The following is a 57,671-nucleotide window of genomic DNA, read 5'->3' as shown; positions in this document are numbered from 1 at the left end:
TCTTGTACAGCTCGGCCGCATATTTCAGCCCGGCGATCGTCTCCGGGCTGTTGATGACGACGTTGCCCTGCTCGTCGACCATCTTGCCGCCATGGCTCCACATGATCCAATGGCCGAAATTGTTGCCGTCGCCGACCGCGTTGCCGAGGGTGAAGCCGGGCGGGTGGCCGTTCTCCTTCAGCTTGCGGCATAGCGCCAGAAAGCCGTCGGTGTCCTTCGGGAACTCGGCGAAGCCGGCTTCCTTGACCCAGCTCTCGCGATAGCAGATGGCGTTGCCGATCGCGGCCAGCGGCAGGCCGATGAACTTGCCGTCGCGCTGGGCATAGCCCTGCAGCCCCTCGTACCAGCCGCCGTATTTGTTGCCGAGATAGTTGGCCAGCTCGGAGACGTCGAGCAGCTTGTCGGGATACAGCTGGGCGTCGTCGAACCAGACCAGCACGATGTCGGGCCCGCTGCCGACATTGGCGGCCACCGCCGCCTTCGGCCGGATGTCCTCCCAGCCCTCGCTGTCGACCCGCACCGGGACGCCATATTTGTCGCTGAACGCCTTGGTGTTGGCCAGCCACTGGGTCTCGTCGCCCTGGACGAACTTGGCCCAGCGCAGCACCCGCAGCGTCGCGCCGGATTCCGGGGTATAGGACAGGTCCTGGGCGTAGGCGGGCCGGACCAGGCCGGGGGTGCCGAGCGCGCCGGCAGCCGCCAGCCCCGCCCCGGTCTTCAGAACGTCGCGCCGCGTGAAATCAGCCATGTTTCCTCTCCCATCTGTCTTTGCTTGAAAATCGTGTCTGAAAGCCGCCACCCGTCAGAGGCGGCGTTCGGTCTCCGCGTCGAACAGGTGGATGCGCGCCGCGTCGGGCAGCAGCCGGATGGTGTCGCCGGGGCCGAAGCTCTGGCGCTCGTTGAACATGGCGCAGATCTCCTGCCCCGCCATGCGGCCATAGACGAAGGTGTCGTCGCCGGTCGGCTCCATCACCTCGACCTGGGCCGGCAGCCCGGACCCGTCGGCGGCGACGCGCAGATGCGACGGCCGCACGCCGTAGCGCACGCGCTTCCCGGCCTCGACCTTCGCGCCCGGCGGCAGCGGCAGCAGCGTGCCGTCGCCGGCGCGGACGCCGCCATCGGTCACCGTGCCGTCGATGAAGTTCATCGCCGGCGAGCCGATGAAGCCGGCGACGAAGACATTGGCCGGGTGGTCGTAGAGATGCAGCGGCGCGCCCGACTGCTCGACCCGCCCGTCGCGCATCACCACGATCTGGTCGGCCATGGTCATGGCCTCCACCTGGTCGTGGGTGACGTAGATCGAGGTGGTCTTCAGCCGCTGGTGGAGCAGCTTGATCTCGGTGCGCATCTGCACCCGCAGCTTGGCGTCGAGATTCGACAGCGGCTCGTCGAACAGGAACACCTGCGGATCGCGCACGATGGCGCGACCCATGGCGACGCGCTGGCGCTGGCCGCCGGACAGCTGCCGCGGATAACGGTCGAGCAGCGCCGACAGGCCGAGGATGGCGGCGGCGTCGCCGACCAGCCGGTCGATCTCGGCCTTGTCGGTCTTGGCCAGCATCAGGGCGAAGGCCATGTTGTCCCGCACCGTCATGTGCGGATAGAGCGCGTAGTTCTGGAACACCATGGCGATATCCCGCTCCTTCGGCGCGACATCGTTGATGCGGCGGCCGGAAATCGAGATGTCGCCGCCGGTGATCCGCTCCAGCCCCGCGATCATGCGCAGTAGCGTGGACTTGCCACAGCCGGAGGGGCCGACCAGCGCCACGAATTCGTGGTCGCCGATCTCGATGTCGACGCCATGGATGATCGGAACGGTGCCGAAGCTCTTGGTGACACCACGGATCGAGACCGAGGCCATTCCCCCTCCCTATTGAGCGATGCCGGAAGCGACATGGCCGCCGATCGTTGCCGCAGAGGGTAGCGGATGGTCCCGATCGGTCAAACGGTTTTGGGAGTTTGATCGTACGAATCTGTTACCGGTATCAGCCGGCCATCCAAACTGTCATGCCCGGGCTCGACCCGGGCATCCAGAGGCTGTCGAGACCCTCTGGATTGCCGGGTCAAGCCCAGTGCTGTCCGGTTAAGCTTTTCGGGTTGCAGATCTAGGCGCTGACTTAAATTTTTATTGTCATTGCCGGGCTTGACCCGGCAATCCAGGGGCCATCGAGAACTGCTTTGAAAGCCCCTGGATCCTCGGGTCAAGCCCGAGGATGACAATGAAATAGAATGCCGGCCTAGGATAGACACGCTGTGGTTGCGATTTTTCGTTAACCGGACAGCCGTGGGTCAAGCCCGGCAATCACAGGAAGGGGTCAGTGGCGGCTCGGCAGGAAATCCTCAATGTAGTCCTCGACCACACGGTCGATACTCTCGTCGATCGGCAGGCCCAGGGCCTTGGCGCGGTCCCAGGAGGCGTCGGTGGCCCAGCCGTCGACGATCGCCTGGATCACCGGGTCAGGCTTGGTCGTGATCGGTCCCAGCTTGATCTGGTACTTCTCGGCCACCCGCTTCACCGCGGCCACCATGTCCTCGACCGTGTAGGCGCGGCTGGGCAGGTTGACGGCGCGGTCGTCGCCCAGGGCCGCGGCCGGCGCCTCGTGCAGGCCGATGAAGCTGGCGACGCAGTTGCGGTAGCCCAGCATCGGCAGTTGCGCCCGGGTTACCGGCAGCACGCATTCGACGCCGTTCAGCGGCTCGCGGAACACGCCGGAGCAGAAGCTGGAGGCAGCGGAGTTCGCCTTGCCGGGCCGCACGAAGATGGTCGGCAGCCGGGCCGAGCGGCCGTCGAAGAAGCCCTTGCGGCTGTAGTCGTTGATCAAGAGCTCGGTGATCGTCTTGGTGACGCCATAGGTGGTCTGGCTGGTCTGCTTGGTGGCGTCGGTCACCGTCTTCGGCATCACCGCGCCGCCGAACACGGCGATCGAGCTGGCGGCGACCAGGCGCTGCGCCCCGCCCGCCCGCGCCCGCAGCGCCTCGAACACGTTCAGCCCGCCGTCGAGATTGACCCGCAGCGCCAGGTCGAAATCCTTCTCGCCGCCGCCCGACAGGATCGAGGCGAGGTGGAACACCGAGATGTCGTCCCGGTCGACCAGGCCGAACACGGTGGCGCGGTCGGAGATGTCGCCGGTGACGATCGACACCCGGTCGTCGAGCCCGTCCGGCCGCTCATCCGGCGCCGCCATGTCGAACAGGGTGATCGCGTCGATCGGCTCCTGCTGGCCGGAGATCCCGGTCAGCGTGCCCCGCTTCAGCAGCGCCCGGGCGAGATTCAGCCCGACGAAACCGAGACCACCGGTGATGACGACCTTCATCCTGCGTTTCCCCTGAACCCGCCGCCGTCGAGCGGCGGCCGTATTGTACGACTTAAATGGTTTAGGCCGGCCTCGCCCCGACGGCAAGAAAAAGGGGCGCCCGGCCGGGGGCGCCCCATGGTCGAGGCGGTCCGCGTCAGGCCTGCTTGACCCCGCCGACGGCGACGCCGGCAGTCTCGCCCACCGCCTGCTCGGCGGCCGCGATCTCGGCCTGGCGTTGACGGATGATGTCACCGATCGGCGGGCCCTTGAACCGCTGGCGCTCCATGCCGAACCAGACCAAGGCGGTGATGACCAGGAAGCCGAGCGTGATCCACAGCGCCTTGTCATTCGGCGGCTGCACCCCGATGACGAAGATCAGGATCACCGACAGCACGCACAGCAGCGCCACCAGCCGGTAGGCGCCGCCCAGCGTCCACGGCCCCATCTGGGTCCAGGTCCGGCCATAGGCGATGGCGCCGAGCGCGATCGGCAGGCCATAGGAGATGAACAGGAAGATCACCGTGACCGACACCACCGTCGTATAGACCGGCGTGTAGACGGTGAAGATCACGGCCAGGATGGCGCCGGTCCAGATCGCGGCAACCGGGGTACGGAAGGTCGGGCTGACCTTGCGCAGCGAGGCCGAGGCCGGCAGGCCGCCGTCGCGGGCGAAGGCGAAGATCATCCGCGACACGGAGGTCACGGTCGCCAGGCCGCACAGATACTGGCTAATGGCGATGCCGACATAGAGCACGAACTTCAGCCCGGCCGGCAGCACGGCGTCCGAGGTCCAGAAGAACACGTTCCAGCCCTGGGCCGCGGCCTCGTCCATGCTCGGGATCGCCAGCACGAAGGCGACCAGCATGGCGTAGCCGAACACCGCGGACAGCACCACCGATCGCACCATCGACCGCGGCACGTTGTAGGAGGCCCGCACCGTCTCCTCCGAGGTGTGGGCCGAGGCGTCGAAGCCGGTGATCGTGTAGATCGGCAGCAGCAGGCCGAGCAAAAACACCATCAGCAGGCTGCTGTGCTGCGGCCAGACGTCGCCGCCGGCCGCGCCGCTGTAATTGGTGAAGGTCCACAGCCGCGAGATGTCGATCGCCGGGGCATAGGCCAGGAAGGCGATGGTCAGCGCGATCGCGACCAGGAAGATCAGATAGCCGCTGAGGTCGGTCAGCAAGGTGGTGACCCGGATGCCGAGATGGTTCAGCAGCGCCTGGCTGCCGGTCAGCAGCGCCAGGAAGATCACCTGATGCCAGAACGTGCCCTCGAGGCCGAGCTGGGTGCCAAAGGCGCCGACCACGAACAGGAAGGTGCCGACATTGATCGCGCCGAGCACGGTGATCAGGCCGAGCAGGTTGAACCAGGCCGTGACCCAGCCAAGCGCCCGTCCGCCGAGGATCGAGCCCCAATGGTAGAGGCCGCCGGCGGTCGGATAGGCCGAGGCGATCTGGCCCATGCCGAGGGCGAAGACCAGCGAGACCAGGCAGCCGAGCGGCCAGCCGATCCCGATCGCGGCGCCGCCGACGCCGCCGATCGCCTGCCCGAGCGAATTGATGCCGCCGGACAGAATGCAGATGATCGAAAAGGAAATGGCGAAGTTGGAGAAGCCGCTCATCCGCCGCAGCAGCTCCTGGGCATAGCCCATGCCGTGCAGGATCTTCACGTCCTCCGCAATGTCGTGCTCGCCGCCCGAACGATGACCGTCCTGGGACATGATGTGCACCCCCTGTTTGCCGGTTCCGGACTGCTTCTTAGAGCGCTCCCTGCACCGCGAACCAGGCGGGATATGGGCCGGCCCGGATTCGGCAGAAACTGTCTCACCGAACCACAGGCCCGGCAAGCATGTTGCGCAGCCGGACGGTCGCCGCGACCGGCGAGGGACCGGCGTCACTTGCCGCCGCTTCGTTCGGCATGCTCTGAATAGATCCGCATCGACCCGCCAGAGAAGCCAAGCGGCGGGCGACAGGAAACGGGAGACTTCAAGGATCATGGCGCAACCCTCAACCCGGGCCGCAAGCCCCCGCTCTGCCGCGCCCGCGGCCCGCTTCACCGCCGACGACGCCCGCAAGCTGGTGCAGGAGGGGGGGTACAACCACGTCAAGGTGGCGCTGACCGATGTCGACGGCATCCTGCGCGGCAAGTACATGTCGCGGGAGAAGTTCTTCTCGTCGCTGGAGAAGGGCTTCGCCTTCTGCGACGTGATCGTCGGCTGGGACAGCCACGACCAGCTCTACGACAACGCCCGCTACACCGGCTGGCACACCGCCTATCCGGACGCGCCGGTGCGCGTCCTGCCGGAGACGATGCGCCGCCTGCCGTTCGAGAACGATCTGCCCTTCTTCCTGTGCGAATTGGCCGACCAGGCCGAGGCGGTGTGCCCGCGCGCGCTGCTGCGCCGGATGCTGGACAAGGCCGCCGACATGGGCTTCGGCCTGAAGGCGGCCTTCGAATACGAGTTCTTCCTGTTCGACGAGACGCCGCATTCGGTGCGCGAGAAGCACTACCGCAACCTGACCAGCCTGACGCCGGGCTTCTTCGGCTATTCGGTGCTGCGCAACACCGTGTGGTCGGACCTGTACCACGAGCTGCTCGGCACCATGCAGGCGCTGGATTGCGAGATCGAGGGGCTGCACACCGAGACCGGGCCGGGCGTGCTGGAGGCGGCGATCGCGGTCGATGAGGGCCTGGCCGCCGCCGACAAGGCGACGCTGTTCCGCACCTTCACCAAGGTGATCGCCCAGCGCAACAACCTGATGGCCACCTTCATGTCGAAGTGGTCGAACGAGGTGCCGGGGCAGAGCGGTCACATCCACATGTCGATGGTCGACAGCAAGGGCAAGCCGGTCTTCCAGGACCCGAAGGACCCGCACGGGATGAGCGCCGTCATGCGCCATTTCGTGGCCGGCCAGCAGGCGCTGATGCCGGAGTTCCTGGCGATGATCGCGCAGACGGTCAACGCCTATTCCCGGCTGGTTCCCGGCTTCTGGGCGCCGACCTCGGCGACCTGGGGGGTGGAGAACCGGACCACGGCGCTGCGCGTGATCCAGGGCGGGCCGAAGAGCCAGCGGGTCGAGTTCCGCATCGCCGCCGCCGACGCCAACCCCTACATCGTCCTGGCCGCCGCGCTCGGCGCCGGGCTGTGGGGTATCGAGCACAAGCTGGAGCTGGGCGAGCCGGTGAAGGGCAACGCCTATGCGAAGACCTTCCCGAAAAAGTCGGAGCTGCCGCGCACGCTGTGGGACGCAGCCCAGCGGCTGCGTGCGTCGAAACCCGCGCGCGGGCTGTTCGGCGACGACTGGGTCGAGCACTACGCCGCCACCCGCGAATGGGAGGAGCGCGAATTCCGCAAGCACATCACCGACTGGGAGCTGGCACGGTACTTCGAGATCATCTGAGTCGCTGCACCGGCCCGCAAACCTCACGTGTCATTGCGAGCGCAGCGAAGCAATCCAGGGCCGCTCGCATCGGCCCCTGGATTGCTTCGTCGGCTTCGCCTCCTCGCAATGACGGACCGGGACTGGCGACGCCGTCATTGAGGAGCGTTCCATGGATCTCGGCCTGACCSGAAAGACCGTGCTGGTGACCGGCGGATCGAAGGGCATCGGCCTGGCCTGCGCCAAGGCCTTCCTGGCGGAAGGCGCCAGGGTCGCCATCGTCTCGCGCGCCCAAGCCAATCTCGACCGCGCCGCGGCCGGGCTGCTCGGCGTCGTCGCCATCGCCGCCGACCTGACCGACGCGGCGGCGGCGCTGTCCGCCGTAGAGGCGGCGGAGCGTCAGCTCGGCCCGATCGACGTGCTGGTCAACTCGGCCGGCGCTGCCCGACGCACCCCGGCGGATGAGCTGACCCCCGCGGCCTACAAGGCGGCGATGGACGCCAAGTTCTTCTCCTACATCAACGTCATCGACCCGGTGGTGAAGCGCATGGCCGCGCGCGGCACCGGCGTCGTCGTCAACGTCATCGGCAATGGCGGCAAGGTGCCGTCGACGGTCCACATCGCCGGCGGCGCCGCCAATGCCGCGCTGATGCTGGCCACCGCCGGCCTCGCCCTCGCCTATGCCGGCAAAGGCGTCCGCGTCGTCGGCCTCAACCCCGGACTGACCGAGACCGAGCGGGTGGCCGAAGGGCTGCAGGCCGAGACCCGCCTGCACGGCATCACCCTGGAGGAGGCGCGGCAGCGCGCGGTGTCGCGCATTCCGCTCGGCCGCGGGGCGCAGCCGGAGGAGATCGCCGACGCCGTGCTGTTCCTGGCCTCGGCCAAGGCGGCGTACATCACCGGCGTCAACATCAGCATGGACGGGCTGCAGAGCCCCGTGGTCGTGTAGCGGGCCGCGGCCTGATGGCGACGAACGCCGCATCCAGCGGCCCAGGAGTGTGCGTCCAGGGGCTGGGCCTCTTGGTCGCGACCAGCCTGATGTGGGGCTTCAACTGGCCGCTGGTGAAGTATCTGGTTGGGGTGCTGCCGCCCTTCTCGGTGCGGGCGGCGAGCGGCCTGATCGGCACCGTCCTGGTGCTGGCGATCGCCCTGGCGCGCCGCGAATCCTTGATGCCGCCGCGCGGCCAATGGGGCCGGCTGTGCCTGGCCGCCGCGCTCAACGTCGCCGCCTGGATGGCGCTGACCACGCTCTCGCTCCTGTGGCTGCGGGCGTCGGAGACCACGATCCTGGCCTACACCCTGCCGATCTGGGCCGCGCTGCTGGCCTGGCCGCTGCTGGGCGAGCGGCCGACCCCGGCCCGCGGCGCCGGCCTGGTGCTGGGCCTGTCCGGCATCGTGCTGCTGGTCGCGCACGGCACGCCGGGCGAGACCGATCTCGCCGCCAAGCTGCCCGGCGTGGCCTTCGCCCTGGCCGGGTCGATGCTGTTCGCGCTCGGCACCGTGCTGGCCAAGCGGGCGCCGGTGACGATGCCGCCGACCGCCCTGGTGGCGTGGCAGACCGGGCTCGGCCTGCTGCCGCTGCTGCTGCTGTGGCAACTGCTCGAACAGCCGGATTTCGCGGCGCTGGAGGCTAAGGCCTGGGCGGCGCTGGCCTATGGCGGCGTTCTCGCCTTCGGCCTCGCCTATGTCTGCTGGTTCGCGGCGCTGCGCCGGCTGCCGGCCTCGGTCGCCACCATCGGGTCGCTGCTGGCGCCGGTGGTCGGCGTGCTCGCCTCGGTGGCGCTGCTGGGCGACCCGTTCGGCCTGCGCGAGATCGGCGCCCTGGCCCTGACCCTCGGCGGCGTCGCTCTGGCGACCTTCGCGCGGTGACGGCGGGCGCGAAACAATCCTCGCTGTGCAGACGAACGGACTAAAGGCCGGCCCCGGCCGTTGTCGAGTCACGAACGGGGACAACGCGTGGCGGATCATGTCCGATCGAACCTGGCAGCTTATCTTCCGCGGCTCCGGCGCTTCGCCTGGGGATTGGCAGGGTCGCGCGACGAGGGCGACGACCTGGTGCAGGCGGCCTGCGAGAAGGCCCTCGCCCGCGCAGACCAGTTCACGCCGGGAACCCGTCTCGACAGCTGGCTGTTCCGGATCGTCCAGACCACCTGGATCGACCGCCGTCGCCAGGCCGCGAGACGGCCCGAGGCGGACCCGGATCTGCTGGCCCAGCTGCCGGACGAGCGCCCGCATGCCGGGGAAGCCCGGCTGGCTCTCGGCACGGTCGAGCGGGCGATCGCCGCCCTGCCGGAAGAGCAGCGGGCCGTGCTGCTTCTCGTCACGATCGATGGGGTGGCCTACCGTGAGGCTGCAGACATATTGGAGATCCCGATCGGAACCGTGATGAGCCGCCTGGCCCGGGCGCGGCTGGCGCTCGGCCGGGCCCTGGAGGGCGAGGAGAGAGGTCGGGACCATGACACGCGGCTCAAGATCCTGGGATGACGCCGAGATCGTCGCCTATCTGGACGGCGAGCTGCCGGCGCCGGAGGCTGCGCGGATTGCCATGATCCTGCGGGACGATCCGGAAGCGGCCGAGATCGCGCGGCTGATGCAGTCCGGCGGACAGGCCGCCCGCGGTGCCTTCACCGATGCGCTCACGGCGCCCCTGCCGCCAAGCCTCGAGGCCCTGGCGGCGCCGCGCCCGGCGGCATCCGCCGCGCCCCGGCGCTTCGACCTTCTGGGCCGCCTGGGTCTGGTCGGCTGGCGCGGCCCCGCCTTCGCGGCGACGGTCGCGGCCGTCGCACTGCTGGCCGGCCTCATGGTTGCCCGCAGCGGCGACATGCCGGGCGGGACCCTGCGCCCCGCAGCGGGATCGGCGCCCTCGATCGGGGACGAGGTGGTCGGGGCCGAGCTTCTGGCGGCCCTCGACAGCGGCCCGGACGGAAGCACGACCGAAGCCGGGCACATCCGGATCATCGGCGCCGTCGACACCGGCCTCCCCTACCGATGCCGCGCTTTCCGGATCGAGGGGCCTGGAGCGGCCGACGGCATCGCCTGCAAGGACAGCGACGGAGGCTGGTCAGTCCTCACACTGCCGCCGAACGGGGCCACGCAACCATGAGCCGCTTCGCCTGGATCGCCGGTCTGGTGCTTCTCGGCCTCGTCCTGCCGCTCGATCCAGGCGTCCGCTGGGCCGACTGGTCCGTCTATGCCAAGGATGGACATGGCGGCGACGACGGGGGCGGCGGCGGACACGGCGGCGGCGGCTCGGGCAGCAATAGCGGCTCAGGCAGCAGCAATTCAGGGAGCGGCAGTTCCGGCAGCAACAGCGGCTCGGGCAGCAGCAACTCGGGCAGCGGTAGTTCCGACGATGGCAGAAACAGCGGCAGTGGATCAGGCGATGACGGCGACGACGACGGCCTGTCCGCCGATGATTCCGCATCCGGGACCGGAACGACGCCCTCCGCCCGGCCGTCGCGTGACGGCGGCGATCACGATGTCGTCCGGGACGAGATCGTCGCCCTCGACGATGTCGCCCGATCCCATCTCCCCGGGCTCCGCCGGATCGGCTTCCGGCCGATCGAGGAGCGGCCGCTGTGGCGGATCGGCGGATTTCTCGTCCGCCTGAGGGTTCCCGCCGGGCAGACGCCGGAGGCGGCCCGTGCCCTGCTTCGGCAACGCTTCCCGGACCTGCTGCTGGATGTCCACCAGCTGTATCGATCGTCCGGCACCGTGTCGCTGCCGCCCCCCGACTATCCGCGGCGACTGGTCGGATGGGACCAGCGCGCCGGCGTCTGCACCGCCGGCGCCATCGTCGGGATGATCGACACGGGCCTGTCCGCGGCGGCGCGACGGCGGCTCGGCCCGCGGCTGGTGGCCGCCGACTTCGCGGCGCCCGGCGACGGGGACGAGCAGCACGGCGATGCGGTGGCGACGCTGCTGGTCGGCAGCGGCAGCACGGGTGGCCTGATGCCCGCGGCACGGCTGGCGGCCGCCGACGTGTTCGAGCCGGGCGACGACCGCGGCCCGGTCGCCAGCGTCGCCGCAGTGGCGCGCGCCCTCGACTGGATGGCCGCGCAGCATGTTCCGGTCGTCGGACTCAGCTTCACCGGCCCCGACAACGCCGTGCTGGCCGARGCCGCGCGACGGGCGGCACAGGCAGGCCTGATCATGGTTGCCGCCGGCGGGAACGACGGTCCGGACGCCCCGCCGGCCTACCCGGCAGCGCTGCCGGAGGTCGTGGCCGTCACCGCGGTCGATCACCATCGGGCGGTCTACGACCATGCCAATCGCGGCAGCTACATCGGCATCTCCGCGCCCGGCGTCCGCGTGCCCGTCTCGGCCGCCGACGGCACGCCGCGGCTCGTCACCGGCACCTCCTTCGCGGTGCCCTTCGTGGTCGCCGCCCTCGCCGCCGATTCCGGACGGGTGACGAACCGGTCCGACGCTCTCCGGCAGCTCGCATCGCAGGCGATTGATCTCGGCGCGCCGGGCCCCGATCCGGTCTATGGCTACGGCCTCGTCCAGGCGCCCCGCGGCTGCGATATCGGGAATGTCTCCGCGCTGCCGGAATAAGGGCAGGACCTCCTCGTTGTCGATGTGAAGGCCAAACCGGCTTCATCGACTGGAGGACAAGACATGCAGACGAAGCGCTTCGCGACCACCGTGATCCCCCTCGCGCTGCTGCTCGGCAGCGTGGCCATGACGGGCGGGCCGAGACCAGCCGAAGCGGCGGCGCTCGACGCGTCGCAGGCCACAGCCCGCAACATGAACGGCCTCGTCCATGTCCGGGCGGAGGATCGCCGACGCGAGGTCGAACCGGGCGACGATCGCGGACGCGGCGTCGAGTCCGGCGACGACCGGCGCCGCGGCGAGACGGGCCGCGGGCACGACGACGGGCATGCGGACGATCGTGGTGTCGGCAACGATGACGGGCCGAACGACAACGGGCACCACGCCGACGGTGACCACGACGACGGCCATCACCAGGGCGGTCGGAATGACGGCGGGGATGACCGCGGCGGCGACGACCGCGGCGGTGATGATCATGGCGGCGGACATGGCGGTCGGAGCGGCCCCGGCCGCTGACACGGAGACATCGCCGGCCACCGGGCTCCGCGCCGATCCCGAGGCGAAAAATCTCGGAATAGACCGCGCCTCTGCATCGTCTGTCTGTTGGGGGGTGCGAGAGCTCCCTTCCACCACTGGACCCCTCGGCCCCGCCTCCTCCGGCGGGGCTCTTTTTGTGGGACCCTAGGCCAGCGCCTCGGCATAGGGAGCCACGGCGCGGGCCTGGCGCAGGGTGGTCCCCCACCAGTGCAGCGCCTTCAGCATCACCGTCATGGCGGCGGTGGTCTGCTCCGGCTCGATCAGCCGGCCGGCGGCATCGAAGCGGYGCGGGGCGGAGGCCAGGCTGACCGTGTCGCGCAACGTCACCGCATGCAGCTCGGCGAAGACCAGGCGCAGCTGCTCCACCGCGCGCAAGCCGCCGGAGATGCCGCCGTAGCTGACGAAGGCCACCGGCTTGGCCTGCCATTCGGCATAGGCACAGTCGATCATGAACTTCAGCACCGCCGGATAGGCGTGGTTGTATTCCGGCGTGACCACGACGAAGGCGTCGGCCCGGTCGATGCGCTCGCGGAGGGCGGCGACGCCCTCCCCGTCGCGCCGGCCGCTCCAATCCGGCAGGCCGAGCGCGCGCGGGTCGATGGTGTCGAGCGCGAAGCCGCCGGCCCGCTCGATCTCCCCGGCCGCCCAACCGGCGACGATGTCGCAGAACCGGCCGTCGCGGACGCTGCCATAGATCAAGCCGATGCGGAGTTGGTCCATGATGTGCCCCTCGATTGGTGGTGAGTCGGGGCACCCTACAAGTTGAAGTGAGGTTTAGATCTAGAGGCTTTTCTCGCGGCGGCGTTGCGAAGGATCGAGGACCTCTACAGGGTAATCGTCGTGCCCCTGCCCGACCGGCGGGCGTGGCGATAGGCAAGGTCTGCCGCCACCATGTCCTCCATCGCCGTCCCCATCGCCTTGTAGACCGTGATCTGGTCCGCCGAGACACGGCCCGGCCGGCGTGCGAGCAGCATGTCGCCAAGCGTGATGCCGGCATCCGGATCGAGGCCGGCCAGTTCGCAGGATCCCACCGGGGTGGGCTCGAAGGCGTCGATGGTCTCGACATAGAGCGTGGCCGCGCGAGCCAGAGCGACCGGCAATTCGCCGCCCGGCGGCGCGACCCCTACCGACGAGACATGGGTCCCCGGCCGGACCCAGCCGGCGTCGATCACCGGCTCATAGGAATGGGTCGCTATGCAGACCACGTCGGATGAGCGGACGGCTGCTTCCAACTCGGCCGCCGGGGTGACGCCGGGATGGCGCGCGGCCAGGGCCTCGGCATCCTCGAAGCGTTTCGAGACGACGCGGATCTCGGCGAAATCCCGCACCAGCGGCAGCAGGCTGAGATGCTGGTCGGCCTGCACGCCCGCCCCCACCACGGTGGCCGCCCTGGCATTCCGGCGGGCGAGTTCGCGCACCGACAGCACCGCGGAGCCGGAGGTCCGGACCGCCGTGATATAGGTGCCGTCCATGATGCAGACCGGCAGGCCGCTGGTCGGGTCGAACAGGTGGATGGTGGCGAGATGGCTGGGAATACCCCGGCCGATGTTGCCTTCGAAGACGTTGACGATCTTCACCGTCAGATTCATGCCGTCCGTCCAGGCCGGCATCGCCAGGGAATACCCGACCTGCGGGATGTCGAGCTGCGGTCGTGCCGGGGTGACCACCCGGCCCAGCGCCAGGGCCCTAAAGCCGGCGTCCAGGGCATCCAGCAGCTGCAGCGGGTCGATGCAGGCCCGCACCTCCGCCTCGCTCAATGTCAGGATCCTGGTCTCTCCCTTCGACAGCGACGGGAGAGCGATCGAAGCAACCTCGGCCTTCGGCATTCTCAACCTCCTGAGTGCCGGGCCCCGATCGGGAACCGGCATGAATGACCTTGATGCCGCAAGGCTATGGCAGCGATGCGCGTGATAAAATACGTTGATTTTGCGATCTCTAAGTGAAATTCAAACCTATGCGTCTGTTTGAAAGTGCCTTTCACATGACCGATCTCGACGGAGTCGATCGCGCGCTTCTGCGGCTGCTGCAGGAGGATGGACGCCGAACGACCCTCGACCTCGCCGCGCAGGTGGGCCTGTCGCCGACCGGCACTAGCCAGCGGGTCAAGCGGCTGTTCCGCGACGGGTTCATCACCGCGGTCCGGGCCGTGCTCGATCCTCGCAAGCTCGGCCGCGGGATGCTGGTCTTCATCCAGGTCCGGCTCGACCACACCGCCCCGCAGGTCTTCGATCATTTCGCCGAGGCCGTTCGGCGCGCGCCGGAAATACTGGAGTGCCACATGGTGGTCGGCGGCTTCGACTACCTGGTCAAGGCCCGGATCGCCGACATGGCAGCGTTCCAGGACTTCCTGCAGCGGGTCATCCTGCCCCTGCCGGGGGTCCGGGAGACCCACACCTACGCGTCGATCGCCGCTGTGAAGCCGGACGCGCCCCTGCCCGTCTAGCGGGCCTGCCCTATCCCTTCACCCGCTCCATCCGCGGGTCGTAGAGCGGCTCGAGATGCACGCGGCACGGCACCCGCTCGGTCGCGACCTCCAGCTCGTAGCGGCTGCCCAGCAACGCCTCCCGGTCCAGGCCGGCCGGGTCGCGGACATAGCCGAGGCCGATCGGCTTGCCGACCGTATGGCCGAAGCCGCCGCTGGACAGCCAGCCGGCCGGCTTGCCGTCGCGCAGGATGGTCTCACGGCCGAGCAGCACCACTGAAGGGTCGTCGACCGTGAAGGTCGTCAGGATCTCCTTGAGCCGCTGGCCGCGTTGCGCCTCCAGCGCCTCGCGTCCCAGGAAGGGGATGGCGGATTTCAGCTTCACCGCCCAGCCGAGCCCGGCCTCGAGCGGCATGTGGTCCGGGCCGATGTCGCTGCCCCAGGCGCGGTAGCCCTTCTCCAGCCGCAGCGTCTCGATCGCGCGGTAGCCGGCATTGGCGATGCCGTGCGCCGCGCCCGCCGCCATCACCGCCTCATAGACCCCGACGGCGAATTCGGTCGGGATGTGCAGCTCCCACCCCAGCTCACCGACATAGGTGATGCGCAGCGCCAGCACCGGGGCGCCGGCCACGGCGATCTGGCGGACCCGGCCGAAGGGGAAGCCGGCATCGGAGACGTCGTCGCGGGTCAGCGCCTGCAGCACGTCCCGCGCCTTCGGCCCCATCAAGCTGAGCACCGCATAGGCCGAGGTGACGTCGACCAGATGGGCATCGGCACCCGTCGGGATGTTGCGCGCGATCCAGTCGAAGTCGTGGGTGGCGAAGCCGGTGCCGGTGGTGATGTGGTAGCGGTCCTGGGCCAGACGGGCGACGATCAGGTCGCATTCGATGCCGCCGCGGGCGTTCAGCATCTGCGTGTAGGTCAGCGTGCCGGGCGGCCGCGCCACGTCGTTGGCGCAGATCCAGGACAGCGCCGCCTCGGCGTCCCGGCCGACCAAAGCGAATTTGGCGAAGGAGGACTGGTCGAAGACGGTCACCGCCTCGCGCGTCGCCCGGTGCTCGCGCGCCACCGCCTCGAACCAGCTCGGCCGGCCGAAGCTCGGAATCTCCTCCGCCGCCTCGCCCGGCGCCGCGAACCAGTTCGGCCGTTCCCAGCCCAGCTTCTCGCCGAAGCAGGCGCCTTGCGCCTTCAGCCGGTCGTACAGCGGCGACCGGCGCAGCGGCCGGGCGCTGGCATGCTCCTCATTCGGCCAGGCGATGGTGTAGTGCTTGCCGTACAGCTCCAGCGTCCGCTTGCGCACCCAGTCGACATCGGCCTGGGCCCGGCCGAAGCGGCGGATGTCGACCGGCCACAGGTCGTAGGGCGGCTCGCCGCCCGCGATCCACTCTGCCAACGCCTTGCCTGCGCCGCCGCCTGAGGCGATGCCGAAGGCGTTGAAGCCGGCGCCGACATAGAAGCCGCGCAGCTCCGGCGCCTCGCCGAGGATGAAGTTGCCGTCCGGGGTGAAGCTTTCCGGCCCGGCGATCAGCTCCTTCACCCCCGCCGTCTCCAGCGCCGGCACGCGGCCCAGCGCCAGCTCCATGATCTGCTGGAAATGATCCCAGTTCGGCTGGAGGAGCTGGAAGTTGAAGCCCTCGGGGATGCCGTCGACCGCCCAGGCGATCGGGTTCGGCTCATAGCCGCCCATCACCAGCCCGCCGACCTCCTCCTTCCAATAGGTCAGCCGGTCGGGGTCGCGCAGGGTCGGCAGGGTACGGGTCACGCCCGCGATCGGCTCGGTCACCATGTACTGGTGCTCGACCGACACCAGCGGCACGTTGACCCCGGCCATGCGGCCGAGCTCCCGCGCCCATTGCCCGGCGCAGTTCACCGCGGCCTCGCAGGCGATGCGGCCGCGGCTGGTCAGCACCGCGGTCACCCGACCGTCCCTGGTCTCGATGCCGGTGACCTCGGTGTCCTCCCAGATCGCGGCGCCGGCCATGCGCGCGCCCTTGGCCAGGGACTGGGTGATGTCGGACGGGTTGGCCTGGCCGTCGGTCGGCAGGAAGGCGGCGCCCACCAGATCGTCGACCCGCATCGGCGGCCACAGATCCTGCGCCTCCTGCGGCGACAGCAGGTGCATCTCCAGCCCGAAGCTGCGGGCCGTGGTGGCCTGGCGCTTCAGCTCGGTCCAGCGCGCCTCGGTGCAGGCCAGGCGCAGGCCGCCATTCATCTTCCAGCCGGTGGCCAGGCCGGTCTCGCGCTCGAGCTCGGTGTAGAGCCGAACCGAATGGCCCAGCAGCTGGGTGATGTTGGCGCTGGACCGCAGCTGCCCGACCAGGCCTGCGGCATGGAAGGTGGAGCCGGAGGTCAGCTTGTGCCGCTCGATCACCACCGTGTCGGCCCAGCCCAGCCGGGCGAGGTGATAGGCGGTCGAGACCCCGACGATGCCGCCGCCGATGACCACGGCACGGGCCTGGGTGGGAAAGGCGTTCATGGCATCCTCTGGAAGTCGTCCCAGGCGCCTTCGAAGCGCCGCAGATTCTCGTCGGTGTAGGCGGCGTAGTCGAAATCCAGCGTCGAATGGATCTCCGACACCATGCTCCACAGCGTCTCGCGCAGCAGCGAGGCGGCCTTCATCGCGGCGTAGCGCCGACGCAGATCGGGCGTAACCGGCGCTTCGAAATAGGCGTCCAGCATCGCCGCCTCCTCCGCCACCGAGAAGCCGTTGTTCGAGGCCAGGCCGCCGAGGTCGAAAAGCGGGCTGTTGAAGCCGGCATAATCCCAGTCGACCAGCCACAGCCGGCGGCCGTCGTCGATGAAGTTGGCGGCCAGCAGGTCGTTGTGGCCGAGCACCAGCTCGACCGGCCCCACCGCCGACTCCAACTGCGCCGCGCGGTCGAGCAGCCCGGCCAGCTCCGCCGCCGGCCGCCGCCCCTCCAGGGCATGGGCGTAGTCGCGCACGACATGGAACACCCAGAAGGCCAGGACCGGGCCGCGCAGATGGGCCGGCATCTCGGTGTGCACCCGGCGCACCAGATCCAGCACCCGCGGCGCCTGCTGCCGCACCCGTTCCGGCGTCAGCGTCTCGCCGGCGACGAAGCGGGTCACCAGGATGCCGGACTCGGCATGCTCGACCTCGGGCGAGATCCCGGCGGAGGCGGCGGCGCGACTGGCCGCCAGCTCGTTGAAGCGCAGGATGTGGTGGTGCGGGATGTCGGCGCCCAGCCGCACGACATGGGCCCCTGCGGCATCGTCGACCCGGTAGTTGCGGTTGGTCAGCCCGCCGGCCAGCGGGGCGATGGTGACGCGCCCGCTCCAGCAGCCCAGCCCCGCGATGATGTCCGACGCCTCCGGCATTCGCGCCTCCCTGCCGATACGATAGGGCAATTCTCCAGGGCGAGGGAACGGCGCAGCGGGCGGGCGCGAGCGCGAAGGGCGCGCCGCTGTCACGCCGGCGATAGAGACTTCTCGGCAAGCCCATCATAATTTTTACTCATGATCTTCACTGAGAAGACGGTTTTCAGCCGCGAGAATCGCCAGCCTGACGCTCCCTCCTGCATCGCACCGATCCGCCAGGATATCAGGATGACCGATCGCCGAGAGATCCCAGAGACGTTGCTGGACCTGATCTATGACGCGGCCACGGATGCGCATCTGTGGCCATCGGTCCTGCGCCGGATCGCCGCCCTGACCGACAGTGCCGGCGGCGTCCTGTATGGCCAGTCGGTCAAGCAGTCCGTCGTGTTCTTCGAGCACAATGGCGGGCTGAGCGAGGAGAGCAGCCGCGTCTACAAGGCGCGGCACATGCGCAACCCCTGGAGCCTGCACATGATGAGCCGGCCGGTCGGGGCGGTCGTGCCGTCCGACGAAGCCATGGCCTTGCCGGACCTGCAACGGACCGCGTTCTTCGACGAGGTGCTGCGGCCCCAGGGGCTGGGCCACAACGCGATGATCGCCCTCGCCGCAAAGCGGGATTTCACGGCCGCCTTCAACATGGTCAGGGGGCCGCGCCAGGGGCCTTATGGCGAGACCGAATTGCGGCTTCTGGCGGGGCTCTCACCGCACCTGCAGCGCGCGATGCAGCTCGGTTTCCGCATCGAAGCCTACCGCAGCCTGCAGCGCGCCGAATATCAGGTGCTCGACCGTCTGTCGGTCGGCGTGATTCTGCTGAACCGCGACGCGAAGATCATCTTCGCGAACAGCGCAGCCCGCGCTTGGGATGGGGCGGGCGGGCCTTTGTCCCTCCGCCACGCGAAGATCACGCATCGTTCGGCGTCCCAGACGCGGAGGCTCGACGAGCTTGTGCAGGCGGCCTTGCGCGGCACGCCGACGGCAGCGATCGGCGTTCCGCGCGGCCATGGCCTGCCACCGCTGACGATCCTCGCCTCTCCGGTGCGCGGCCGGGATGCCGGCCGTCATGCGGAGGCGGGCTTGAAGGACGCCGCTGTCATGGTGTTCATCGGCGATCCCGCCGACAAGCAGGCGATTCCGCTGGCATGGGCGATGGACGCCTTCGGCCTGACGCAGGCGGAAGCCAGGGTCGCGATCGCGGCCGCCACGGGCGAAGGCTTGGCCGATATCGCACGCCGCCTCGCCCTCTCGCCCAACACCGTCAAGACGCATCTGCACCGCATCTTCGGGAAAACGGACACCCGGGGCCAGGCCGAGCTGGTGCGGTTCATGGCGCCGCTCCGGCTGATGGCAGGTGGCGGCCCGCAGGACGATCCCCGGTGACAGGCGCGGCTGACGGGACGGACATCGATCCCGATCGATCTCACCCTATCGGGTGACGCCGGGCCGGAGTACTGCCTCTATCCTTGTCCGTCGAGGGGGATGCTGCCCGGCGACGACCAGCGGCGACGCCGGCGACAAGAGAGAGAGCCATGGCGATCATCAACGGAACCGGGTCCGACGATACGTTGCACGGCACGGTGGGCGACGACACGATCACCGGTCTCTACGGCAATGACGTACTTTATGGCGAAGACGGGAACGATACGATCAACGGCGATGGCGGAGCCGGCAATGCCCGCAACAACGACCAGCTTGATGGCGGGACCGGAGACGACACGCTCAACGGTGGTATCGGCTTCGATACGCTGGTGGGCGGAACCGGCAGTGATACGCTGAATGGCGGCGATGGCCGCGATGTCCTCACCGGTGGCGCGGGCGCCGACCGACTGAGCGGCGGCGACCAGATCGACCGGGCCGACTACGCCGGCAGCGGCGCTGCCGTGGCCGTCAACCTGACGACGCTGGCCGCGTCCGGCGGCGACGCCCAGGGCGACATCATCGCCGGCGACATCGAGGATCTCGGGGGCAGCGCCTATGCCGATACGCTGACCGGGTCCGCCGGCGTCAACCGGCTGTATGGCAATGGCGGCGACGATCGCCTCGGTGGCGCAGGCGGCAACGACGTGCTCTATGGTGGCAACGGCAACGACACCATCGACGGCGGCGACGGCAATGACGTCATCCAGGATGAGGCCGGCGACGATGTCGCGACGGGCGGCAATGGTGACGATCTGATTTTCGCCGGAGCCGGGGCGGACAGGATCAGCGGCGGCGCCGGCACCGACCGCGTCATCTATGACGGCGATATCGGCATGACTCTGACGATCGGCGGGGGCGGTCATGGCGGCGATGCGGAAGGCGACATCATCAGTGCCGATGTCGAGGAGGCGCAGACCGGGACAGGCGACGACACCGTTACCGGGTCGGCGGCGGACAACTGGTTTTCCGCCGATTACGGCGACGACCATCTCATCGGCAATGCCGGCGACGACTATCTCTACGGCGGGCCCGACAACGACGTGCTGAACGGCGGCGCGGGGGCCGATAGGCTGATAGGCAGCTCCGGCATCGACACGGTCGTCTATGGCGGCACGGTGGGCGTGAGCGTCTCGGTCGGCGGCGACAGCCATTTCGGCGAGGCCGAGGGCGACAGGGTCGATGTCAGCGTCGAGAACCTCGTGGGCACCGCTTACGACGATCTTCTGGCCGGCGCCCTCCACGCCGGCGTGCTGGACGGCAATGGCGGCGATGACGCGCTCATTGCCGTCAGCGATGACAGCAGCACCCTAAACGGAGGTGACGGCAATGACGCGCTTTACGACGGGTCGGGCGCCGATCACCTGAACGGGGGCTCGGGCGTCGATGAGGTCCTCTATCTCAACAGCGCTGCCGGGGTCTCGGTCAGTCTGGCGACGGGCGCCGTGTCGGGCGGCGACGCCCAGGGCGATGTCCTGAGCAGCATCGAGAGCATCACCGGCAGCGATTTTGCCGACCAACTCACCGGCAACGCCCTGGCCAACGCCCTGGACGGTGCCGGCGGCAACGACGCGCTCATCGGCGGCGACGGCAACGACCTGCTCCGCGGCGCCGCCGGGGCCGACCGGCTCGATGGCGGCACCGGCATCGACACCGCCACCTACTACGCCAGTGCTTCCGGGGTGACGGTCGATCTCTCGACCGGCACCGGGTCGGGCGGGGACGCGGCGGGTGACACCCTGATCGGCATCGAGAGCCTCACCGGCAGCAATTCGGGGCGCGACACGCTGATCGGGTCCGGCGGGGCCAATACCCTGGCCGGCTGGGGCGGCAACGACGTGCTCCGCGGCGGAGCCGGTGCGGACAGGCTCGACGGCGGCACCGGCAGCGACACGGCCAGCTACTACACCAGCGCTTCCGGGGTGACGGCGAACCTCGCCACCGGCCTGGGCTCGGGCGGCGACGCCCAGGGCGACACCCTGACCGGCATCGAAAACCTCACCGGCAGCAACCAGGGCAATGACAGCCTGGTCGGAAACGCCGGTGCCAACACCCTTGCCGGCTGGGGTGGCAATGACGTGCTCCGCGGCGGGGCCGGTGCGGACCGGCTGGACGGCGGCGCCGGCAGCGACACCGCCAGCTATTACAGCGGGACCACCGGAGTGGTGGTCAGCCTGGCCAGCGGCCTCGGGAGCGGCGGCGAAGCCCAGGGCGACGTCCTGGTCTCGATCGAACACCTCTCCGGCAGCCAGGGCGGCGACAGCCTCTACGGCAACGCCGGAGCCAATGTGCTGCAGGGCTGGAACGGCAACGACCTTCTCGTCGGCCGGACCGGCAATGACACGCTCACCGGTGGGGCCGGGGCGGACCGCTTCCAGTTCACCGCGCTCGGCGACAGCGTGGTCGGGGCCAACGCTGATGTCGTCACCGATTTCAGCCACGCCCAGGGCGACCGCATCGACCTGGCCGGGATCGACGCCAAGACCACCGTCGCGGGCGACCAGGCCTTCAGCTTCATCGGCACCGCCGCCTTCACCCATGTGCCCGGGCAGCTCCACATCTGGCAGGACGCCGGCCGGACCATCGTCTCCGGCGACGTCGACGGCAACGCCACCGCCGACTTCAACATCACCCTGACCGGGGCCATCGCCCTGGTCGCCGCCGACTTCGTGTTCTAGGGGAAGGGCCGCGCGGCGACACCCGCGACCAGATCCTCGACGATCTCCTGCAGCTCCGCCGGCGTCGCGCCGTCCCGGGCCTGGATCGAGATGCCCTGCATCACCGCCGCCAGATGCCGGGCCAGACGGCGCCCCTCCTCCGCATCGGCAAAGGGCTGCAGGGCCTGTGCGATCCGCTCGCGGATGGCGTCGCGCCGGGCGGCCAGATCGCGGGCCAGCGCGGCATGCTCGGGATGGCAGGTGATCATGCCGCTGGAGACCATGCAGCTGCGCTCGCGATCGGGATGGGTGACGGCCCGGACCGCCGTCTCAAGCAGCCGCCGCACCGCCTCCGCCAGCGTGGCGGCCGGACCGATGGACGTCACGTCGACCGAGCCGAGGCCGTGCTCGTAGCGGTCCAGCGCCTCCCGGTAGAGGCCGGCCTTGCTGCCGAAGGCCGAGTAAAGGCTCGGCGGCGCGATGCCGATCGCCTTGGTCAGGTCGCCGACCGACACCCCTTCATAGCCGTGCCGCCAGAACAGCCGCATGGCCGTCTCGACCGCCCTGTCGCGGTCGAAGCTCCACGGCCGCCCGCCGCGCGATTTCGCATCCGGTTCCATATCGACCACTAAACAACATCTTGACGGCCAGCGTCAAACCGGTTGATTAGTGATCGATAAACAACATGGATGACGCTTCGATGGATCGCTCACGACGCAACTTCCTGGCCGGCACGATCGGTCTTGCCGCCCTCGCGGTTCACGCCAGGTTCGGGCTCGCGGCGCCACAGACCCGGGAGACCTTCTCCGTCCGGTCGTCGGACGGCACGACGCTGACGGGAGAGGCGCAGGGCGACCCGCAGGCGCCCGAAATCCTGTTCATCCACGGCCTGCGCCAGAGCCGGCTGAGCTGGGACAAGCAGTTCGCCGACCCGGCGCTGGCCGGCTTCCGCCTGGTGCGATTCGACCTGCGTGGCCATGGCGATTCGGACAAGCCGCCCTCCCCCGAGGCCTATGCGGATGCCGACCTGTGGGCCGACGACGTTGCCGCGGTGGTCGCCGCCGCCAAGCTGCGCCGCCCCGTCCTGGTAGGCTGGTCGCTTGGCGGCTATGTGGCCGGCGCGTATCTGCGGAAATACCGCGGTGCGCGGGTGGCGGGGATCAACCTGGTCGACGCGGTCACCAAGCTGTCGCCGGATCTGCTGACGCCGCTGGCGGGCACCTTCGCCCGCACCACCACCTCGCCCGACCTGGCCGAGCGGACGGCGGAAACGGCCCGCTTCCTCGAAGCGTGCTTCCACCAGCCGCCGACGGGCATGGAGCTGCAGCGCATGCTGGTGGTCAACGGCATGACCGCGCGGGCCGTGGGCGAAGGCTTCGTCAAGACGGCCACGCCGGACCTCGAACCCGTGTTCCAGGCCTATGGCGGCCCGATCCTGCTGACGCATGGGGCGCATGACCGGCTGGTCCGCCTGGCGATGTCGGAGCGGATCCGGGCGATCCACCCGGGAAGCCGCCTCTCGGTCTATGTCGAGAGCGGCCATAGCCCCTTCTATGAGGAGCCGGAGCGGTTCGGCCGGGAGCTCGCCGCCTTCGTGACGGCCGGGGACTGAGCCGCGGATCCGGGTTTGGCCTGTCCCCAAAAGAAAACAGGCCGCAGCGAACTGCGGCCCGAGTTTAGGGAGGAAACGCCCAAGAAGTGCGTTACGACAGCAGCTCATCACTGCATATCGCACTGCAACATAACCATGCCTCGGCGAGGTTCGCAAGCGAAAAAAGATTAAAAATTGATCACGCTCGATTCTGCCCAAAATTTGCCCCGTTTCAGAGCAGATGCCGGCCGACTGGGCGCTCACTGCCGCTTGATCAGCCAAAACACGAGGCCGTCGTCGACCGGAATCGATTCGCCCGGCGTTACCGGCTTGTCAGGTGACCTGCTGATGATCTGCACTGCGACCGGTCATCGAAGCGTGCCATCGTAGGACGACGGACCGCCGGCGACTCGGATCGAAGGACGCGCGTCCGTGCAGGAGGAGGCAGCACAATGCAGCGATGGATCGCCGCCGTGGTGGCGGCATGGGCCCTGGCCGCAGCGCCGGCCATGGCCGCCGAGAAGATCATCCTGGACACCGATTTCAGCACCATCGGGGATGACGGCCAGGTTCTGATCATGGCCGCGCAGCTCGACCACCAGGGCGTGATCGACCTGCTGGGCGTCACTGTGGTGACCGGCAACAACTGGCTGAAGCAGGAGGTGACGGACGCGCTGCGCGCGGTCGAGCGCCTGGGCATCGAGGACAAGGTCGGCGTCTATGCCGGCGCCAACCTGCCGCTGGTGCATGATCCGAAGAGCTTCGAGGCCGAGCGCACCCTTTACGGCTTCGGCGAGAGCTGGGAGACCGCCTTCCACCGGCCGCAGCCGACCGATGCCGACCTGATGGCGCCGCCGGACGGCTTCGCCAAGAAAGCCAAGCTGCGCGACCAGGACGCGGTCGACTTCATCGTCGACACGGTCAAGGCCAACCCGCATGAGGTGTCGCTGCTGGTGATCGGCCCGGCCACCAATATCGCCCTGGCGGTGCGCAAGAACCCGGAGATCGTGCCGCTGATCAAGAAGATCGTCTACATGGCCGGCGCCTTCGATGTCCGCGGCAACACCACCCCCGCCGCCGAGATGAATGTCTGGATCGATCCCGAGGCGACGCGCATCGTCATGCGCGAGCCGATCCCCCAGGCCATCATCCCGCTCGACGTCACCGACATCACCCAGCTGACCAAGACTGATTTCGACCGCATCGTCGCCGGCGACGGCCCGATCGCGGCACTGTTCCGGGGTACCTGGATGGCGAAGGCGTTCGAGGACTCGAAGGCGACGGTCAACGTCTTCGACACGCTCGCCCTCGCTTATCTGGTCGACCCGAGCTACGCCACCAAGGTCGAGGATCTGTCCGTCGATGTCGACATCGCCTTCGGCCCCGGCTATGGCCGCACCCTCGGCTACTGGCAGGAGCAGCCGACCAAGCTGCTGCAGAAGGTCAAGGTGGTGAAGCAGTTCGACAATCGCCGGTTCTTCGATCTCTATGTCGACCTGATGACCCGGCCGGTGCCGATCAAGCCGGCGACCTGATGGAGCGTGGATGATGTCGGAGCCGGACGGCGCCTTCCTCAAGCTGCGGATCGCCCGGCCCGACCTCGTCCGCTGGCTGGATGCGCCGCCCGCTCGGGCCTCGGGCTGGGTCGATTGGCGGGACATCGGCGGCCAGTGGTATTTCGACGCTGGCCCGGAGGAGCTGCGCGGCATCTCGATGATGCAGCTGGTTCGGACCATGGCGGAGTGCGATGCGATCCTGGCCCGTTCCGCGACGAACCGGCAGGCGCTGCGCGGCATCCTCAATGCCGCCGAGACCCCCGAGATCCGGCATGCGACCTATGATCCCGGGACCCGGGATTTCGTCGCCGGCACCCTGACCTATTCCGAGAACCTGAACGATTTCATCGTGTTCCTGGCGATCGCCCGCGGCGCGGCCGCCTTCCTGGCGCCGGACGAGCACGGCATCGCTGTGATCCACAACTACCTGTGGGGCGACGAGGACGAGCAAATCACCCAGGCCGCGCTGCGGCTCGGCCCCGGCAGCGCGTCGGGCTTCATGGACGAGGCCGAAGGCCGCAGCGCCGGCGGCGCCTTCCAGGCCCTGGCCGACCAGATGCTGGACCAGGCCCGACCGCCTCTGGACGAGCTGGACACGCTGCGATAGCGCCTGACGGTCAGGCCCCCTTGCCTGCCGGCGGCCGGACCAACCCCAGGACGATCGAGGCCTCCAGCCGGTCGACCACGTCGCGATGCTCGACCAGCTGGCCGTCGCTCAGCCGGTACAGGTCGGCGGTGGCGAAGCGTAGCACCGCGCCGGTCGGCGCCACGCCCAGCAGCGGGCCGCGATGGGTGCCTTGCCACTGCGCCATCGCCATCAGCCGGTCGCCCTCGACCACCACGTCGTGGCGCAGGGCCTGCAGGTCCGACAGCGCCACCTGCAGCATCCAGGCGAACTCCTTGTAGCCTTCGATGCCGGGCCTGATCAGCGGGCTGTCGCTGGTGAAGTCCGGATGCACCATGTCGTCGACCGCGGCTAGGTCGTGCCGGCCGTACAGCCGCTCCCGGAACGCCAGGAACCGCTGCCGGATCGTCTCGCTGTCGCTCATCGCGCCCCTCCTCGGTTTCCGTCCGCCGAGAATCGCGGCCGTGTTATCCTGGGACCAGAGGACAAGTTATCCTGGTACTGAGAGCATCAGGCTGATGGCGGAGCAGCGGCGGGTCCGGGAACGGCAGGAGCTAGCGGCGTTCCTGCGCAGCCGGCGCGAGCGGCTGGAGCCGGCGGCGGCCGGGCTGCCGATCACGGCCCGGCGGCGCACGCCCGGGCTGCGGCGCGAGGAGGTGGCGCAGATCGCCGGCGTCGGGGTCACTTGGTACACCTGGCTGGAGCAGGGCCGCGCCATCCAGGTCTCCGCCCATGTGCTGGAGCAGGTGGCGCGGGCGCTGCGGCTGGATGCGACCGAGCGGGCCCATCTGTTCACCCTGGCGCATGACCGCCCGCCGCCGGAACGGCCGGCGGAGAGCATCGGCGTCACCCCTGCCCTGCGCCGGCTCCTCGAGGCGGTCGACGGCCCGGCCTACCTGGCCACCGCCTGCCTCGACGTCGCCGCCTGGAACGCCGCCCTGTCGGCGGTGTTCGGCGACCTCGCGCCGCTGCCGGAAGAGAATCGCAACATGCTGTGGCTGGTCTTCGCCAGCCCACCGCACCGCGCCGCGATCCCGAACTGGGAGGTGGAGGCGCGCGGCATGCTGGCCCGCTTCCGGGTCGAGTTCGGCCGCCGTCGCGACGACCCGGCCTTCCTGGCCCTGATCCGCCGGCTGGATCAGGCCAGCCACGACTTCCACCGCTGGTGGCCGGAGCAGGACGTCACACGGCGGCCGGACCCGGTCAAGCGCTTCACCTCGCGGCATGGCCCGATGGCGCTGGAACAGAGCGTGTTCCGGGTCGAGGAGGCGCCGGACCTGCGCCTGGTCGCCTACATCCCGGTCGACGAGGACAGCCGCCGGATCGTGGCCCGACTGCGGCGGGAGTGGCGGCCGGAGGGCTGAGGGGCCGGGTTGCGGCGATCGCTCTTGGGAAATCCTGGTCGATGGCCGCAAGATGCGCGCCGCAGAGAGGCTGTCCCGAGACCCCGAATGACCCAGATCCTGAAGACCATCACGCCGGTGAACGGCGGCATCTATGTCGAGCGGCCGCTGGCCACGCCGGCCGAGGCCGAGGCGGCGCTGGCCCGCGCCCGGGTGGCCCAGGCCGAGTGGCGGCGCGTGCCGGTGTCGGAGCGGGCGCGCCTGCTGTACGCCGCGGTCGACGCCTTCGTCGCCGCCGGGCCAGAGATCGCGCGCGAGATCACTTGGCAGATGGGCCGGCCGGTCCGCTACACCCCCGGCGAGGTGCGCGGCTTCGAGGAGCGGGCGCGCTACATGATCTCGGTGGCCGAGGGCGCGCTGGCCGATATCGATGTCGGCCCGAAGGAAGGCTTCCGCCGTTTCATCCGGCGCGACCCGCTGGGCACGGTCTTCGTCGTCGCGCCCTGGAACTATCCGTACCTGACCGCGGTCAACGCCGTGGTCCCGGCGCTGATGGCCGGCAATGCGGTGATCCTGAAGCATTCGCACCAGACCCCGCTCTGCGCCGAGCGCTTCGCCGAGGCGTTCGGCGATCTGCCGCCCGGCGTGTTCCAGCACATCCATGCCGACCATGACACCACCGCGAAGATGATCGGCAGCGGCGCGGTCGATTTCGTCGCCTTCACCGGCTCGGTCGCCGGCGGCAAGGCGGTTGAGGCGGCCGCGGCCGGCCATTTCGTCGGCATCGGCCTCGAACTCGGCGGCAAGGACCCCGGCTATGTCCGCGCCGATGCCGACCTGAAGCACGCGGTCGAGACGCTGGTCGACGGCGCCTTCTTCAACTCCGGCCAGTCCTGCTGCGGCATCGAGCGGATCTATGTGCATGCCTCGGTCTACGACGCCTTCGTCGAAAGCGCGGTCGAGCTGACCCGGCAATATGTGCTGGGCGACCCGACCGAGGAGGCGACGACCCTCGGCCCCATGGTCCGGGCCTCGGCCGCCGATTTCGTGCGCGGCCAGACGGCGGAAGCGGTGCGCGAGGGCGCCCGTGCCCTGATCGACGCCAAGGGCTTCGCCGCCGACAAGGCCGGCACGCCCTATCTGGCGCCGCAGGTGCTGACCGGCGTCGACCATTCGATGCGGGTGATGACCGAGGAGAGCTTCGGCCCCGTGGTCGGCATCATGAAGGTGGCGTCGGACGAGGAGGCGGTGCGGCTGATGAACGACAGCCCCTACGGCCTGACCGCATCGGTCTTCACCCGCGACGTCGACGCCGCCATCGCCATCGGCGACCAGGTCGCCACCGGCACCTGGTTCCTGAACCGCTGCGACTACCTGGACCCGGCCCTGGCCTGGACCGGGGTCAAGGATTCCGGCCGCGGCTGCACCCTTTCGACCCTCGGCTACGACTACCTGACCCGGCCGAAATCCTTCCACCTGCGGCTGCCGGGGTGAGCGCCAGCTGTTCGGGTTCTTTTTTGGTCTGTCATTGCCGGGCTTGACCCGGCAATCCAGAAGCTGTCGACAGTCTCTGGATGCCCGGGTCAAGCCCGGGCATGACAGTGGGAAAAGCGGTCAACGACAGGGCGGATGAAGGCGACGATGCTCAAAGGCAACTGGAACTACCCGACCGCGGTGAAGTTCGGCCCCGGCCGGATCAAGGAGCTGCCGGACCTGTGCAAGGCCCACGGCCTGCAGAAGCCGCTGCTGGTGACCGATCCCGGCCTGGCCAAGCTGGCGATGATCGCCGACGCCGTGGCCGCCAACGAGGCCGCCGGCATCCCGACCACCGTGTTCAGCGACGTCAAGCCGAACCCGACCGGCAAGAACGTCGCCGACGGCGTGGCCGTCTACCGCGCCGGCGGCCATGACGGCGTCATCGCCTTCGGTGGCGGCAGCCCGCTGGACGCCGGCAAGGCCATCGCCTTCCATGCCGGCCAGTCGCGGCCGCTGTGGGATTTCGAAGATGTCGGCGACTGGTGGACCCGCGCCGACGCATCGAAGATCGCCCCGGTGATCGCGATCCCGACCACCGCCGGCACCGGGTCGGAGGTCGGGCGCGCCGGCGTCATCACCGACGAGGAGGCGCATGTGAAGCGCATCATCTTCCACCCGAAGATGATGCCGGTCGTCGTGATCGCCGATCCGGAGCTGAGCTTCGGCCTGCCGCCGCACGTCACCGCCGCCACCGGCATGGACGCGCTGGCCCATTGCCTGGAGGCCTTCTGCGCCCCCGGCTTCCACCCGATGGCCGACGGCATCGCGCTGGAGGGCATCCGGCTGATCCGGGAATGGCTGCCGGTCGCGGTCAAGGACGGCCGCAACCTGGAGGCGCGCAGCAACATGCTGGTCGCCGCCAGCATGGGCGCCACCGCCTTTCAGAAGGGGCTGGGGTCGATCCACTCCCTCGCCCACCCGCTCGGCGCGCTGTACGACGCGCATCACGGCCTGCTGAACGGCATCCTGATGCCGTATTGCATGGTCCACAACCGCGACGCCATCGAGGGCCGGATGGAGCGGCTGGGCCGCTATATCGACCTGTCGAACCCGAGCTTCGACACCGTCCTGATCTGGGTTCTGGACCTGCGCCGCGAGATCGGCATCCCGCACACGCTGAAGGAGATCGGCATCGGCGACAACCGGGCCGAGGAGATCGGCCGCATGGCCGAGGCCGACCCCTCGACCGGCAGCAACGCCAAGCCGGTCAAGGCCGAGGAATTGCGCGCCGTGTTCGTCGACGCGGTGAATGGGCGGCTGTAAGAAGGCCCGACCTCTCCTTTCCTCGTCATCCCGGGCGCGGCGCAGCGCGAAGCGGTGCGCCGCAGAACCGGGATCTCTTCGAGATTGCACCGAGATCCCGTGTCTGCGCAGCAGCACTGCGTGCCGCAGCGCGCACGGGATGACGGTTCGTTTTGGTCCGGCTGATATCAAGCTACGACCCCGCCGGAACCCCTTTACTCGTGCGGCATTTTGCATTCCGTCGCATCGGTCGCATTGAAAATTATTAACCCCATCGCACTGCACAAAAGTCTTACATGTCGTTCAGGCACCGGGGCGGGCAGGCGTTTTTCCGGTGCGATCCGGCTGCGGGAATCAGGCCATGAAGCGCTCGGTCTTGGGGGTCGTCGCGGTCCTTGGCATCGCCATTGCCGCGGTCGCTTGGCAACGCTTCGGCAACGCCGACGCGATCGAGCGCAGCGGCAAGGCCGCCGAGACCACGAGCCAGTCCGGCGCGAAGAGTGCGGGCCGGTCCATTCCCGTCGTCACCGCCGCGGTCGAGCAGAAATCCGTCGCCACCACCCTCACTGCCATCGGCGCGGTCGAGCCGATCTCGACCGTGCTGGTCAGCTCCCGCATCGACAGCCAGGTGATGCAGGTCCATGTCGCCGACGGCCAGACGGTCCAGGCCGGCGACCTGCTGTTCACCCTCGACGACAAGCCGCCCAAGGCCGCGGTCGCCCTGGCCCAGGCCAACCTGGCCAAGGACCAGGCCGACCGCGATCAGACCGCCGCCGACGTCGAGCGCGACAAGCCGCTGGTCAAGACCGGCGCGGTCTCGCAGCAGGCTTATGACCTTGCCATGGCCGCCTCGAAACGGACGGAGGCCAGCGTCGCCGCCGACCAAGCCAATCTCGACCAGGCCCAGCTGACCCTGTCCTATACCCAGATCCGAGCCCCGATCACCGGCCGCCTCGGCGTTGTCTCGGTCACCGCCGGCAATCTGGTCAAGGCCAACACCACCAACAGCAACGCCAGCAGCGGCGCCGTCACCAGCCTGGCCACCATCACCCAGATGACGCCGATCCGGATCGCCTTCACCGTGCCGGAACGGAGCCTGGACGCGATCCGCGCGGCGATGACCGGCCCGACCCCGCCGACGGTCGAGGCCTTCGACAGCGACGGCCAGCGCCGCATCGCCAGCGGGCAGCTGAGCTTCATCGACAGCACGGTCGACACCAAATCGGGAACGATCCCGCTGAAGGCGACCTTCGACAACGCCGCCTTTGCCCTGTGGCCGGGACAGTTCGTGCGGGTGGCGCTGCAACTCGGCACCCAGGACAACGCCGTCACCGTGCCGACCGTGGCGCTGCAGGCCGGCCAGGACGGCGCCTTCGTCTTCGTCGCCAAGCCGGACGGCACCGCCGAGATGCGGCCGGTGACGGTGGCGCGCACGGTCGGTGACACCGCGGTTGTCGCCCAGGGCGTGAAGCCCGGCGAGAAGGTGGTGACCGAAGGCCAGCTGCGGCTGATGCAGGGCAGCCGGATCACCGAGAAGACGACCGGCACGGCCCCGGCGGCGCCGCGCGCGGACGGCGTCGCCTCCGCCGTCAGCCCGACCTGATCCGAGCGCGAGGGACAAGGGCCATGAACCTCTCGGAGCTCTGCATCCGCCGCCCGGTGATGACGACCCTGCTGACGGTCGCCATGGTCATGGCGGGCCTGTTCGCCTTCGGCCAGCTGCCGATCGCGGCGCTGCCCAACACCGACTTCCCGGTGATCAACGTCTCCGCCAGCCTGCCCGGCGCCAGCCCGGACAYGATGGCGAGCTCGGTGGCGACGCCGCTGGAGAAGCAGTTCGAGACCATCGCCGGCATCCAGTCGATGTCCGCGACCTCGGTCCAGGGGTCGACCACCATCACCCTGGAATTCGACCTGAACCGCAACATCGACGCGGCCGCCGCCGACGTCCAGTCCGCCATCACCGCGGTGCAGCGCAAGCTGCCGCCGGAGATGACCTCGCCGCCGAGCTACCGTAAGGTCAACCCGGCCGACGCGCCGATCATGCTGCYGTCGGTCAGCAGCGACACGCTGCCCCTGTCGACCCTGGACGCCTTCGCCGAGCAGGTGATCTCGCCCAGCCTGTCGACCCTGACCGGTGTGGCCCAGGTGTCGATCTATGGCAGCCAGAAATACGCCGTCCGCATCCAGATCGACCCCGACGCGCTGAACCACCGCGGCATCAGCGTCGACGACGTCCAGAAGGCGGTCGCCGCCGCCAACGTCAACACCCCGGTCGGCACCTTGCAGGGCCCGCAGCAGCAGCTGATCCTGCAGGCCGACACCCAGATGTACGACGCCAAGGCCTTCGCCGACCTGATCGTGGCGTCGCCCAACGGCATGCCGGTGCGGCTGGGCGACATCGCCAAGGTGATCGATTCCGTCGAGAACGACCAGACGGCCAGCTGGTTCGACCAGAACCGGTCGATCGTGCTGGCCGTCCAGCGCCAGCCCGACGCCAACACCGTCGCCATCGTCGATGCGGTGAAGGAGCTGCTGCCGAAGTTCAGCGCAGATATGCCGCCTTCGGTGAAGATCAACGTGCTGAACGACCGGTCGACCTCGATCCGCCAGGCGGTCACCGACGTGCAGTTCACGCTGGGCCTGACCATCGCGCTCGTCGTGATGGTGATCTTCATGTTCCTGCGCCGGCTGTCGGCCACCATCATCCCGACGGTGACGGTGCCGATCTCGTTGGTGGCCACCATCGCCGGCATGTATCTGTGCGGCTTCTCGATCGACAACATCTCGCTCTTGGGCCTGACCCTGTCGGTCGGCCTCGTGGTCGACGACGCGATCGTCATGCTGGAGAACATCGTCCGCTACATCGAGGAGGGCATGAAGCCCTTCGAGGCGGCGTTGAAGGGCAGCCGCGAGATCGGCTTCACCATCCTGTCGATCACCCTGTCGCTGGTCGCGGTGTTCATCCCGGTGCTGCTGATGGGCGGCGTGGTCGGCCGCATCTTCAACGAATTCGCGGTCGTCGTGACCATGTCGATCGCGGCCTCGGCCTTCGTCTCGCTGACGCTGACGCCGATGATGTGCTCGCGCTTCCTGCACGCCCATGACGAGGAGAAGCCGGAAGGCGCGATCGGCCGGACGCTGGAGCGCGGCTTCGATGCCATCCTCGGCTTCTATTCGCGGACGCTGCGCTGGTGCCTGGCACACCGCCCGGTGATGCTGCTGGTGTTCTTCGGCACCATCGCCGGCACCATGCTGCTGTTCCAGGCGATCCCGAAGGGCTTCTTCCCGACCGAGGATCTGAGCCAGCTGCAGGTCACCACCCAGGCCCGGCAGGACATCTCCTTCGACGCCATGATCGGGCTGCAGAACCAGGTCCGCGAGGTGTTCCGGAAGTCGCCCTATGTCCAGGACGTGGTGTCGAGCGTCGGCACCAACGGCTATGGCGGCACCCTGAACTCCGGCCGCTTGTTCGTGCAGCTGAAGCCGAAGGAAGAGCGCCCGCCGCTCGACACCGTGATCGCCGACCTGCGGCGCCAGCTCGGCCCGATCTCCGGCATCGACAGCTACATGGTGCCGGTGCAGAACCTCCGGGTCGGCGGCCGCACCTCCTCCGCCCAGTACCAGTTCGTGATGCAGGGCCTGAACCAGCAGGAGCTGTATGGCTGGGCCGGCAAGATGACGACCGAGATGCGGAGATCGTCGGTGCTGCAGGACGTGGTCAGCGACCTGCAGCTGAACGCGCTGCAGGCGACGCTGAAGGTCGACCGCGACAAGGCGGCCCAGCTGGGCGTCACCAGCGACGCGCTGCGCTCGACCCTCTATGGCGGCTTCGGCACCGAGCAGATCTCGACCATCTTCACCGCGGTCGACAGCTATGAGGTGATCCTCGAGCTCGACCCCGCCTTCCCGTGGTCGGCGGATTCGCTCGACAAGATCTATGTCCGCTCCTCCAACGGCGATCTGGTGCCGCTGGGCGCCTTCGCCACGGTGGAGCGCACGGCCGGGCCGCTGTCGGTCAACCAGCAGGGGCAGTTGCCGGCCGTCACCATCTCCTTCAACGTCGCCGGCGGCAAGTCGCTCAGCGACGCGACGGCTGAGATCGACCGGATCAAATCCGACATCGCTCTGCCGGTGACCATCACCACCGCCTATGCCGGCAACGCCCAGGTGTTCCAGCAGTCGCTGCAGAACCAGGGGCTGCTGCTGCTCGGCGCCGTGCTGACGATCTACATCGTGCTCGGGATTCTCTATGAGAGCTTCACCCATCCGTTGGTGATCCTCTCCGGCCTGCCCTCGGCGGCGATCGGCGCGCTGGGCACGCTGATGCTGTTCCGCACCGACCTGTCGGTGATCGCGATCATCGGCGTCCTGATGCTGATCGGCATCGTCAAGAAGAACGCCATCATGATGATCGACTTCGCGCTGAACGCGCAGCGCAGCGAGGGGCTCGCGGCCCGCGACGCGATCTACCGCGCCTGCACGCTGCGCTTCCGGCCGATCATGATGACGACGATGGCAGCGCTGATGGGCGCCCTGCCGATCGCGGTCGGCCAGGGGGCGAGCGCCGAGTTGCGCCAGCCGCTGGGCTTGGCGGTGGTCGGTGGGCTGATCGTGTCGCAGATGCTGACGCTGTACATCACCCCGGTGCTGTACCTCTATGTCGAGGACCTGACCCACGGCGCCCTGTCCTTCGGCCGCTGGCTCCGGCGGGGCGGCAAGGGCGGCGCCGTGGCTGGTCACGCCCCGGCGGAGTAGAGAGGCAACGTCTTGCCTTCTTGAAAGTCTAAGGTCTTCCGGCCTGACTATTCGGCCGGGTGGAATCTGCCTTGCAGCAAGACCGTCGCGACCGGCTCATGCGGGTTGGCGATCCGCCTTTCCAGGATCTCGATGAGCTTGTGCCCGACATCTGTGATGTCTACGGAATGAACGCCGATCTTCGCCGGCAGGAAGCGCGCCAGACGCGTGTTGTCGCGGGTGACGATGTGGACGTCCCGGCCCGGCACAAGGCCCCGCCTGCCGAGAGCGTGCAACGCGCCAAGCAGGCCCAGTTCGTTGGCGCATGCCAGGCCGGTCGGCGGATCTGATGACGCCAGCAGGCGATCGAACCAGGCTGCGCTCGATTCCATCGTGAACGTGCCGTGGCCGATCAGCGCCTGGTCGATCGGAATACCGGCCTCGGCCATCGCCCTTCCATAGCCTGCGAGACGCATGGCGCTCGCCTGATCCTCCGGCACGAGAAGCTGCAGCGCGATGCGCCGGCAGCCTTTGTCCATGAGCCGTTGGGTCGCATCATAGGCGATCTGCTCATTGTCGATATCGACATAGGGGTAGGCGAGGTTCAGGTCGGTTCGTCCAAACGCGACGAACGGGATGCTTTGATCCAGCAGCAGCCTGACGCGCGGATCGCCCGAGACCATGCGCGTGATGATCAGGCCGTCCGCGCTGCGCGCCTGAAGCAGGCGTTGCACGCTTTCGACGGGATCATCGTCGGGCGTGGTGGAATAGATCGACAGGCTATAACCCCTTTGCCGTGCCGCCAGCGTCATGCCTTCGATCAAGGGAAGCTTCAACAGATCGGACAGATAGTCTCTCGTCTCCATCGGGAGCACTGCCGTCAGCGTCTGGGTTTTTCCGGTTTTTAGCGCGCGGCCGTGATGGTTCGGTACATAGCCGACCCGCTTCGCCACCTCCTTGACCCGCTCTATGGTCGAGAGATGCACTTCCGGCCCATCCTTCAGAGCGCGGGATACGGTGGTCACCGAAAGGGAAAGTTCCGCCGCGATCTGCTTCAGATTGGCCATGCCGCCAGACTTCATATGCGAGAGCGCCGGCTGATTTTGCCGGGCATCGCAACGGTACCGGATTCGACCTATCGGGTAAAATCCAAGCTCACCGAACCGACGGACCTATCCGACAGAAGCTTGACTCTGGACCGTTTTGCGACAATCGTAACGTTACGATTTTTAAAAAGCCCGTGAGATGAGTGTTTTTTAACCCGAGGTGAGGAGAACCTATGTCTCGGCTACTGCGCGTTTCCCTGGCAGCGATCGCAGTCACGGTTGCCTTGCCGGTCTCTGCCCAAACAGTCACCATCACGACCGCGGGCGGTGATTATGGCAACGCCATGAAGGAAGCCATGTGGGCCCCTGCCGCAAAAGAGCTTGGCTATGATGTCCGCGAGGAGACCCTCAGCGACGGCCTAGCCGGCTTGAAGATGCAGGTCACCTCGGGTGCGGTCACGACCGACGTCATTCACCTGGGCTCACCAGAAGGCGCGCAGGCCGCCGCGCAATCGCTGCTGGAGCCTCTCGACTTCAAGATCATCGACCAGAAGTCCGTGCCGGACGGGGCAAAGTCCGATTACTGCTATCCGTTCGACTCCTATGGCACCGTCATGTCGTGGAACACCAAGACCTATGGCGAGAACCCGCCGAAGACATGGGCGGAGTTCTGGGATGTCGGCAAATTCGCTGGCCGCCGCGCGCTGCGCGCCAATGCGCAGGATTCGATCGAGATCGCGCTGCTCTCCGACGGCGTGGCCCCGGCGGACGTCTATGCCGTGCTCAGCACGCCGGAGGGTCTGGATCGCGCGATCAAGCGGCTCGAGGCGCTCAAACCCAACGTCTCCGTGTGGTGGACCTCGGGAGCTCAATCGGCGCAGCTGCTGAAAGACGGTGAGGCGGATCTGGTCGTGACCTGGAACGGACGGGCCCAAACCGTGAAGGCAGATGGCGGCGCGGCTGACTACACGTTCAAGGGCTCGGTCATCGGTACGGACTGCCTTGGGGTGCCGAAGGGAGCGCCGAACAGGGAAGCCGCGATGAAGCTCATCGCGGCGATGACGCAGCCGGCGCGAGTTGCGAAGCTGACCGATTTCATCGCCTACGGCCCGGTCAATCCTGCGGCATATGAGGGTGGCCTCATTCCCGGGGATCGGCTGAAGACCCTGGCGACCGCGCCTGACAACGCCGGCACTTCGGTGTTTTCGAATTCAGAATGGTGGGTGAAGAATGGCGAGGCCGCCCAAAAGGCCTTCGATGAAATGATGGCCCGCTGAGCCTCGGCTCTATAAGGCTGAGCCCATGATGAAATCGCTCGCGATTACCATCGACAGCGTGCGCAAGGCTTATGGGCCTTACGTCGCACTGGATGATGTTTCGCTCGACATCAAAGCTGGCGAATTCCTCACGCTGCTGGGCCCGTCGGGGTCGGGCAAGACCACGTTGCTGATGGCTCTGGCCGGCTTTGTCCGGCCGGATTCCGGCAAGCTCCTGTTGGGCGATCGAGACATCACCCGCCTGGCGCCCAACAAACGGGACATCGGCATAGTATTCCAGAACTACGCCTTGTTCCCCCATATGAATGTTCTGGCGAATGTCACGTATCCGCTGATGCTGCGCAAGACGCCGAGAGCGGAGGCGCGTCAGCGGGCGCTTGACACCTTGGCTCGCGTGAAGCTGGACGGTCTGGCGGAGCGCAATGTTGCCGCACTGTCCGGCGGCCAGCGCCAACGGGTGGCGCTGGCGCGGGCGATCGTGTTCGAGCCACGCGTGATGCTGATGGACGAGCCGCTGTCGGCACTCGACAAGAATCTGCGCGAAACCATGCAGTACGAGATCCGGCGTCTGCACGATGACCTGGGGATCACCACGATCTACGTGACCCATGACCAGCGCGAAGCGCTGATCATGTCCGACCGGATCGCGGTGATGAATTCCGGCCGCATCCAGCAGATCGACACGCCGCAGCGAATTTACGATCGTCCATCGACCCGCTTCGTCGCGGAGTTCATGGGCGAGGCCAACATCGTGGCCCCAGGCTCGGTGCGCAGCATCGATGGCGCCGAAGCGTCACGCGAAACTCTGATGATCCGGGCCGAAAGCTTCCATCTCGATGCGAAGCTCGTCGGGCGAGACGGAGTGGCTCTTGAAGGAACACTGCGCGCCAAGGCGTTTCGCGGCGAGAACTGGCTTCTGACGCTGGCCCTCGACGGTGGGCAAGAGGTTCTTGTCTGCATTCCGGCAGGACTGGCCGGCGGTTGCGCCGAACTTGCCGCCGGTCAGCGGATGACCGCATACGCACCGGCAGCGAAGGTTCACGCGCTGCCGGGAGCGATCGCGTGACCGTCGCCCCGGATCCGGCGCTCGCGGCCGATGCGCGGCGCGAGCGGCGGTTCTTCCTCTCGCTTTCGCTTCCGGCGCTGATCATCGTGGGATTGGCGGCGATACTGCCGATCCTCTGGATCATCCGGCAATCCTTCCTGACCACCGGCGGTGACTACACCGTCGGCAACTACGAAAAGGTGCTTTCGAGCGGGCTGACCTGGTCGGCGCTGGTCACAACCCTTGAACTGTCCTTTGGCACGCTGGCGGTCTGCATTCTTCTCGGCGTCCCCCTCGCGCTCGCCCTGGCCAGCGCCAGACCCAGGGTGGCCAACCTGCTGATGGCCTTTGTCATGCTGCCGTTGTGGACCTCTATTCTGGTGCGCACCTATGGCTGGCTCGTGCTGTTGCGGCGCGAAGGCCTGATCAACGCAGCCTTGACCGGTTCGGGCCTGACAGCGGAGCCGTTGCCGCTGGTCTACAACTTCACGGGAACGCTGATCGGCATGGTTCACTACATGCTGCCGCTCTTTCTGCTGCCCGTTTATGCCGCGATGCGGGATATCGATGCGAACCTCGTTCGCGCGGCGGCGAGCATGGGAGCCACCCTCGGGCAAGTCATCCGCACAGTCATCATGCCCCTTTCGGCGAGCGGCATCTTCTCGGGCTCGATCATCGTCCTCATCTACACAATAGGCTTCTTCATCACACCGGCGGTGCTTGGCGGCGGCAAGGTAAACCCTCTCTCCACCCGGATCGAGCGTACGCTGTCGACCTTCCAGGATTGGGGGTCGGCGAGCGTCCTGGGCATTCTGCTCCTCGTTCTCATGGCGCTGATCGGTGTGACGGTGCTGGCGGTACAGCGCCTGGTGGCCCGGAACACGACGGGCGCCCCCCATGCTTGAAGCCTATCCGCAAAACCGGCTCGCCCGCATCCTCCTCTGGAGCTTTGCGGCTCTCGTCATGGCATTTCTGATGGTGCCGACGCTCGTGGTGGTGCCGCTCTCCTTTTCGGCGTCGAACCTGCTCGAGTTTCCGCCGCACGCCTACTCGTTGCGCTGGTACGAGAACTTCTTCGGCTCGGCAACGTGGATGGCTGCGCTCAGAACGAGCTTGATCCTCGGGACATTGACGGCGTTGATCGCGGTGCCTTTTGCGCTGCTCGCCTGCATCTCGATGAATCGGCTGGGCGGAAAGGCCGCGGCGGCGATCCAGAGCATCCTGCTCACCCCCTCGATCACCCCGGGGATCCTGCTCGCGATCGGTCTCTTCTTCGTGCTGGCGGCGCAGCGTCTGGTCGGAACGCTGTTCGGCGTGCTGGTCGGACATGTGGTGCTGGCCATTCCGGTCGGCTGCATCGTGTTGTTGCCCGCCCTGGCCCGCTTTGATTGGAACCAGGTTCAGGCAGCGCGCAGTCTCGGCGCGAACTGGGCAACAGCGATCAGCGGAATAATTGTTCCGCAACTTCAGATCAGCTTGTTGTCGGCGACACTGATGGCCTTCCTGACCTCACTCGACGAGTCCGTCATTTCGATCTTCGTCGCCAGCGGTCAGAACAGCACGCTGCCGAAGCTCATGTTCCTGTCGCTGCGCGATCAGATCGATCCGACCATAGCGGCGATCTCGACATTGTGGACGGCCGTCGTCGTGGTCGCCGTCCTCATCGTGACCCTGCGCCGAAAATCCTGACCGGGACTGGAAGCATGCCCAGCAATCGCACAGCCGACGATCCGGCGGATCATTCAATGGCCATACCCCAGGTGGGGTTGGCGATCATCACCGGATCGGCGAATTGGGGGCTCGCCTTCCCGGAAGATGTCGAATTCGCCGGTGTGCGCACCCTGCGTCGGGACATGAGCTTTGAAACGCCCTTCGGTCGTACCGACAACTGGAAGCTGCTCGAGTTCGATGGGTCGATCACGGCCGAAGGGACAGCAAAGCGCGCGCTGTGCATGTATTCGCACGGCAATCCCCGCGACCATATCGACCATTCCTGCCATCGCCGCGCATTCTGGGTCTTGATGACGGCGGGTGTACGGCAAGTCCTGGCCTGCTCGACCGTCGGCGCCGTCAACAAGGCGATCCAGCCCGGCGACATGGTGGTCGCCGCCGATATCATCGAACTGACCCAGACCCCGTTTTCACTGCTTCCGGATCGCCAGAGCTTCGACTGCTCGGGCAAGCAGATCGTGTGTCCAAGATGTGCGGCGGTTCTGGTCGAAACGGCCCGCCGTCATTGGCCGGCCGAAGGCCGCGTTCATGGCATCGAACAGCAGTTGGTGGCTGCCCATTGTTATGGGCCGCGACTGACCACCCCAGCCGAAGCCTTGGCGTATCGGAGCATGGGGGCAGATGTCCTCAACCATTCGATAGCCCCCGAGGCTACCTTGTCACGCGAGATCGGCGCGTGCTTCGTGCCCTGCGCGTTCGTAACCGCAGGTTTCAACGACTACATGGACCGCAATCGCCAGGAATTGCTGCAGCAGGACGTGTTGCCGAGCCTCTCCATGACAGCCTCGCGGGTTGCGCTGGAGACCGCGGCACGCCTTCCGGCTGATCCCGAATGCTCCTGCCATGGCTTGAAGTCGCCTCAACCGGCAGAGCGCTCTACCCGGTTCTGACGCAGCGGCTATCGAGAGAGGCGACGCAACACGATCGAGCTATGGACGCCGGAAGAATGCGGGCCCCAGCGGCCGCAGGCGGACGCCGTCGCGCAGGCGGGTGAAGGGCTGGGCCGCGGGGTCGGCCAGGTTCGGGCCTGGGGCTTCGGCCACCAGCACCGCCTCGGCGATCGGCTCGAAATCGGCGCGGAAATGCACCGAGCTCTTCAGCGCCAGGATCGCCTGCTGTGCCGGCTCGACCCCGAGATGGCGGAACATCTCCCGGTCGGCCGCCTGCTGCTTGCGGCTGCACACGGCGACACGGACACCGCCGGGATGGCGCAGCAGCGCCATCGGGCCGAGCTGCATGCGGTTGCCGCCGTAGAACGGGCCGGTGCCGGTGAAGCGGCCATCGCCCAGCGCCTCCACCGTCCATTCCGCCCGCAGCGGCTGCTGCCCGCCATAGGCGCTGCCGGCGCCGATGCCGCGGTCCAGCACCGCGCCGACACCCGCCGCATGCGCCGCCGCGGCCGTGGCCGCGTCGGCCAGCAGGCCCAGCACCGCGCCCTCGGCGCCGCCGCGGATCAGCGCCTCCAGCAGCACCACCCCGTCGGATTCGGCGCCGCCGCCGGGATTGTCCTGGGTGTCRGCCAGCACCACCGGCCGCGTCGCTCCGGCCGCAAGGCGCCGCGCCTCGGCCACCGCCGCGTCGGGCGGCAGCAGCACCGGCACGAATTCCCGCTCGGCCGCGGCGATCGCCGCCGTCATCGCATCCACCGCCGCAGCCAGCGCCGCGGGATCGGCGCCGTAGCCGACCAGGCTGGGCCCACAATCGGCGAAATCCGCCGCCGGGAAGCCCATGGAGAAGCCGAGCGAGACGTCGTGCCGGCGCTCGAGCTCGGCCATCAGCGCATAGAGCCGGCGCGCCGGGTCGGACAGCGTGCATTGCGCCACCAGCGAGACCAGGAACTCCGCCTGCCGGAACACCTTCTTCGGCCGCCAGCCGGACAGGATGCGGTCCAGCAGCGCCGCCGCCCGCGCGCCGGTCTCGGCCATGTCGACATGCGGATAGGTGCGGTAGGGCACCAGCAGGTCGGACAGGTCGACCATCCGCTGGGTGACGTTGGCGTGCAGGTCCAGGCTGGCGACGATCGGGATATCCGGCCCGGTCACGGCGCGGATCCGGGCCAGGATCTCGCCTTCCCCGTCCGGCACGCTCTCGGTGACCATGGCGCCATGCAGGTCGAGATAGACGGCGTCGACCGGCCCGGCGGCGCGCAAGTCGGCGACCAGCATCGCCGTGATCCGCTCGAAGGCATCGTCGGTCACCGGCGCCGAGGGCGAGGCCGAGCACCACAACAACGGCGCGATCTCGTGCCCCGCCGCCGTCGCGGCCGCGAGGAAGCCGCCCGCCGGCAGGTTGATCCCGGCCAGGGCCGGCGCCAGGGCCGCGCCGCGCGACAGGCCGGGCCAGCCATCGGCGGTCTCGAACTGGTCGTAGCCGGCCTTGGCCGAGGCGAAGCTGTTGGTCTCGTGCTGGAACCCGCCGACCGCGATCCGCATCCCCTACTCCCATCCTGTCGTTCCATGGTCATGGCACAGCCTGGCCGGAGGGTCGAGCGGTGACGCCTGCCCCACCCTGGCCTAGGATGACCTCCCCAAGGAGAGTCGCATGCGTCCAGCCGCCTTTGTCCTGCTCATCGCTGCCCTGCTGCCCGGCGTCGCCACGGCGGAGGATGTCTGCGGCCTGTATCAGACCCTCGGTGCCGCCGACGCCACGCCGCGGCTGCAGATGATCGCGCCGGGCCAGGATCGGGTTCATTTCGTCAAGGATTCAGTGGACCAGCCGGGCTGCCCGAACGAGACCGCCGTCTGCGCGGCGAAGGGCTATCTGGTGGCGAATGACCGCGTCGTCGTCACCGGCGCCCAGGGCGGCTATGCCTGCGCCACCTTCACCGGCGCCGGGCCGAAATTCGCGAGCACCACCGGTCTGCTGCCACTGAGCGCGCTGACCGATGCGCCGGCCTCCTCGACCGAAGACTGGCGCGGGGCCTGGCGCAGCGGCGACGAGCAGGAGATCGACATCAAGCCGGCGGCGGGCGGCGCGATCGCGATCGAGGGCAATGCCAGCTATGGCGGCAGCGACCCGGCCCGGGTGGCGCGCGGCGCCGTCAATGTCGGCCAGATCAGCGCCACGCTGACGCCGGCGAACGGCAAGGCCGCCTTCTCGGTCGGCCCCGATGGCAACGCCGCGCCCTACGACGCGGATCCCGGCGACGACAGCACCTGCCGCGTCCGGCTGTGGCGCCTCGGCCCCTATCTGGTGGCGGCCGATAACCTGATCTGCGGCGGCCTGAACGTGACCTTCACCGGGGTCTATGGCCGAGGCAAGTAGCGGGCGGCCCCGGTGGGCCGCCTATCCGCTCACGGATGCTTGTGAATCGGGTCGACCCAGTAGACGGCTTCCGGCTTCTCCACCGGCTCGATGTCGAGATTGACCACCACCGCCTCGTTGTCGCTGCGCACCAGCACGCATTCCAGCGGCTCGTCGGTCGAGGCGTTGATCTCCTGGTGCGGCACATAGGGCGGCACGAAGATGAAGTCACCCGCCCCGGCCTCGGCGACATATTCCAGCTTCTCGCCCCAGCGCATCCGGGCCTTGCCGCGGACGACATAGATCACGCTTTCCAGCGCGCCGTGGTGATGCGCGCCGGTCTTGGCGTCGGGGTGGATGGTGACGGTGCCGGCCCAGATCTTCTGCGCCCCGACCCGGGCGGCATTGATCGCCGCCTTGCGGTCCATGCCCGGCGTCTGGGCGGTGTTGGGGTCGAGATCGGTGCCCCGGATCACGCGCACCCCGTTCAAGCGCCAATCCGGAGTCTCGTGGTGATGATGCTCGGTCATGGGTCGGTCCGAAGTTCCCGCGGCGTTCGGCGCAAAGACTGCTCCGCGACCGCGGCCGGCGCAACCGCGATCGGCCCATTCCTGAAATTCCCCGTCCGGCTTAACCGGTCCGTCACGGTTCGCTGTTATAGGAGCGCCGTCCGATTCTTTCCGTTGCCATGAGACGCCGATCGTGACTTCCGACAGCCGCCGCCAATTCCTCAAAACCGGCCTCGCCACCGCGGCCGCGATGGCCATGCCGGCCAGCATCCGCCAGGCCATGGCGATCCCCGCCCATAACGCCACCGGAACCTTGCGCGACGTCGAGCACATCGTCGTGCTGATGCAGGAGAACCGGTCCTTCGACCATTACTTCGGCACGCTGAACGGCGTCCGCGGCTTCGGCGACCCGCGCCCGGCGCCGCTGCCGAGCGGCCGGCCGGTCTGGTACCAGAGCATCGGCCGCAACGGCGCCGGCCGCACCGGCTACGACAATGTCGGCTGGGACCATTGGCATGAGCGGGAGCGCTGGTACGAGGCCGACCCCAAGGCCCAGGCCCGGCTCGACTACGTCCTGCCGTTCCGGCTCGACACCAGCAGCACCAGCGCCCAGCACATGGACGGCACCGACCACAGCTGGAAGCTGGACCAGTCGCTGTGGAAGAACTGGGACAGCTGGGTGCCGCTGAAGAGCCGGATGTCGATGGGCTATTACGACACGGCCTCCGACCTGCCCTTCTACCGCCACCTGGCGGATGCGTTCACGATCTGCGACGCCAATCACTGCTCGATCTTCGCCAACACCGAGCCGAACCGGCAGTACTTCACCGGCGGCGCCAGCGTCTACACCCTGACCGGCCGCGACCCGAAGAACCCGAAGCGCCGGTTGCACGGGCAGGAGCTGGACAACAACTGGACCGGCGACATGGATCTCGACGAGCCTTGGGAAGGGCTCACCTGGGAGGCCTATGCCGAGACGCTGGAGAAGCACGGCATCGACTGGCGGGTCTACCAAGCCTATTCCAACTATGGCTGCAATTCGCTGGCCTATCACCGCGACTTCCGCAAGCTGGACAAGAGCTCGGACCTGTACAAGCGCGGCCGTGCCTATGTCGGCCCCAAGCTGGCCTCGAACGAGGATCCCTACGACGCCGTGCTGGCGCGGGCGATCGCCGAGGATGTCAAGGCCGACCGGCTGCCGCAGGTGTCCTGGGTGATCTGCCCCGACGCCTTCTGCGAGCACCCCAACGCCTCCCCCGCCGCCGGCCAGGCCTTCGTCGACAAGATCCTCGAGGCGTTGACCAGCAACCCGAAGGTCTGGGCCAAGACCGCCCTGATCGTGAACTACGACGAAAATGACGGCTTCTTCGACCATGTGCCAGCGCCGGTGCCGCCGGTGAACACCCGGTTCTACGGCTATCAGGGCCGCAGCACGCTCCCGGTCGGGGACGAGAACTTCAACGGCGTGCCGATCGGCCTCGGGCCCCGGGTGCCGATGCTGGTGGTCTCGCCCTGGAGCAAGGGCGGCTGGGTCTGCTCCGAACTGTTCGACCACACCTCGGTGCTGCAGCTGATCGAGCGGCGCTTCGGCGTGCCCTGCCGCTTCATCTCGCCCTGGCGCCGCGCGGTCTGCGGCGACCTGACCACGGCCTTCGACTTCCGCACGCCCGACGCCGCCCTGCCGCCGCTGCCGGATACGCGCCGCTACAAGGCCGAGGCGGATGCCGCCGCCAGCCGGCCCGGGCCGGTGCCGCCGGCGGCGCAGTCCAGGCCGGTGCAGCAGCAGGGGCAGCGCCGCGCCCGGCCCCTGCCCTACCGGCTCGGCGCCCATGCCCGGCTCGACCCGACCGGGCGAAGGGTCTGGATCGATTTCGCCAATGCCGGCACCGTCGGCGCCTGCTTCACCGTCTATGCCGATGGCGGCGCGACCTTCGACGAGACGGGCAAGCCCTATGAGCCGGACGACACCGTGTTCCCGGACCGGCCGATGCAGCCGACCGCCGACCGACGCGGACCGTGGCAATACACGGTCGGGGCCGGCGACACGCTGTCGGACAGCTGGACGCCGGACCATGGCCGCAGCTACGACCTGTCGGTCTATGGGCCGAACGGCATGCTGAACCGGTTCAAGGGCCGCCTGACCCCGATTCTGTCGGGCGAGGCGCGGCCCGACGTGCGGCTGATGCAGGACGGCATCACCGGCGACGTCACGCTGCTGTTGAACAACACCGGCTTCCGGCCCTGCTATCTCACCGTCGCCAACGGCTACAGCGCCGAGCCGCCGCGGCACGTCTACCTGTGGCCGGGCGCCCTGGTCCGCGACCGCTGGTCACTGCGGTCCAGCTCCGGCTGGTTCGATCTCAGCATCACGGCGGGGACTGGCGACGGCTTCCTGCGCCGTTTCGCCGGCCATGTCGAAATCGGCCGCCCGAGCCTGACTGACCCGAAGCTGGGCGGGCCTGCGGTCGACATGGTCTAAAAAGACTGAGGCCGCGGTGCTGTCCGGCGCCGCGGCCTCATCACAAAACGCGTGGAAAACGGAGCGTCGGCGGACCGACTACCGGTCCTTCGGCAGCTTCTCGGCGATGCCATACAGCTTCTGGCGGCGGTCCATCTCGTCCCAGACCTCGCAGGGTCCGATCCCGAGCTCGGTCAGCAGCACGGTCAGGTTGAACATCAGGTCGGCGGCCTCCTCGATCACGGCCTGGCGCTCGCCCCGGACGGCGTCGATCGCCACCTCGGCCGCCTCTTCGACCAGCTTCTGCGCCATCTTCGGCACGCCGCTGTCGATCAGCTTCGCGGTGCGCGAGCTGAGCTGCATGCGCGACCGCCGCCCCCGCAGCTCTTCCGCCAGAGCCTCAAGCCGATCCCGTCCGAGCGCCTGACCCATCTCTCTGCCCCCTGTCCACCTGCCCCCGGGAACCGCCTCCCAACGGCCCTCGCGGAATCCTGCGCCGCAATCACGGCGCCCGAATGTTCCATCCGCCACAGAGCCGCCCGGGGCTGGTCACGACGCGACCGGGTCGAGCCCGTCCGCGCCATGCGGCCCGCTTCTTGCACGGCTGTGCAAGCTCGACATGAAAGAGCCGTCCTGTCAACCATCCATAGCCTCCGCCCGGGGTAACCAAACCAGCCCTGGTGCTTGCCTTCTGCACGGCTGTGCATATCATCGGCTGTTTCGCCGCCTGGAGATGGGCGGCAACACCAGCAGGTCTGTTCCATCGTGACCCGTCGCCGCAGCTTCGCCAGCGCCCAGCAGGTGGCCGACCGGGCCGGCGTCTCCCGCTCCGCCGTTTCGCGCACCTTCACCCCCGGCGCGAGCGTCTCGGCCGAGACCCGGCAGCGGGTGATGTCGGCGGCAGAGGCGCTGGGCTACCACGTCAACCACCTGGCCCGCGGCCTGACCCGGCGGTCCAGCAACATCGTCTGCATCGTCGCCTCCGACCTGGAGACGCCGCTGCGGTCGCGCATGGTCGGGGCCCTGACCGACCGGCTGCAGCACAGCGGCCGCGTCGCCATGCTGATCGGCACCAGCGGCCGCGGTGACGCCGATGCCCGGTCGGCGCTGCGGCAGATCCTGAACTACCGGGCCGACGCCACCATCGTGCTGTCCGGCACGCCATCGGAGGAGATCACCCGGCTGTGCCTCGCCGCCGGGCAGCGGGTGGTGCTGATCAACCGCGACGACCGGATCGAGGGGCCGGACAACATCGCCATCGACAGCGCCCTGCCCGGCCGGCTGGCGGTGGCCGCCTTCCGCCGCGCCGGCTGCCGGCGATTGGGCCTGGTGACCTCGGCCCAGGGCACGCCCGCCCTTTTGGCGCGCGAGGCCAGCTTCCTGGCCGCCGCCCGGGCCGAGGGGATCGAGCCCGCCGTCTGGCGCGGCGGCCGCACCGTCTACGCCACCGGCCGGGCCGCGGCGCACGACCTGCTGCTGCGGCCGGACCGGCCGGACGCCGCCTTCTGCATCAACGACCTGGTCGCCTTCGGCTTTATCGATGCGGCGCGCCATGATCTGGGCCTGCGCGTGCCCGAGGATCTCTGCGTCATCGGCTTCGACAACACCGAGCAGGCCGGCTGGTCGGCCTATGACCTGACCACCTTCGAACAGTCGGTCGACGCCACCGGCGACGCGGTGATGGCGGCGCTGGACTCCGCGGAGGGCACGGCGCCGCTGCGGCTGACGATCCCGGCGCCGCTGGTCTGGCGCCGCACCGTCCGCGGCCCGGCGCCGGCCGGCTGAGCCGGTTCAGAGCACGAAATCGGCGGCAACCAGGGCGATGGTGCGGGTCAGGATGATGTGGAAGTCGGAGACCTTGTCGCCGTCGACGTCGCCCGCAATGGTGGTGACACCGGGGCTGGTAAAGGCGAAACGCAGCTGCCCGGCGACACCGGTATAGAGGCCGGTGCCGATGAAGCTGAAGGCCTGGTTGTCGGCGGCCGTGATGTTCGCGTCCATGCCGTAGAGATCGACGCGGTCGCCCTGGCCTCGGGTGAAGTCGGTGATCCGGTCGGCCTCGGCCCCGACGGGGCTGTGGACCGTGCCGATATAGACGAAACGGTCCGCCCCTGCGCCGCCGGTCAGCGTGTCCGCTCCGCGGGCGCCGGTGAGGACATCGTCGCCGGCGCGGCCCTGCAGCACATTGGCGCCAGCGGTCCCGACCAGATAGTCGTTGGACTCGCCGCCGGAGATGTTCTCGATGCTGATCAGGTTATCGCCTGCGGCATCGCCGCCGCTAGTGGTGCCGGCAAAGAGATCGACCATGACCCCGGTCGAGCCGGAATAGTCTGCCGTGTCGGTACCGTCACCACCGTTCAGAGAGTCCGCCCCGGCGCCGCCGATCAGCTCGTCGTCACCGCCCCAACCGGCCAGCGAGTCGTTGCTTTCACGGCCATCCAGCCAGTTGGCTCCGTCATCGCCGCCGAGCGTGTCGACGAATTCAGATCCTTCCAGTTGCTCGATGCTGACCAGAATGTCGCCCTCGGCATCACCGCCATGGGCAGTGCCGCTCCTCAGGCTGACAGACACCCCGCCATCGCTGCTGGCATAGGACGAGCGGTCGATACCGGCACCGCCGTCCAGACGGTCACCACTATTACCACCGATCAGAATATCGGGGCCGCCGAGGCCATAGATCTGATCGCTGCCGCCGTCGGCGTCAATAAGGTCAAATAGCTCCGTGCCGTAGAGCACGTCGTCACCCGGTGTCGCTCCCACTGCAGTCCCCCTTCAAAATCGATCGCCATTGCCGGCCTTTTGAAAAAATCAGCCACAAATACAAATTGGAAGCCGGATTCCATCCGAAAGGTCCGAGGCCACGCCGCAACTTCGGGCCAAGAGGCAGTAAATCCTAAAGCGGGTCAGCGCACAAGCCGGCCCACCGCCGCTATCCAACGGCGAATGTCGGGATCTTCGCCTCATCAGCGTCGCAACACCGAAAGCCCGGTTCACAGCACGAAATCGGCCGCCACAAGATTGATGGTCCCGGTCAGGACGATGTTGAAGTCGGCGGTGCCGTTGCCGTTGACGTCGCCGGAGACAATGGTCTGGCCGGCGTTCTGCCAGATGTGAAGTTGTCCGGCGACGCCGGTGAAGGCGGCGGTGCCGATGAAAGTGAAGGCTTGGTCGCCGGCGACCGTGAACTTGGCGTCGATGCCCGACAGGTCGATGCGATCGCCCTGGGCGTGGCTGAAATCGGTGATGACATCGGCATTGGCGCCTACCACGCTATCGCCGAGCGCCGCGAAGGTGAAGTGGTCCGCCCCGGCGCCGCCGGTGAGCGTGTCCTTGCCGGCCCGGCCGATGAGGGCGTCGTTGCCGTTCCAGCCCTGCAGCACATTCGCGCCGGTGTTGCCGTAGAGGCTGTCGCTGCCCTGGCTGCCAGACAGGTTCTCGATCGAGACCAGGATGTCGCCCTGCGCTTCGCCGCCGCTGCCGAGACCGCTGGCGAGGCTGACCACGACTCCGGTCGTGCCGTTGTAATAGCTGGCGGTGTCGATGCCGGCGCCGCCGTCGAGCCGGTCGGCTCCGGCGCCGCCGCGGAGCACGTCGGCGCCGCCCCAGCCCTGCAGCACATTGGCGCCGGCGTTACCGTAAAGGCTGTCGCTGCCCTGGCTGCCGGAGAGGTTCTCGACATTGTACAGGTGGTCGCCCTGGGCTTCGCCGCCACTGCCCTTGCCGGTGGCGAGATCGACCACGACCCCGACGCTGCTGCTGTAGTAGCTGACGGTATCGACGCCGGCGTCGCCGCCAAGATCGTCGGCCCCGGCGCCGCCGCGCAGCACGTCGTTGTTCTCTCCGCCATAAAGCTGGTCGTTGCCGGCGCCGCCATCAAGCGTGTCGTCGCCCGCATCCCCGGTAATGAAGTCATGTGCGTCATCGCCGAAAATCGTGTCGTTGCCGGCGTCACCGCTGAGCAGGTCTTCGCCGGCCCCGCCGTAGAGCACGTCGTCATTCTCGGCGCCGGCGATATTGTCGTCTCCGTCGCCCCCCGACAGCGTATCGTTGCCGATCCCGCCCGAGACCAGGTCGTTCCCGGCATCGCCAGAAATGACGTCATTGCCGGCACCGCCATCGAGCCGATCGGCCCCGGCGCCGCCATACAGCCGGTCGATGCCGTCTCCGCCGAGCACGACGTCGGGAGCGTCGCCGGCATAGGCGATATCGTTGCCGGCACCGCCATCGATGAAATCGAGTCCCAGCCCGCCCCAGATCGCGTCGTTGCCGTCCCCGGCGGAGATATGATCGTTCCCGGCGCCACCACTGAGGCGGTTGTCGAGGCCGTTGCCGGTGAGGCTGTCGTCGCCGCCGCCGCCCAGCGCATCCAGCCCGGCCGCCCCCAGGTCGATCGAATCGGCGCCGCCGTGGCCGGCGACGCGCTCGCCGGCCGCCGCCGTGTACAAGCCGTCGATCTGGACCAGCGACGCCGAATTGGTGGTGACGAAGAGATCCGCAACCCCCGGGTATCCCATCGGGTTCGCGACCCCGAGATAGACCGATCCGGTCGACGTCGCCGAAAAGGTCAGGATCCCGAGCTCGCCGGGCGAGCTGGTGGCGAGCGCGTTTCCGTCCGCGTCGATGACGCCGATAGCGGCATTGCGGTTATCGGCACTGACGGTGCTTCCGATCAGATAATAGGTGACGCCGGCCGTCACCTGCAGCCTGGTCAAGGCGATGCTGGCGAATTCCTCGATCGGGACCGACAGCGCCCCCGCATTGCGCGTGAGGTCCCAGTCCAGTGCGGTGAGGTTGGTGGGCGTGAATGCCATCGCTCTTCCCCTTCATCCGGCGGCCGTCCGCAATACCCGCCCGCCAGTCTGCTCCGGACTGACCTCAGCCGCCTCAGCCAAATGGAGGATGCCCGCCCGAGGGAACAGGGATATTATGTCGAGTTTTTCCGGCTACGGTCGCCGGTTGCATTCGGCCGGCGCGACGCCCCGGCCGGGTGCGGTCAGAGCACGAAGTCACCGGCGACCAGGGCGATCGTGCCGCTCAGGACGATGTTGAAGTCGGCGGTGCCGTTGCCGTTGACGTCGCCGGAGACGATGGTCTGGCCGGCGTCGTGCCAGATGTGGAGCTGCCCGGCCACATGGGTGAAGGCGGCGGTGCCGATGAAGCTGAAGGCCTGGTCGCCCGCGACCGTGACATTGGCATCGATCCCGGCCAGGTCGATCTTATCGCCCTGGGTGTGGCTGAAATCGGTGATCCGGTCGGCATTGGCGCCGACCACGCTGTCGCCGAGCGCGGTGAACTGGAAGCGGTCGGCCCCGGCGCCCCCGGTGAGCGTGTCCTTGCCGGCCCGGCCGACGAGCACGTCGTTGCCGTTCCAGCCCTGCAGGACGTTGGCGCCGGCATCGCCGTAGAGCTGGTCCCAGCCTTGGCTGCCGGAGAGGTTCTCGATGCCGCTCAGGGTATCGCCCTGGGCCTCGCCGCCGCTGCCGAGGCCGGTGGCCAGGCTGACCAGGATTCCGGTGGTGCCGCTGTAGTAGCTGGCGGTGTCGGTGCCGGCGGAGCCCACCAGCACATCCGCCCCGGCGCCGCCGCGGAGGATATCGTTGCCAGCGCCGCCGTCGAGCTGGTCGTTGCCGTCCTCGCCCGACAGCGTGTCGGCGAGGGCGTCGTCGACCCCGACGGCGAGCACGTCATTGCCGGCACCGCCGCGCAGCTCGACCGCATAGCCCCAGCTGTTGGTGCGGATCGTGTCGTCGCCGCCAGAGCCCTGGATCACCTCCCAGTTCTGCCAGGCATCCGTGCTGATGTCGGCGTCGAGCACGCCCGACTGCCAGTCGGCGACCATGGCGTTTCCGAACACGATGGTGTCGCGGCCTGCGCCGCCATCCATGATATCCGCTCCGTCCCCGACATAGAGATAGTCGTCGCCGTCGCCGCCGCGGAGCGTGTCGTCGCCCTCGCCGCCGATCAGCAGGTCGGAGCCGCCCATCCCGGCGAGGACATCGTTCCCGCTGAAGCCCTCGAGGCGGTTGGCGGCGGCAGAGCCGGTGAGGGCGTCATCGTAGCCGGCGATGCCTCGGACGTTCTCGATGCCCGACAGCGTGTCGCCATCCGCCTCGCCGCCGCTGCCGAGGCCGGCGCCGAGGTCGACCGTCACCCCGGCGGTACCGTCATAGTCGACGGTGTCGATGCCGGCGCCGCCGTCGAGCCGATCCGCCTCGGCGCCGCCAGTCAGCAGATCGTCACCGGCACCGCCGATGAGGGTATCGCTGCCGCCCCCACCGAGGACGATGTCATCGCCTTCGTAGCCGTTAAGAACGTTCGCAACCACACCGCCCGCAATGCAATCCGCGCCTTTGCCGCCGTTGACGTTCTCGATGCTGGCATAAGTGTCCCCCTCGGCATCGCCGCCGACGCCGACTCCGCTGCCCAGATTGACCAGCACCCCGGCAGTGGCGCCGTAATAGCTGACGAGGTCGATGCCGGAGCCGCCGTCGAGCACATCGGCTCCGGCGCCGCCGCGGAGGACGTCGTTGCCGTAGCTGCCCACGAGATGATCGTCGCCGGCGAGGCCGCTGAGGACATCGTCGCCGCCATAGCCGTCGAGGCGGTTGGCGCCGGAAGATCCGGTGAGGATGTCGCCATGGTCGCTGGTGCCCCAGACATTCTCGAAGCCCGTGATGACGTCGCCCTGGGCCTCGCCGCCGGCGGCAAGGCCGATGCTGAGGTCGACGGTCACCCCGGCGGGACCGTCGTAATTGAGGGTGTCGATTCCGGCACCGCCATCGAGATGATCGGCCCCGGCGTCGCCCGCAAGGATATCGTCACCAGCGCCACCGACGACCGTGTCGTTGCCGCCCTCGCCGTGGACCCAGTCGGCGCCGCCCAGGCCGTTCAGGGTGTTGGCCGCCGCGGAACCGTTCAGGTTGTCGCCGAACTCGGTGCCGCTGATGTTCTCGATGCCGTTGAGCACATCGCCCTCGGCCTCGCCGCCGGTGCCGTGGCCGGTGGAGAGATCGACGTTCACGCCAACGGAGCCGCCGTAGCTGATGACGTCGATGCCGGCGCCGCCGAGCAGCCCGTCCGCCCCGGCGCCACCGATGAGGCTGTCATTGCCGTCGCCGCCGTCGATCACATCGTCGCCGCCGCCGCCATAGATCACATCGGTGCCGCCGAGGCCGCTCACCGTGTCGCCGCCGTCCGTCGTTTGGGCGATGTCGGTCACGCCGGGCGGAGCGATCAGCCCGTCGCCGGCGATATGGATCAGATCGGCTCCGGCAGTTCCATTGACGATGGCCATGTCCGTCTCCCTGTCACGGATGCTGCGGTGCGCGATGCCGCCGATAGCCCGCCCGGGACCGCCCCGGCCGGCTGCGGTCAGAGCACGAAGTCGCCGGCGACCGGTGCGACCGTTCCGCTCAGGACGATGTTGAAGTCGGCGGTGCCGTTGCCGTTGACGTCGCCGGAGAGGATGGTCTGGCCCGCGTCGTGCCAGATGTGGAGTTGCCCGGCCACATGAGTGAAGACGGCGGTGCCGATGAAGCTGAAGGCCTGGTCGCCCGCGACCGTGACATTGGCATCGATCCCGGCCAGGTCGATGCGGTCGCCCTGGGCATGGCTGAAATCGGTGATCCGGTCGGCATCGGCGCCGATCACGCTGTCGCCGAGCGCAGTGAACTGGAAGCGGTCGGCCCCGGCGCCGCCGCTGAGCGTGTCCTGGCCGGCCCGGCCGACGAGGGTGTCATTGCCGTTCCAGCCCTGCAGCACATTGGCGCCGGCACTGCCGTAGAGGCTGTCGCCGCCCTGGCTGCCGGAGAGGTTCTCGATGCCGCTCAGAGTGTCGCCCTGGGCCTCGCCGCCGCTGCCGGTCCCGCTGGCGAGGCTGACCAGGATTCCGGTGGTGCCGGTATAGTAGCTGGCGGTGTCGGTGCCGGCGGAGCCCACCAGCACATCCGCCCCGGCGCCGCCGCGGAGCACGTCGTCGCCGGGGCCGCCGTCGAGCCGGTCGTTGCCGGCCTCGCCCGACAGCGTGTCGGCGGTGGCGTCGTTGACCCCGGCGGCGAGCACGTCGTCGCCGGCACCGCCGCGCAGTTCCACCGCGTAGCCCCAGCTGTTGGTGCGGATCGTGTCGTTGCCGGACGAGCCCTGGATCACCTCCCAGTTCTGCCAGGCATCCGTGCTGATGTCGGCGTCCAGCACGCCCGACTGCCAGTCGGCGACCATGGGGCGGTCGAAGACGATGGTGTCGCGGCCGGCGCCGCCATCCATGACATCCGCCCCGTCCCCGACATGGAGGAAATCGTCGCCGTCGCCGCCGTGAAGCGTGTCATCGTCAGCGCCGCCGATCAGCGTGTCGGCGCCGCCCATCCCGGCGAGGACATCGTTCCCGCCGAAGCCCTCGAGGCGGTTGGCGGCGGCAGAGCCGGTGAGGATATCATCGTAGATGCCGGTGCCCCAGGCGTTCTCGATGCCGGACAGCGTATCGCCTTGCGCCTCACCGCCGCTGCCGAGGCCGGTGCCGAGGTCGACCGTCACCCCGGTCGATCCGTCATAGTTGACGGTGTCGATGCCGGCGCCGCCGTCGATGCGGTCCGCCCCGGCATCGCCCTCCAACTGATCGTCGCCGGCACCGCCGAGGACGGTATCGTCGCCGTCCCCGCCATAAATGGTATCGTGGCCCTCATAGCCGTTCAGGACATTCGCCGCCGTGCTGCCCTCGATGGCGTCCGCGCCCTTGCCGCCATTGACGTTCTCGATGGCGACATAGGTGTCGCCCTGGGCGTCTCCGCCGCCGCCGACACCGGACGACAGATTGACCGTCACGGCGACAGTGGCGCCGTAGAAGGTGACAAGGTCGATGCCGTCGCCCCCGTCCAGCACATCGGCCCCGGCGCCGCCGCGGAGGACGTCGTCGCCGTGATCGCCCAAGAGCTGGTCGTCGCCGGCGCCGCCGCCGAGGACGTCGTCGCCGCCCCAGCCGTCGAGGAGATTGGCGCCGGACGATCCGGTGATGATGTCGCCATGGACGTTGTTGCCCCAGACGTTCTCGAAGCCCGAGATCACGTCGCCCTGGGCGTCGCCGCCGGCGGCAAGGCCGGTGCTGAGATCGACGGTCACCCCGGCGGGACCGTCGTAGTTGAGGATGTCGCTGCCGGCCCCGCCATCGAGATGATCGGCGCCCGCGTCCCCTGTGATCGTATCGTCGCCGGCACCGCCGCTGACTGTGTCGTTGCCGTTTTCTCCGTGAAGGTTGTCACCGCCATCCCCGCCGTCGAGCATATCGTTGCCATCCTGGCCATGGAGCAGGTCGCTGCCGCCGAGGCCGGTCAGCGTGTTCGCCGCAGCCGATCCGGTTATGCTGTCGCCGAAAGCGGTGCCGTGGACATTCTCGATGCCGTTGAGCACGTCACCCTCGGCATCGCCGCCAATGCCATGGCCGGTATTGAGACTGACCAGCACGCCAGTCGCCCCGCCGTAGCTGACGAGGTCGATGCCGGCGCCGCCGAGCAGCGTGTCCGCCCCGGCGCCCCCGATCAGGCTGTCATTGCCGTCCCCGCCATCGATCAGGTCGTTGCCGCCGCCGCCATAGATCGCGTCGGTGCCGCCGAGGCCGCTCAGCGTGTCGTCGTTGTCCGTCGCCTGGGCGATGTCGGTGAAGCCGGGCGGCGCGATCAAGCCATCGCCGACATTATGGATCAGATCGGCTCCGGCGGTTCCGTTGACGACGGCCATGCTGGGGTTCCCTGTCGCGGATGCTGCGGTGCGAGATGCCGCCGATAGTCGGCCCGGGACCAATCCCGGCTGGGCTGGCTCAGAGCACGAAGTCGCCGGCGACCAGGGCGATCGTGCCGCTCAGGACGATGTTGAAGTCGGCGGTGCCGTTGCCGTTGACGTCGCCGGAGACGATGGTCTGGCCGGCGTCGTGCCAGATGTGGAGCTGCCCGGCCACATGGGTGAAGGCGGCGGTGCCGATGAAGCTGAAGGCCTGGTTGCCCGCGACCGTGAACTTGGCGTCGATCCCCGCCAGGTCGATCTTATCGCCCTGGGCATGGCTGAAATCGGTGATCCGGTCGGCATTGGCGCCGACCACGCTGTCGCCGAGCGCGGTGAACTGGAAGCGGTCGGCCCCGGCTCCGCCGGTGAGCGTGTCCTTGCCGGCCCGGCCGACGAGGGTGTCGTTGCCGTTCCAGCCCTGCAGGACGTTGGCGCCGGCATTGCCGTAGAGGCTGTCGCCGCCCTGGCTGCCGGAGAGGTTCTCGATGCCGGACAACGTATCGCCCTGCGCCTCGCCGCCGCTGCCAGTGCCGCTGGCGAGGCTGACCAGCACCCTCGTCGTGCCGCTGTAGTAGCTGGCCGTGTCGGTCCCTGCGGAGCCCACCAGCACATCCGCCCCGGTGCCGCCGCGGAGGACATCGTTGCCGGCGCCGCCGTCGAGCTGGTCGTTGCCGTCATCCCCCGACAGCGTGTCGGCGACGACGCCGATGCTGTCGCCCCCCGCGGCGAGCACATCGTCGCCGGCACCGCCGCGCAGCTCCACCGCATAGCCCCAACTGTCGGTGCGGATCGTGTCGTTGCCGTAGGAGCCCTGGATCGCCTCCCAGCTCTGCCAGGTATCTGTGCTGATGTCGGGGTCGAGCATGCCCGACTGCCAGTCGGCGACCATGGGGATGTCGAAGACGATGGTGTCGCGGCCGGCGCCGCCGTCCATGATATCCGCGCCGGCCCCGACATGGAGGAAGTCGTCGCCGTCGCCGCCGCGGAGCGTATCATCGCCAAAACCGCCGATCAGCGTGTCGGAGCCGCCCATCCCGGCGAGGACATCATTCCCGCCCCAGCCCACGAGGCTGTTGGCCCCGGCAGATCCGGTGAGGACATCATCGTGGAGGCTGGTGCCCCAGGCGTTCTCGATGCCGGACAGCGTATCGCCCTGGGCATCGCCGCCGCTGCCGTAGCCGGTGCCGAGGTCGACCGTCACCCCGGCCGGTCCCTCATAGCTGGCGGTATCGATGCCGGCGCCGCCGTCGATGCGGTCCGCCCCGGCATCGCCCTGCAGTTGATCGTCGCCGGCACCGCCGAGGAGGGTATCATCGCCGTCCCCGCCACCAATGGTGTCGTTGCCCTCATAGCCGTTCAGGACGTTCGCGGCCGTGCTGCCCGCGATGGTGTCCGCGCCCTTGCCGCCATTGACGTTCTCGATGCCGGCATAGGTGTCCCCCTCCGCATCGCCGCCGCTGCCGACACCGGATGACAGATAGACCGACACCGCGGCGGTGGCGCCGTAGAAGCTGACGAGGTCGATGCCGTCGCGGCCGTCCAGCACATCGGCCCCGGCGCCGCCGCGGAGGACGTCGTCGCCGTAACCGCCCACGAGCTGGTCGTCGCCGGCGCCGCCGCTGAGGACGTCGTCGCCGCCAAAGCCGTCGAGGAGATTGGCGCCGGACGATCCGGTGATGATGTCGTCATGAACGTTGGTGCCCCAGACATTCTCGAAGCCCGAGATCACGTCGCCCTGGGCGTCGCCGCCGGCGGCAAGGCCGGTGCCGAGATCGATGGTCACCCCGGCGGGACCACCGTAGTTGAGGATGTCGCTGCCGGCCCCGCCATCGAGATGATCGGCCCCGGCGCCGCCCACAAGGATATCGTCACCGGCGCCACCGTCGAGCGTGTCGTTGCCGGCCCCGCCGTGGATCGAGTCGGCGCCGCCGAGGCCGTTCAAGGTGTTGGCCGCCGCGGAACCGTTCAGGGTGTCGTCGGACTCGGTGCCATTGATGTTCTCGATGCCGTTGAGCACATCGCCCTGGGCGTCGCCGCCGACGGCTTGGCCGGTGGTGAGATCGACGAGGACGCCATCAGTGCCGCCGTAGCTGACGACGTCGATGCCGGCGCCGCCGAGCATCGTGTCCGCCCCGGCGCCACCGATGAGGCTGTCATTGCCATCGCCGCCGTCGATCACGTCATTTCCGCCGCCGCCATAGATCGCGTCGATGCCGCCGAGGCCATTCAGCGTATCGGCGTCATCCGTCGCCTGGGCGATGTTGGTGAAGCCTGGCGGCGCGATCAGCCCGTCGCCGGCGACATGGATCAGATCGGCTCCGGCGGTTCCGTTGACGACGGCCATGCTTGGGTTCCCTGTCGCGGAT

45 protein-coding genes (1 of these 45 running past the window's edge) are annotated in these 57,671 nt (G+C 68.5%); 25 read left to right on the top strand and 20 right to left on the bottom strand.

Annotation, left to right across the window (positions count from 1 at the left end):
* The 4 genes from AB4Z01_RS09480 to AB4Z01_RS09465 all read right to left on the bottom strand — a co-directional run.
* Positions 1-748: the 5' portion of an ABC transporter substrate-binding protein gene (locus AB4Z01_RS09480; protein ID WP_441692705.1), read on the bottom strand. 569 nt of this gene lie to the left of the window's left edge; the window shows 748 of its 1,317 coding nt (coding positions 1-748); it begins with the start codon at positions 746-748; its stop codon lies beyond the left edge, outside the window.
* 54 nt (positions 749-802) lie between these two features.
* The gene (locus AB4Z01_RS09475; RefSeq protein ID WP_441692704.1) at positions 803-1,861 is read right to left on the bottom strand and encodes an ABC transporter ATP-binding protein; all 1,059 of its coding nucleotides are present in this window, start codon (positions 1,859-1,861) and stop codon (positions 803-805) included.
* A 454-nt stretch (positions 1,862-2,315) separates the two neighbouring features.
* Positions 2,316-3,314 carry a D-erythronate dehydrogenase gene (denD, locus tag AB4Z01_RS09470; RefSeq protein WP_441692702.1) on the bottom strand — a complete coding sequence of 333 codons (999 nt, stop codon included), beginning with the start codon at positions 3,312-3,314 and terminating at the stop codon, positions 2,316-2,318.
* 136 nt (positions 3,315-3,450) lie between these two features.
* Positions 3,451-5,016, bottom strand: coding sequence for an amino acid permease (locus tag AB4Z01_RS09465; protein WP_441692701.1), 1,566 nt, complete (start codon positions 5,014-5,016; stop codon positions 3,451-3,453).
* 274 nt (positions 5,017-5,290) lie between these two features.
* Between AB4Z01_RS09465 and AB4Z01_RS09460 the strand changes: the two genes are divergently transcribed.
* From AB4Z01_RS09460 to AB4Z01_RS09435, 6 genes are all read left to right on the top strand, one after another.
* On the top strand, positions 5,291-6,697 hold the full coding sequence (locus AB4Z01_RS09460) for a glutamine synthetase family protein (RefSeq protein ID WP_441692699.1): 1,407 nt from the start codon (positions 5,291-5,293) through the stop codon (positions 6,695-6,697).
* A gap of 151 nt (positions 6,698-6,848) precedes the next feature.
* On the top strand, positions 6,849-7,625 hold the full coding sequence (locus tag AB4Z01_RS09455) for an SDR family NAD(P)-dependent oxidoreductase (RefSeq protein WP_441692698.1): 777 nt from the start codon (positions 6,849-6,851) through the stop codon (positions 7,623-7,625).
* Between the two features lie 14 nt (positions 7,626-7,639).
* On the top strand, positions 7,640-8,545 hold the full coding sequence (locus tag AB4Z01_RS09450; protein ID WP_441692697.1) for a DMT family transporter: 906 nt from the start codon (positions 7,640-7,642) through the stop codon (positions 8,543-8,545).
* An 87-nt stretch (positions 8,546-8,632) separates the two neighbouring features.
* Positions 8,633-9,160 (top strand): RNA polymerase sigma factor, encoded by a 528-nt coding sequence (locus tag AB4Z01_RS09445; protein WP_441692696.1) that lies wholly within the window; start codon positions 8,633-8,635, stop codon positions 9,158-9,160.
* The gene (locus AB4Z01_RS09440; RefSeq protein WP_441692694.1) at positions 9,132-9,779 is read left to right on the top strand and encodes an anti-sigma factor family protein; all 648 of its coding nucleotides are present in this window, start codon (positions 9,132-9,134) and stop codon (positions 9,777-9,779) included. Before AB4Z01_RS09445 ends, AB4Z01_RS09440 begins: the two co-directional genes overlap by 29 nt.
* Positions 9,776-11,233, top strand: a complete 1,458-nt coding sequence (locus tag AB4Z01_RS09435; protein WP_441692693.1) for a S8 family serine peptidase — start codon at positions 9,776-9,778, stop codon at positions 11,231-11,233. The genes AB4Z01_RS09440 and AB4Z01_RS09435 overlap by 4 nt, the downstream gene beginning before the upstream one ends.
* A gap of 42 nt (positions 11,234-11,275) precedes the next feature.
* Here AB4Z01_RS09435 and AB4Z01_RS09430 read toward each other — a convergent pair whose 3' ends face one another.
* The 3 genes from AB4Z01_RS09430 to AB4Z01_RS09420 all read right to left on the bottom strand — a co-directional run bounded on the left by AB4Z01_RS09430 (position 11,276) and on the right by AB4Z01_RS09420 (position 13,593).
* On the bottom strand, positions 11,276-11,707 hold the full coding sequence (locus AB4Z01_RS09430; RefSeq protein WP_441692692.1) for a hypothetical protein: 432 nt from the start codon (positions 11,705-11,707) through the stop codon (positions 11,276-11,278).
* Between the two features lie 204 nt (positions 11,708-11,911).
* Positions 11,912-12,487, bottom strand: coding sequence for an NADPH-dependent FMN reductase (locus AB4Z01_RS09425; protein ID WP_441692690.1), 576 nt, complete (start codon positions 12,485-12,487; stop codon positions 11,912-11,914).
* Between the two features lie 104 nt (positions 12,488-12,591).
* Positions 12,592-13,593, bottom strand: coding sequence for an ornithine cyclodeaminase family protein (locus AB4Z01_RS09420; RefSeq protein ID WP_441692688.1), 1,002 nt, complete (start codon positions 13,591-13,593; stop codon positions 12,592-12,594).
* A 155-nt stretch (positions 13,594-13,748) separates the two neighbouring features.
* Between AB4Z01_RS09420 and AB4Z01_RS09415 the strand changes: the two genes are divergently transcribed.
* Complete coding sequence (locus AB4Z01_RS09415) at positions 13,749-14,210, top strand: Lrp/AsnC family transcriptional regulator (protein ID WP_441692686.1); 462 nt, start codon at positions 13,749-13,751, stop codon at positions 14,208-14,210.
* A 10-nt stretch (positions 14,211-14,220) separates the two neighbouring features.
* On the opposite strand, the gene AB4Z01_RS09410 is transcribed toward AB4Z01_RS09415, so the two are convergent.
* Both AB4Z01_RS09410 and AB4Z01_RS09405 read right to left on the bottom strand, forming a co-directional pair.
* Positions 14,221-16,665 carry a GcvT family protein gene (locus AB4Z01_RS09410; RefSeq protein ID WP_441692684.1) on the bottom strand — a complete coding sequence of 815 codons (2,445 nt, stop codon included), beginning with the start codon at positions 16,663-16,665 and terminating at the stop codon, positions 14,221-14,223.
* Positions 16,662-17,528, bottom strand: coding sequence for a phosphotransferase (locus tag AB4Z01_RS09405; RefSeq protein ID WP_441692683.1), 867 nt, complete (start codon positions 17,526-17,528; stop codon positions 16,662-16,664). The genes AB4Z01_RS09410 and AB4Z01_RS09405 overlap by 4 nt, the downstream gene beginning before the upstream one ends.
* Positions 17,529-17,666: 138 nt before the next feature.
* Here AB4Z01_RS09405 and AB4Z01_RS09400 point away from each other — a divergent pair, with 138 nt between their 5' ends.
* Both AB4Z01_RS09400 and AB4Z01_RS09395 read left to right on the top strand, forming a co-directional pair.
* Positions 17,667-18,905, top strand: a complete 1,239-nt coding sequence (locus AB4Z01_RS09400; RefSeq protein ID WP_441692681.1) for a helix-turn-helix transcriptional regulator — start codon at positions 17,667-17,669, stop codon at positions 18,903-18,905.
* Positions 18,906-19,054: 149 nt separating this feature from the next.
* Entirely contained in the window at positions 19,055-21,619 is a 2,565-nt protein-coding gene (locus tag AB4Z01_RS09395; protein WP_441692679.1) for a beta strand repeat-containing protein, read from the top strand.
* Here the strand turns inward: AB4Z01_RS09395 and AB4Z01_RS09390 are convergent.
* Positions 21,616-22,218, bottom strand: a complete 603-nt coding sequence (locus AB4Z01_RS09390; protein ID WP_441692783.1) for a TetR/AcrR family transcriptional regulator — start codon at positions 22,216-22,218, stop codon at positions 21,616-21,618. The two genes, AB4Z01_RS09395 and AB4Z01_RS09390, sit on opposite strands and share 4 nt — an antisense overlap.
* 80 nt (positions 22,219-22,298) lie before the next feature.
* Between AB4Z01_RS09390 and AB4Z01_RS09385 the strand changes: the two genes are divergently transcribed.
* The 3 genes from AB4Z01_RS09385 (at position 22,299) to AB4Z01_RS09375 (ending at position 25,352) form a co-directional block, all read left to right on the top strand.
* Positions 22,299-23,210, top strand: coding sequence for an alpha/beta fold hydrolase (locus tag AB4Z01_RS09385; RefSeq protein ID WP_441692678.1), 912 nt, complete (start codon positions 22,299-22,301; stop codon positions 23,208-23,210).
* A gap of 431 nt (positions 23,211-23,641) precedes the next feature.
* Complete coding sequence (locus tag AB4Z01_RS09380) at positions 23,642-24,724, top strand: nucleoside hydrolase (RefSeq protein WP_441692676.1); 1,083 nt, start codon at positions 23,642-23,644, stop codon at positions 24,722-24,724.
* 10 nt (positions 24,725-24,734) lie between these two features.
* Positions 24,735-25,352, top strand: a complete 618-nt coding sequence (locus AB4Z01_RS09375; protein WP_441692674.1) for a hypothetical protein — start codon at positions 24,735-24,737, stop codon at positions 25,350-25,352.
* Between the two features lie 10 nt (positions 25,353-25,362).
* On the opposite strand, the gene AB4Z01_RS09370 is transcribed toward AB4Z01_RS09375, so the two are convergent.
* Positions 25,363-25,794, bottom strand: coding sequence for an ester cyclase (locus AB4Z01_RS09370; RefSeq protein WP_441692673.1), 432 nt, complete (start codon positions 25,792-25,794; stop codon positions 25,363-25,365).
* 94 nt (positions 25,795-25,888) lie between these two features.
* Between AB4Z01_RS09370 and AB4Z01_RS09365 the strand changes: the two genes are divergently transcribed.
* The 5 genes from AB4Z01_RS09365 (at position 25,889) to AB4Z01_RS09345 (ending at position 34,249) form a co-directional block, all read left to right on the top strand.
* Complete coding sequence (locus AB4Z01_RS09365; RefSeq protein ID WP_441692672.1) at positions 25,889-26,734, top strand: helix-turn-helix transcriptional regulator; 846 nt, start codon at positions 25,889-25,891, stop codon at positions 26,732-26,734.
* 87 nt (positions 26,735-26,821) lie between these two features.
* The gene (locus AB4Z01_RS09360; protein ID WP_441692670.1) at positions 26,822-28,207 is read left to right on the top strand and encodes an aldehyde dehydrogenase family protein; all 1,386 of its coding nucleotides are present in this window, start codon (positions 26,822-26,824) and stop codon (positions 28,205-28,207) included.
* Between the two features lie 147 nt (positions 28,208-28,354).
* Positions 28,355-29,512 (top strand): iron-containing alcohol dehydrogenase, encoded by a 1,158-nt coding sequence (locus tag AB4Z01_RS09355; RefSeq protein ID WP_441692668.1) that lies wholly within the window; start codon positions 28,355-28,357, stop codon positions 29,510-29,512.
* A gap of 340 nt (positions 29,513-29,852) precedes the next feature.
* Positions 29,853-31,094 (top strand): efflux RND transporter periplasmic adaptor subunit, encoded by a 1,242-nt coding sequence (locus AB4Z01_RS09350; RefSeq protein WP_441692666.1) that lies wholly within the window; start codon positions 29,853-29,855, stop codon positions 31,092-31,094.
* 23 nt (positions 31,095-31,117) lie between these two features.
* Positions 31,118-34,249, top strand: a complete 3,132-nt coding sequence (locus tag AB4Z01_RS09345; protein WP_441692665.1) for an efflux RND transporter permease subunit — start codon at positions 31,118-31,120, stop codon at positions 34,247-34,249.
* Between the two features lie 47 nt (positions 34,250-34,296).
* On the opposite strand, the gene AB4Z01_RS09340 is transcribed toward AB4Z01_RS09345, so the two are convergent.
* On the bottom strand, positions 34,297-35,295 hold the full coding sequence (locus tag AB4Z01_RS09340) for a LacI family DNA-binding transcriptional regulator (protein ID WP_441692663.1): 999 nt from the start codon (positions 35,293-35,295) through the stop codon (positions 34,297-34,299).
* Between the two features lie 212 nt (positions 35,296-35,507).
* Here AB4Z01_RS09340 and AB4Z01_RS09335 point away from each other — a divergent pair, with 212 nt between their 5' ends.
* From AB4Z01_RS09335 to AB4Z01_RS09315, 5 genes are read left to right on the top strand one after another with little or no spacing between them, the layout of a single operon-like run.
* Positions 35,508-36,551: an ABC transporter substrate-binding protein gene (locus AB4Z01_RS09335; protein ID WP_441692662.1), complete on the top strand. Its 1,044-nt coding sequence runs from the start codon at positions 35,508-35,510 to the stop codon at positions 36,549-36,551.
* A gap of 25 nt (positions 36,552-36,576) precedes the next feature.
* Entirely contained in the window at positions 36,577-37,617 is a 1,041-nt protein-coding gene (locus tag AB4Z01_RS09330; protein ID WP_441692661.1) for an ABC transporter ATP-binding protein, read from the top strand.
* Positions 37,614-38,501, top strand: coding sequence for an ABC transporter permease (locus AB4Z01_RS09325; protein ID WP_441692660.1), 888 nt, complete (start codon positions 37,614-37,616; stop codon positions 38,499-38,501). Before AB4Z01_RS09330 ends, AB4Z01_RS09325 begins: the two co-directional genes overlap by 4 nt.
* Positions 38,494-39,285: an ABC transporter permease gene (locus tag AB4Z01_RS09320; protein WP_441692659.1), complete on the top strand. Its 792-nt coding sequence runs from the start codon at positions 38,494-38,496 to the stop codon at positions 39,283-39,285. Before AB4Z01_RS09325 ends, AB4Z01_RS09320 begins: the two co-directional genes overlap by 8 nt.
* A 56-nt stretch (positions 39,286-39,341) precedes the next feature.
* Positions 39,342-40,217, top strand: a complete 876-nt coding sequence (locus AB4Z01_RS09315) for a phosphorylase family protein (RefSeq protein ID WP_441692658.1) — start codon at positions 39,342-39,344, stop codon at positions 40,215-40,217.
* Between the two features lie 39 nt (positions 40,218-40,256).
* Here AB4Z01_RS09315 and AB4Z01_RS09310 read toward each other — a convergent pair whose 3' ends face one another.
* Positions 40,257-41,759, bottom strand: a complete 1,503-nt coding sequence (locus AB4Z01_RS09310) for a M81 family metallopeptidase (protein WP_441692657.1) — start codon at positions 41,757-41,759, stop codon at positions 40,257-40,259.
* 109 nt (positions 41,760-41,868) lie between these two features.
* On the opposite strand from AB4Z01_RS09310, the gene AB4Z01_RS09305 reads away from it, so the two are divergent.
* The gene (locus AB4Z01_RS09305) at positions 41,869-42,591 is read left to right on the top strand and encodes a hypothetical protein (protein WP_441692655.1); all 723 of its coding nucleotides are present in this window, start codon (positions 41,869-41,871) and stop codon (positions 42,589-42,591) included.
* A 29-nt stretch (positions 42,592-42,620) separates the two neighbouring features.
* Here the strand turns inward: AB4Z01_RS09305 and AB4Z01_RS09300 are convergent, their stop codons facing one another.
* Positions 42,621-43,100, bottom strand: a complete 480-nt coding sequence (locus AB4Z01_RS09300) for a cupin domain-containing protein (RefSeq protein WP_441692654.1) — start codon at positions 43,098-43,100, stop codon at positions 42,621-42,623.
* A gap of 172 nt (positions 43,101-43,272) precedes the next feature.
* On the opposite strand from AB4Z01_RS09300, the gene AB4Z01_RS09295 reads away from it, so the two are divergent.
* Positions 43,273-45,558, top strand: a complete 2,286-nt coding sequence (locus AB4Z01_RS09295; RefSeq protein WP_441692652.1) for a phosphocholine-specific phospholipase C — start codon at positions 43,273-43,275, stop codon at positions 45,556-45,558.
* Positions 45,559-45,636: 78 nt separating this feature from the next.
* Here AB4Z01_RS09295 and hisE read toward each other — a convergent pair whose 3' ends face one another.
* Positions 45,637-45,969, bottom strand: a complete 333-nt coding sequence (gene hisE, locus AB4Z01_RS09290; protein ID WP_441692650.1) for a phosphoribosyl-ATP diphosphatase — start codon at positions 45,967-45,969, stop codon at positions 45,637-45,639.
* Between the two features lie 333 nt (positions 45,970-46,302).
* Between hisE and AB4Z01_RS09285 the strand changes: the two genes are divergently transcribed.
* A complete protein-coding gene (locus tag AB4Z01_RS09285) occupies positions 46,303-47,322 on the top strand; it encodes a LacI family DNA-binding transcriptional regulator (RefSeq protein ID WP_441692649.1) in 1,020 nt (339 codons plus the stop codon).
* Positions 47,323-47,328: 6 nt separating this feature from the next.
* Here the strand turns inward: AB4Z01_RS09285 and AB4Z01_RS09280 are convergent, their stop codons facing one another.
* From AB4Z01_RS09280 to AB4Z01_RS09260, 5 genes are all read right to left on the bottom strand, one after another.
* Positions 47,329-48,297, bottom strand: coding sequence for a calcium-binding protein (locus AB4Z01_RS09280; protein ID WP_441692648.1), 969 nt, complete (start codon positions 48,295-48,297; stop codon positions 47,329-47,331).
* A gap of 230 nt (positions 48,298-48,527) precedes the next feature.
* Entirely contained in the window at positions 48,528-50,348 is a 1,821-nt protein-coding gene (locus tag AB4Z01_RS09275) for a calcium-binding protein (RefSeq protein ID WP_441692647.1), read from the bottom strand.
* A gap of 182 nt (positions 50,349-50,530) precedes the next feature.
* The gene (locus tag AB4Z01_RS09270; protein WP_441692645.1) at positions 50,531-52,831 is read right to left on the bottom strand and encodes a beta strand repeat-containing protein; all 2,301 of its coding nucleotides are present in this window, start codon (positions 52,829-52,831) and stop codon (positions 50,531-50,533) included.
* Between the two features lie 77 nt (positions 52,832-52,908).
* A complete protein-coding gene (locus tag AB4Z01_RS09265; protein ID WP_441692644.1) occupies positions 52,909-55,263 on the bottom strand; it encodes a beta strand repeat-containing protein in 2,355 nt (784 codons plus the stop codon).
* Between the two features lie 79 nt (positions 55,264-55,342).
* Positions 55,343-57,649, bottom strand: coding sequence for a calcium-binding protein (locus AB4Z01_RS09260; RefSeq protein ID WP_441692642.1), 2,307 nt, complete (start codon positions 57,647-57,649; stop codon positions 55,343-55,345).
* Between the last annotated feature and the right edge of the window lie 22 nt (positions 57,650-57,671).

This window comes from Inquilinus sp. YAF38 (assembly GCF_052113205.1).
GTDB lineage: Bacteria > Pseudomonadota > Alphaproteobacteria > DSM-16000 > Inquilinaceae > Inquilinus.
Note: the sequence above shows the minus strand (reverse complement) of the source record. Positions and strands in the feature narration are given on the sequence as shown.

Bases quoted from the DNA above. Each gene is read 5' to 3' on its own strand.
- denD (WP_441692702.1), bottom strand. From the start codon at position 3,314: ATGAAGGTCGTCATCACCGGTGGTCTCGGTTTCGTCGGGCTGAATCTC.
- AB4Z01_RS09355 (WP_441692668.1), top strand. From the start codon at position 28,355: ATGCTCAAAGGCAACTGGAACTACCCGACCGCGGTGAAGTTCGGCCCC.
- AB4Z01_RS09395 (WP_441692679.1), top strand. From the start codon at position 19,055: ATGGCGATCATCAACGGAACCGGGTCCGACGATACGTTGCACGGCACG.
- AB4Z01_RS09430 (WP_441692692.1), bottom strand. From the start codon at position 11,707: ATGATCATCACCGCCGCGGTCGTCGCCGCCGCGGTCATCCCCGCCGTC.
- AB4Z01_RS09465 (WP_441692701.1), bottom strand. From the start codon at position 5,016: ATGTCCCAGGACGGTCATCGTTCGGGCGGCGAGCACGACATTGCGGAG.
- AB4Z01_RS09450 (WP_441692697.1), top strand. From the start codon at position 7,640: ATGGCGACGAACGCCGCATCCAGCGGCCCAGGAGTGTGCGTCCAGGGG.
- AB4Z01_RS09335 (WP_441692662.1), top strand. From the start codon at position 35,508: ATGTCTCGGCTACTGCGCGTTTCCCTGGCAGCGATCGCAGTCACGGTT.
- AB4Z01_RS09440 (WP_441692694.1), top strand. From the start codon at position 9,132: ATGACACGCGGCTCAAGATCCTGGGATGACGCCGAGATCGTCGCCTAT.
- AB4Z01_RS09460 (WP_441692699.1), top strand. From the start codon at position 5,291: ATGGCGCAACCCTCAACCCGGGCCGCAAGCCCCCGCTCTGCCGCGCCC.
- AB4Z01_RS09320 (WP_441692659.1), top strand. From the start codon at position 38,494: ATGCTTGAAGCCTATCCGCAAAACCGGCTCGCCCGCATCCTCCTCTGG.
- AB4Z01_RS09385 (WP_441692678.1), top strand. From the start codon at position 22,299: ATGGATCGCTCACGACGCAACTTCCTGGCCGGCACGATCGGTCTTGCC.
- AB4Z01_RS09410 (WP_441692684.1), bottom strand. From the start codon at position 16,665: ATGAACGCCTTTCCCACCCAGGCCCGTGCCGTGGTCATCGGCGGCGGC.
- AB4Z01_RS09350 (WP_441692666.1), top strand. From the start codon at position 29,853: ATGAAGCGCTCGGTCTTGGGGGTCGTCGCGGTCCTTGGCATCGCCATT.
- AB4Z01_RS09380 (WP_441692676.1), top strand. From the start codon at position 23,642: ATGCAGCGATGGATCGCCGCCGTGGTGGCGGCATGGGCCCTGGCCGCA.
- AB4Z01_RS09415 (WP_441692686.1), top strand. From the start codon at position 13,749: ATGACCGATCTCGACGGAGTCGATCGCGCGCTTCTGCGGCTGCTGCAG.
- AB4Z01_RS09370 (WP_441692673.1), bottom strand. From the start codon at position 25,794: ATGAGCGACAGCGAGACGATCCGGCAGCGGTTCCTGGCGTTCCGGGAG.
- AB4Z01_RS09330 (WP_441692661.1), top strand. From the start codon at position 36,577: ATGATGAAATCGCTCGCGATTACCATCGACAGCGTGCGCAAGGCTTAT.
- AB4Z01_RS09305 (WP_441692655.1), top strand. From the start codon at position 41,869: ATGCGTCCAGCCGCCTTTGTCCTGCTCATCGCTGCCCTGCTGCCCGGC.
- AB4Z01_RS09475 (WP_441692704.1), bottom strand. From the start codon at position 1,861: ATGGCCTCGGTCTCGATCCGTGGTGTCACCAAGAGCTTCGGCACCGTT.
- AB4Z01_RS09400 (WP_441692681.1), top strand. From the start codon at position 17,667: ATGATCTTCACTGAGAAGACGGTTTTCAGCCGCGAGAATCGCCAGCCT.
- AB4Z01_RS09365 (WP_441692672.1), top strand. From the start codon at position 25,889: ATGGCGGAGCAGCGGCGGGTCCGGGAACGGCAGGAGCTAGCGGCGTTC.
- hisE (WP_441692650.1), bottom strand. From the start codon at position 45,969: ATGGGTCAGGCGCTCGGACGGGATCGGCTTGAGGCTCTGGCGGAAGAG.
- AB4Z01_RS09265 (WP_441692644.1), bottom strand. From the start codon at position 55,263: ATGGCCGTCGTCAACGGAACCGCCGGAGCCGATCTGATCCATAATGTC.
- AB4Z01_RS09270 (WP_441692645.1), bottom strand. From the start codon at position 52,831: ATGGCCATCGTCAATGGAACTGCCGGAGCCGATCTGATCCATATCGCC.
- AB4Z01_RS09275 (WP_441692647.1), bottom strand. From the start codon at position 50,348: ATGGCATTCACGCCCACCAACCTCACCGCACTGGACTGGGACCTCACG.
- AB4Z01_RS09420 (WP_441692688.1), bottom strand. From the start codon at position 13,593: ATGCCGAAGGCCGAGGTTGCTTCGATCGCTCTCCCGTCGCTGTCGAAG.
- AB4Z01_RS09390 (WP_441692783.1), bottom strand. From the start codon at position 22,218: ATGGAACCGGATGCGAAATCGCGCGGCGGGCGGCCGTGGAGCTTCGAC.
- AB4Z01_RS09340 (WP_441692663.1), bottom strand. From the start codon at position 35,295: ATGGCCAATCTGAAGCAGATCGCGGCGGAACTTTCCCTTTCGGTGACC.
- AB4Z01_RS09405 (WP_441692683.1), bottom strand. From the start codon at position 17,528: ATGCCGGAGGCGTCGGACATCATCGCGGGGCTGGGCTGCTGGAGCGGG.
- AB4Z01_RS09360 (WP_441692670.1), top strand. From the start codon at position 26,822: ATGACCCAGATCCTGAAGACCATCACGCCGGTGAACGGCGGCATCTAT.
- AB4Z01_RS09375 (WP_441692674.1), top strand. From the start codon at position 24,735: ATGATGTCGGAGCCGGACGGCGCCTTCCTCAAGCTGCGGATCGCCCGG.
- AB4Z01_RS09260 (WP_441692642.1), bottom strand. From the start codon at position 57,649: ATGGCCGTCGTCAACGGAACCGCCGGAGCCGATCTGATCCATGTCGCC.
- AB4Z01_RS09300 (WP_441692654.1), bottom strand. From the start codon at position 43,100: ATGACCGAGCATCATCACCACGAGACTCCGGATTGGCGCTTGAACGGG.
- AB4Z01_RS09315 (WP_441692658.1), top strand. From the start codon at position 39,342: ATGGCCATACCCCAGGTGGGGTTGGCGATCATCACCGGATCGGCGAAT.